Below are 55,499 nucleotides of genomic sequence, written 5' to 3'. Positions count from 1 at the left end.
CACGGCTACGAGGGCAACGGGCCCGAGCACTCGAGCGCACGCCTCGAGCGGTTCCTCCAGCTCGGTGCCCAGGACAACATCCGGGTCGCCAACTGCACGACCGCGGCGCAGTTCTTCCACCTCCTGCGGCGCCAGGCCCTCGACGCCGTCGCGCGTCCCCTCGTCGTGATGACCCCGAAGGGCCTTCTGCGGCTGAAGCAGGCGTCGTCGACCCTGGAGGAGCTCTCGGGAGGGCGTTTCGAGGCCGTTCTGGACGACCCGACGGCCGGTCACGACGCCGTGGAGCGGCTCGTGCTCTGCTCCGGGAAGCTCTACTACGACATCGTCGGGCACGACCTGCACGGCACGGCCGGGGGTGTCGCGGTCGCACGACTGGAGCAGCTCTATCCGTTCCCCGTCGAGGCGGTGGAGACGCTCCTCGCCCGGTATCCGCGCCTCCGTGAGGTCGTCTGGGCGCAGGAGGAGCCGCAGAACATGGGACCGTGGCGGTCGATCCGCCATCGCCTCGAGCAGACGGTCCGCACGAGCACCGCCGAGACCGTCCACTACGTCGGTCGCACGTGGAAAGCGAGCCCCAGCGAGGGCTACCCGACCGCGCACCAGCGCGAGCAGGATCGCATCGTCAGGGTCGCGCTCGGGGCACCGTCGGAGGGGGCCTGAGCGACGCGAGGAGACCGGGTGCGGCCGATCGGCATGGCTACACTGCGCCGTGGCCCAGCACAGTCCCGTCCCCGACAGCGGAGAGCCAATGGCGTTAGAGACAAGCATTCGCGACAACCCGTTCACCGAGGACGCGCCCGGCGCGGATGACGCATCGTCCCTCGCCCGCGCGATCCAGGAGCATCTCGACCTCAAGCAGCGGAACGCCGCACTCGACGGCAACATGCCGCTCGACAGGTACTCGGTCGAGGACCCGTTCGAGAACCACCCGTTGTTCAAGTCCGAGGAGCAGGCGCGCCTCGAGGAGACTCTCGATGGAGCCGAGGCTCCCGAGCCGGCTCCCGCGCTGCCGTGGCCCGGCGAGGACGAGACGGCCGAGGGCGCCGCGCTCGACGACGGCCTCTGGGGCCGCTCGCGCGACTTCGACTGGGGCGAGTGACACGGCGCTCCCGCTGGAGGGCGTGACCGTCGAGCGCCCGCCGCGATCGGATCGGCCGTCATGACCCCGGATGAGCGCCTGGAGCGGTTTGCCGACCTCGTGGTGCGCGTCGGCGCGAACGTCCAGCCCGGACAGGACGTCGTGCTCGTGTACCTCGTCGAGCACGTACCCATCGCGCGGGCGGTCGCCCGTGCCGCCCTGCGCGCGGGCGCCCGGCGCGTGGACACGCACATCACCGACCTCCACGTGCGGAAGGCGGCGATCGAGCTCGGCCCGGAAGAGGAGCTCGGGCGGACTGCCGACCACGTCCTCGACTGGGCTCGCCGCTGGGAAGAGACCCGCCCCGCGATCATCCAGCTGGCCGGTGAGCCGGAGCCGGACCTATTCGCGGGACTCGATCAGGTCCTCGTCGCGAAGGCGGATCCGGCGGACATCAGGGCCCTGTACCTGCCGCTCGTCACCGGGCAGCTCGTCAACTGGGTGATTGCCCCGGCACCCAACGCAGGGTGGGCCGAGGTGGTGCTCGGAGAGCAGGACGTCGAACGCCTCTGGGACGCTGTCGCGACGACGCTTCGCCTGGATGAGGACGACCCGGTCGCCGCCTGGCAAGCCCATGCTGCGTTGCTCGACGAGCGCGCCGCGGCGCTCAACGCCGCCGGTTTCGACGCCGTGCGCTTTCGCGGCCCGGGCACCGATCTCGTCGTCGGCCTGCTCGAGGCGTCGCGCTGGATGTGCGCGACGTTCGAGACGGAAGCCGGCATCAAGCACATCCCGAACCTGCCGACGGAAGAGGTCTTCACGACCCCGGACCTGCGTCGCACGGAGGGGGTCGTGCGCTCGACGTACCCGCTCGTCGTGCCCGGCGTCGGGGCGCGGGTCGAGGGCCTCGAGGTGCGTTTCGAGGGTGGGAAGGTCGTCGACGTGCGCGCCGAGGGTGACGGCGCCGACGTGATCCGCACTCAGCTCGACAGCGACGCGCAGGCGCCGTTCCTCGGCGAGCTCGCGCTGGTCGACGGCTCGTCGCGGGTTCGCCAGACGGGGCTCGTCTTCAACAACACGCTCTTCGACGAGAACGCGAGCTGCCACATCGCGTACGGTGCGGGGCTCCCGTTCGCCGTCGACGGCGCCGACGGGCTCGGGAGCGACGAGCTGATCGCGATCGGCGTCAACGTCTCGCCCGTCCACACCGACTTCATGATCGGCGGCCCGGGCGTCGAGGTCGACGGTCTCGGGGAGGACGGCTCCGCGACGCCGATCATCCGCGACGAGACGTTCGTCCTCTGAAGCACGCCGGCGCCGTCAGGCCACGCGGCGGACGGCGGCGCCCTGGAGCGTCGTGGCGAGGCGGCGGAACGGCCCCTCCGTCGCGATCAGCTCGTCGTACGTCCCTCGTTGGGTGATGCGCCCGCGCTCCATCACGAGGATCTCGTCGGCGCGGCGGACGGTGGTCAGGCGGTGGGCGATGATGATCGACGTGCGGCCTCGGAGGAGCGTGTCGAACGCGCGCTCGATCAGCACCTCGGTCGGCCGATCGATGTTCGAGGTCGCCTCGTCGAGGATCAGGACGCGCGGATCGGCGACGAGCGCGCGCGCGATCGAGATCAGCTGGCGCTCGCCCGCCGAGAGGCCCGCACCGCCTTCGCGGACGACGTGGTCGATCCCCTCCTCGAACCGCGCAGCGACGCGATCGACGCCGATCGCGCGGGCGGCGTCGGCGATCTCCTCGTCGGTCGCGTCGGGGCGCCCGAAGCGAATGTTGTCGGCGATCGTGCCGCTGAACAGGAACGGATCCTGCAGGACGACCCCGAGCTGCCGCCGGTACGAGCGCAGCCGGACATCGCGCAGGTCTGTGCCGTCGACGCGCACGACGCCTTCGTTCGGGTCGTAGAAGCGCGCCATGAGCTTCGCGGTCGTCGACTTTCCTCCACCGGACTCGCCGACGAGCGCGATGCACCCGCCCGCCGGGATCTCCAGCTCCAGCCCGTGGATGACCGGCTCTTCGCCGTAGGCGAACACGACCCGGTCGAGCTCGAGCCTGCCCTCGATCCTGCCCAGGTCTCGCGCGCCGGGCTTGTCCGTGATGTCGTGCTCGGCGTCGAGCACCGTCGAGATCTTCCCCATCGCCGCGCTGGCGGCCTGCACCTGGCCGTACAGCTCCGAGAGCTCCTGCAGCGGCTGGAAGACGAGCGAGAGCAGGCCGACGGCTGCGATCAGCGTCCCGATCTCGAGCGACCCGCCGTCGATCATCTGCGCCCCCGCGTAGAGCACCGCCACCTGCGCCACGACACCGAGCAGCTCGATCGCGGGGAAGAACACCGACGAGAGCTTCTGCGCGTACGTGTTCGAGACACGGTTGGCCTCGTTCAGCTCTTCGAAGTCGCGCTGGAAGGCCCGCTCGCGGTTGAACGCCTGCACCACGGCCATTCCCGACACGGACTCGGCGAGCTGGGCGGTGACCGCGGCGATCCGCGTGCGGACGTCGGAGAACGCCGCGTGCGACCGCCGTTGGAACCAGCGCGTGACGAGCATCCCGGGCGGCAGGACGAGCAGCGCCACCAGGCCGAGCCGCCAGTCGAGCAGGAAGAGCCCGCCGACGGCGGCGACGAGCGTCAGCGTGTTGACGACGAGCGTCGTCAGCCCCTGGTTGAGCACGTCGGAGAGCGCGTCGACGTCGCTCGTCAGGCGCGCGATGATCCACCCCGCCTTCTGCTCGGAGAAGTAGCGCAGCGACAGCGAGGTGAGATGCTCGAACAGGTCGCGGCGCAGCTCGAGCACCATCCGCTGCCCGATGCCCGCGAGCATCAGCCACGTCGCGGTGCCGAGCAGCCATGCCACCACGCCGATCACGACGTATGCGACGACGTCGCGGACGAGGCGCCCGTCGTTCCCGGCGCGGATGCCGTTGTCGATCGCGTCGCCCACCACGTGCCATCCGACGACGGGCGCCGCGGCCGAGACGCCGGCGAGCGCGAGCACGATCGTGAGACGTCCCCGACGTCCCTCCGTATAGCGCCACAGCCGTGACAGCCCTGTCCGCGGGCGCCCCTGGCCGGCAGCGGCTCCCGCCCGGCGGAGCCGGGCTCTGCCGCCGCCTGACGTCGCTCGCGGCACGGTGCTCTCCAGGCCCGTATCGCCACTGTGCTCTCCGGCCCCGTGCCGCGAGCGACGCCCCAGGAACGCGCGGAAGTTCATCGACGAACGCCTCACGCGGCCAGCACCTCCTCGCCGAAGAGCTCCGCGAACGGGCCGCCGGCGCGGATCAGGTCCTCGGGAAGCCCCTGCTCGACGATCCGGCCGTCACGCAGCACGACGGCCCGGTCCGCGACGAGCACCGTCGAGAGCCTCTGCCCCGAGATCAGCACCGTCCGGCCCGCGACGGCGGGCCGCAGGTGCTCGACCAGGTGGCGCTCGGTCTCCGTGTCGACGGCGGACATCGGGTCGTCTAGCACGATCACGCGCGATCCGGCGATGAGCGCCCGGGCGAGGGCGACCCGTTGACGCTGTCCGCCGGAGAGGTTCACCCCTCGCTCGCCTATCAGCGTGTCGTAGCCGTCCGGCAGGTCATCGACGAACTCGGCCACGCCCGCCGCCTCGCAGGCGTCGAGGACGTCGCTCCAGTCCGCGTCCGGCCGCGCGGCGAGCAGGTTCTCACGGAGCGGGACGGAGAACAGGACGGGCTTCTGCGTGACGATCGCGACCGCACCGCGAAGGTCCGCGAGCCCGACGTCGCGCGCGTCGACTCCGCCCAGCAGCACCCGCCCCGCCGTGGGGTCGTAGAAGCGCGGGAGCAGGTTGAGGAGCGACGTCTTGCCCGCGCCGGTCGGACCGCACAGTGCGACGATCTCGCCCGGCGTCACCTCGAGGTCGATCCCCCGAAGCACCTCGCCACCCGTCGGGTAGCGGAAGTGGACATCCTCGAACCGGACCGGGAGAGGCCCCTCGGGCAGTGCTTCCGGGTCGTCGCGCTCTGGCAGTGGCCCGATCCCGTCGAGCCAGGCGAAGCTCCGCGAGGCCGCGGCGGTCGCGCGCTGACCGAGGTTGATGATCCAGCCGAGCGCCTCGAGCGGCCACACGAGCTGGAGCAACAGGGTGATGAAGAGCGTGAACTCCCCGATCGTGAGGTTGCCGGCGATCGCCTCGCGACCCCCGACCAGCAGGACGGCGGCGATGCCCAGCGTGGGGAGGAAGATGAGCCCCGGGAGGAATCGGGCCTCGACCGACGCCTGTCGCATCGTCTCGTCGCGCACCGCCTCCGCCCGGTCGTGGAAGCGATCGCGCACGTCGTCCTCGCGCCCGAACGCCTGCACCATCTCGATTCCCACGACCGCCTCGTCGGAGGCCTCGGTGAGGTGACCCTTCTTGCGCTGGACCTGCCGCGAGATCGGGAAGACGCGATGGGCGAAGAAGTACGTGAGGATCGCGATCGGCGGCATGGCGACCGCTGCCGTCAGCGCCAGCTTCGGATTGACGACCGTCAGCACGATCGCGGCGCCGACGAGCATCAGCACGCTCTGGATCGCCTGCACCACTCCCCAGCCGATGAAGTACCGGACGGGATAGATGTCGTTCGTCGCCCGGGAGATCACCTCGCCCGTCGCGTGCCGGTCGTAGAAGGCGCGCGGGTAGCGGAGGTAGGCGTCGTAGAGCTTCGAGCGGAGTCGCGCCTCGACGGTGACGCCGATCCTCGCCGTCGCGTATCGCCGCGTGAAGTTGATGCCGAAGCGAACCGCCGCGACGGCGACGATCGCCGCCAGGTACGGCACGAGGAGCGAGTGATCACCGCCGTCGATCGCGTCGTCGATCGTCCGCTGCACGAGGATCGGGATGAGCAGCGAGAGCGTCGTGAAGACGACCGCGCAGCCGAGCCCTACGACGACCAGCCGCCACTGCGCCCGCCAGAGCGGGTAGAGGTGCCGGATGGTCGGCCACAGCGTGAGATCGGGCGGGTCGACGTCGTGGGTCACGGGTGGTTCCTCTCCCTGGGCGCGTGCCCTCGGGGCCGAGCAGATGGCCGCCCCGGACGGGGCGGAGGGTGTCCGACGGGCGCTCGCCTCGAGTCGGACGACACACACTAGATGACGGCGGGAACGCCGCTCGTTCGGTTATCCGCCCTGCTTCGAGCCGGCCGGCGTCGCGTTCGACATCAGGGACGGGCAAATCCGCACTTGACAGACATCAAAATGATGTCATACTGGCGTCCATGGAGCTGCACATCGATGCGATCAAGCGCGACCTGGCCGGGGTCGTGGCCGCTCTCGGCGACGAGGACGTCGTCGAGCAGTGGCGGCGGCTCGCGGACGCGGTCGAGCCCTCTCTGCGCCTCCGGCTGATCGATCTTCTCTCCGAGGCCGCGCTGTCGCTCAACTCGCAGCTCGACGTCGGGCACGTCGAGGTCCGGCTCGCAGGGCGCGATCCGGAGCTCGTGTTCGTCGACGAGCCCGCAACGCCGGAGCAACCGCCGGCGCCGGGCGACGACCTGAGCGCCCGCATCACCCTCCGGCTTCCGGAGGGGCTCAAGGCGAGCCTCGAGGTCGCGGCAGCCCGCGAGGCCGTCTCCACCAATGCCTGGATCGTCCGTGCGCTGGCCCGCGCTCTGGAGCCGCGCGCAGCGAGGCGATCGACCAACCGGCTCCAGGGCTTCGCCCGGAGCTGACAGGAAGGAGCAAGCCATGTTCTCGTACGCGCTCTTCGGCCCCTTCGACCCCGATCCGGTCGAGCGCCGGCGCCCGCCTCGCCGCGGCGACGGTCGAGTCGACTCCCGGCCGTCCGTCCCGCCTCGCCTCGGGCGGAGGTAGCCGTGCCGGTCTTCGAGACACCAGGTCGGGTGGCGCTCGACCTCACCGTCGCGGCCGGCGAGGTGACGGTCGCCACGTGGGCGGAGCCTCGGGTCGACGTCGAGGTGACTCCGGGCCGTCAGGACGATGCCTCGGCGCAGGCTGCGGCCGAGACGACCATCGAGGCCGTCGAGCGCGGCGGCCGCCACGAGGTCTCCGTCCGTGCTCCCAAGCGCGAGGGCCGCTTCGGCTTCCTCGGCCGCAGCCCCGAGCTGCGGGTCGCGATCCGCTGCCCCGAGGGATCGGATCTCGAGCTCACGACGCACAGCGCAGACCTCAACACCCGCGGACGCCTCGCCGACGTCGCCATGCGCTCGGCCTCGGGCGACGCGATCCTCGGCGACACGGCCGATCTCGCCTTCAACACGGCGAGCGGGGATCTCTCGGCCGGCTCCGTCGGCGGCACGCTCACCGCGAAGTCGGCGTCCGGCGATGTCCAGGTGAGCGCGGTGTCGGGCACCACGACCGTCAGCACCGTCTCCGGGGACGTCAGGATCGGCGAGAGCGCGGCGCCCGCAGGCGTGAGCACCGTCTCCGGCGACGTCGAGCTGGAGGCGCTCGCGGCGGGCGCGCGGGTCAACTCGGTCTCGGGTGACGTCCACGTCGCGACCCGCCCCGGCCTCGCCCTCTGGATCGACGCCCAGTCCGTGAGCGGCGCGGTCAGCTCCGATCTGGACGTCGGCGAGGCCCCGCCCGTGTCGGAGGGGCCGCAGGTCGAGCTCCGCATACGCACCGTCAGCGGCGACGTCCGCATCTCGCGCACCGGCGCGCCCATCGCGTAGCGACGGCCTCCCGACCTCCGGCTCGGGTCCTAGACTCGGCTCCGTGGCAATCCCCGAGCCGCCCGCGAAGCGCGTCGAGATCACGGTCTCGGTTCGCACGGTCGTCACGGTGCTCGCCGTGATCGTGGCCGCATGGGCGTTCCTCGCCGCGCGGCAGGCCGTCTTCTGGGTCTTCATCGCGTTCTTCCTCGCCATCGTCCTGCAGACGCCCGTCACCTGGCTGGAAGAGCGCGCGGCCATGAAGCGCGGGAACGCGGCGATGCTCGTGGTGCTGTCCTTGGTCGCGCTCCTCGGCGGGCTCGCGTACCTGCTGATCAGCCCGTTCGTCGGCGCCGTGCGCGACCTCATCGAGGACCTGCCGAACATCGTCGAGCGAATCCGTGCCTCCGACATCTTCCAGCAGCTCGATCGCCGCACCGACATCGGCGAGAAGCTCCAGCAACGCGCCGAATCCCTGGCCTCCGACCTCCCCTCGAAGCTCGGTGACGCCTTCGAGGTGGGGGGCAGGATCTTCGGGTTCGGGCTCGGGGCGATCACGATCGTCTTCATGACGCTGTTCCTCGTGATCGACCTGCCGAACCTCTCGCGCTCTCTCCACAGCCTCCTCTACCCCCGTGAGTCCGCCCGCATCGGGATGCTCGAGGAGCGGATCACCCGGACGATCGGTCGCTATGCCCTCGGCGCGCTCGCGATCGCGACGATCGCAGGCACGGTGCAGGGGACGGCCGCGTGGATCCTCGGCATCCCGTTCGCCCTCGCCCTCGGGATCGTCGCCGGCATGCTGGGACTGATCCCCCAGATCGGCGCGACCCTCGCCGCCGTCATCCTCTCGCTCGTCGCGTTGACGCAGGGGATCCCGCAGGCGCTCATCATGCTGGCGGTCTGCATCGGCTACCAGCAGGTCGAGAACTACATCCTGCAGCCGACGATCCAGGGGAGGGCGGCGGAGATCTCGGGGTTCTTCGTGATCGCCAGCGTGATCGTGGGAGCCGCCCTGCTCGGGGTCGTGGGCGCGCTGATCGCGGTGCCGCTGACCGCCTCGGCGCAGATCGTGATCCGGGAGCTGACGGCCGAGCGCCGTGCAGCCGTCGCCGTCGCGCACGCCGCCGTGCCCGGGCGGCCGGACGACGACGAGCCGTAGTCGCGCACCGGAGCGCCTTGCTCTGGCCGATTTGCGGGGTTATCAGCCTCTTGCGGCCGGAGGCCGGCTTTGCCGGCCGGGAGGCCCACCTGGCCGTGACGGGGAAGCCGAGCGAAAGAGGGGGCCCGTGGGGGAACCATGGGTTCCCCCACGCTCAAACCAGGGGTTCCCCCACGTCTCGACATTGGTCGCAGGCGCCGCGGAGCACGACCTCGTGCTGCTCCATCGCGTAGCCGAGCCTCCCGGCCGCACCCTCGAGCGCGCGCTCCAGGGCCTCGTCCGCGAACGGCTCGACCTTGCCGCAGTCGTCGCAGACGAGATGGTGATGGTGGTCGTGGCCCACCCGGGAGGGCTCGAAGCGCGCGACGCCGTCACCGACGTCTACCCGCTGGACGAGCCGGAGCTCCGCGAGCGTGTCGAGCGCCCGGTAGACGCTCGCCACCCCCACGGCGCCGCCCGAGGCCGTGATGCCGTCGTGGATCTCCTGGGCGGAGCGGCAGCAGTCCTGCTTTGCGAGGAAGTCGACCACGGCCCGGCGCGCTCCTCCGCGGCGCAGCCCGGCCGTGCGTAGCTCCTCGAACGCGGTCTCGACCCAGGTGGGCACTCCCAGACGATAGCGATTCTCATCTCTGGTACGCTCCGCCGGTGCTTTCGAGAATCGTTCTCTTGTGCGGCGGGATCGCGCTCGCGACCGCCGCATGCGGGGGCGACACCTCCGGCGAGCGGAGGGTCCTCGGCGCCCTCTATCCGCTCGCCTTCGCCGCAGAGCAGGTCGCGCCTGCGGACGTGGAGGTGGCGAGCCTCACGCCTCCCGGCGCGGAGCCGCACGATCTCGAGCTGGCGGCGCGCGACGTCGGGCGCGTCCGCGACGCCACCCTCGTGGTGTACGTGGGGCGCGGCTTCCAGCCCGCCCTGGAGCAGGCCCTGGATGACCGGGACGGGCCCTCGCTCGACGTCCTCGAGCAGGTGGAGCTGCTCGAAGGCCCCGGGGAAGCGGCGACGGTCGACCCCCATGTCTGGCTCGACCCGCTGCGATTCCAGGCGATCGCCCGCGCGATCGCCGAAGCACTGGGCCGACCGTCCGCTGCAGACGCTCTGGTAACCCGGCTGCAGGAGCTCGACGGCGAGTACCGCCGGGGCCTCGCCCGCTGCGAGCGCCGCGAGTTCGTCACGAGCCACGCCGCATTCGGCTACCTCGCCCGCCGCTACGGCCTCGAGCAGGTCCCGTTGCTCGGGCTCTCCCCGGACGCCGAGCCCGCTCCGCAGAGGGTCGAGCGGCTCGTGCGCGACGTTCGCCGCACCGGCGCGACGACCGTTTTCTCCGAGAAGCTCCTCTCACCGCGTCTCGCCGAGACGATCGCGCGCGAGGCAGGTGTGACGACTGCGGTGCTCGACCCGCTCGAGGGACTGCCGTCCGGGGAGCTCGAGGCTGGTGACGACTACTTCACGGTCATGCGGGAGAATCTCGCCGCCCTGCGGGAGGCCCTGGCGTGCACGTAGCGGCCACGGTGCCGGCGGTCGAGGTCGACGACGTGTCGTTCGCCTACCGCGGCGGCCCCTCCGCGCTCGAGGGGGTCACGCTGGGGGTCGAGCAGGGCGCCTTCGTCGGGATCGCCGGCCCCAACGGCGGCGGAAAGACCACGCTCCTCCGGCTCGTGCTCGGACTGGAGCGTCCGACCTCGGGTCGCGTCCGGCTGTTCGGCGCCGCACCCGGCACCCGTGGCGTGCGACGCGTGGGCTACGTGCCCCAGCGCGCGCAGCTCGCGTCGGCGACTCCGGTGACGGTCAGGGAGGTCGTCGAGGCAGGGCGTCTCGGCATCCGCGGCGTGCTCGGGCCGCTCCGCGCCGCAGACCGCGTCGCGGTCGGGCTGGCGCTCGAGCGGGTCGGTCTTCGGGACAGGGAGGCCGCGCTGCTCCGAACGCTGTCGGGCGGCATGCAGCAGCGGGCCTTCATCGCCCGTGCTCTCGCGGCCGAGCCAGCCTTGCTGGCCCTCGACGAGCCGACGACCGGGGTCGATGCCGCCTCGCAGGAGTCGCTGGCGGCGCTGCTCGCCGAGCTCCGCGCCGAGCTCGGCGTGACGATCCTCTACGTGTCGCACGAATTCGGCGCGGTCGAGCATGTGGTCTCCCGGCTGGTGCTGGTGCGTGGGCGGATCGTCTTCGACGGAGACCCGGCAGACCTCCCCGCCCTCTGGCACGACCCCTCCCACGTGCACTGATGCTCGAGCTCGAGTTCATGCGCCTCGCGTTCGCCGTCGGTGCGGTGGTCGGCCTGCTCGCGCCTGCGGTCGGCTTCTTCCTCGTCGAGCGCCGGCAGTCGCTCGTCGGCGACGGGCTGGGGCACGTCGCCTTCGCGGGCGTCGCGGCCGGCTACCTGCTCGGCATCTCACCCGTGCTGACCGCGCTCTGCTTCGCGGTCGTGGGCGCGCTGGCGATCGAGTGGCTCCGCTCGCGCGGCGGGACGGCCGGCGACCAGGCCCTCGCGCTCGTCTTCTACACCGGGATCGCGCTCGGGATCGTCCTCGTCTCGAGCGCCGGTCGGCTCGACGTCGGCCTCTTCCAGTTCCTCTTCGGCTCGATCCTGACCGTGACCCGCGACGATCTCTGGGTCGTCCTCGCCCTCGGCAGCGCCTCCCTCGCGGCGATCGGGGTGATGTACCGGGGTTTCGTGAGCGTCGTACTCGACGAGGAGGCGACCCGTGTCGCAGGCGCCCCGGTCGGGCTCCTGAACACGCTGATCGCGGTCCTCGCCGCGCTCACGGTCGGGATCTCGATGCGGATCGTGGGGATTCTCCTGATCGCGGCGTTGATGGTCCTCCCGGTGATCGCGGCGCAGCGGGTGGCATGGAGCCTGCGCTCGACGCTCGGCCTCTCGATGCTGCTCGGGCTCGGCTCGGTGCTCGCGGGGCTCACGCTCGCGTACTACGGCGACCTGCCACCGGGCGGGACGATCGTGCTCCTCGCCTCGGCCTCCTTCGTCGCGACGTCGCTCCTCGCCGCCGTGCCGCGTCCGCGCTGACCCGCGGCCGGCCGCGGGTGACAGCCGGTGCCGCGTAGGCTGTCGGCGGTGAGCGACGTCGCCGCTCGAATCGTCTTCGACCACGTGACGAAGCGCTATCCCGGTCGCGCAGCGCCGGCCGTCGACGACCTCGAGCTGACGGTCGAAGCAGGGGAGATCTGCGTGCTCGTCGGCCCGTCGGGAGGCGGCAAGACCACTGCGATGAGGATGGTCAACCGCCTCATCGACATCACCGAGGGAGACATCCGGATCGGCGACCAGAGCGTGCGGGACAGCGACGTCACCGAGCTCCGGCGCGGGATCGGCTACGTCATCCAGCAGACCGGCCTGTTCCCCCACATGACGGTGGCCGAGAACGTCGCGACGGTGCCGCGGCTGCTCGGCTGGGACAAGGCGCGGATCGACGCCCGCGTCGACGAGCTGCTCGACCTCGTCGACCTGCCCGCCGTCGACTACCGCTCGCGGTACGCGTCACAGCTCTCCGGAGGCGAGCGCCAGCGGGTGGGCCTGGCGCGCGCCCTGGCCGCCGACCCGCCGGTGATGCTGATGGACGAGCCGTTCGGCGCGCTCGACCCGATCACGCGGACGCGCCTGCAGTACGAGTTCCTCCGGATCCACGGCGAGGTGCGGAAGACCGTGATCTTCGTCACGCACGACATCGACGAGGCGATCCTGATGGGAGACCGCATCGCGATCCTGCGGCCCGGGGGGCGGCTCGCGCAGTACGACACGCCCGAGGAGATCCTCGCCCATCCGGCGGACGAGTTCGTCGCCGACTTCGTGGGGGCCGACCGGGGCCTCAAGCGCCTCTCGCTCACGCGCCTGGACGAGCTCGAGCTGGCGCCGGTCGACGGTGCGGAAGGGCCTGCTCTCGAGGGCTCGACGACGCTGAGAGATGCGCTGTCGGCGATGCTCAGCGAGGGCAGCCGCGTCGTGCTCGTGCTCGACGGCGACGGTCGGCCACGGGGCTCTCTGAGCCTCGACGCACTCTCGGAACGGCTCGTGTCGTGACCGGCCTCGTCGCCCAGTCGGAGCCCGTCATCCCGGACTTCGGCGAGGCGAGCGACTGCGTCCAGGAGAACCGTCTCTTCTGCCCCGAATGGGTGCGCGACAACTGGGGCGAGGTCCTCCAGCCCGCACTCCTCCAGCACGTCAAGCTGACCGTGATCGCCGTCGTGGTCGGCTTCGCGATCGCGTTCGTGGCCGCCCTGCTGACCAGACGGCTGCGGTTCTTCGAACGGCCCTTCGACCTCGTGTCGGCGCTGCTCTACACGATCCCGAGCCTGGCGCTCTTCCAGCTGCTCGTCCCGATCACCGGGCTGACGGTGACCACGGTCGAGGTGGCGCTCGTCTCGTACACGCTCCTGATCCTGTTCCGGAACATCGTCACGGGTCTCCGCTCCGTGCCGCCCGACGTGCTCGAGGCCGCGCGTGGGATGGGGATGAGCTCCTTCCAGATCCTCCGGCGGGTCGAGCTTCCCCTGGCGCTGCCGGCGATCATGGCCGGCGTGCGCGTGGCGACGGTCTCCACCATCGCGCTCGCCACCGTGGCCGCCTTCGTCATCCCGCAGGGCCTCGGTCGGCCGATCTTCCTCGCGCTCCGGCAGTTCTTCAACACGGAGCTGATCGTCACCGCCGCGCTCGCGGTCGGGCTCGCGCTCGTGGCGGACGGGCTCCTCGTGCTCGCGCAGCGAGCGCTGACACCGTGGACACGTGCGGGCGGCGCGTGATGCTGGCCGACCTCTCCATCTTCGCCGACGCACTCCGCTTCATCGAGGAGAACCCGGGCCTGATGTGGGACAAGACGGTCGAGCACCTCGTGCTCTCGGCGGCCTCGATCGGCATCGCCCTCGCGATCGCCCTGCCCATCGGCGTCGGGCTCGGCCACCTCCGCCGCTACTCGTTCGTCGCCATCAGCATCTCGAACATCGGCCGGGCGCTGCCCACGCTGGCGGTGATCGCCGTCTGCATCGTCTTCCTGCCCGTCGGCTTCACCGTCGTGCTGATCTCGCTCGTCGTGCTCGCTGTGCCGCCGATCCTCACCAATGCCTACGTCGGGGTCAGCGAGGTCGACCTCGACACGGTCGACGCCGCCCGCGGAATGGGCATGACCGAGCGCCAGATCCTCCAGCGGGTCGAGCTGCCGCTGGCGGCCCCGCTGCTCTTCTCCGGGATCCGGACAGCGGTCGTCTTCGTCGTCGCCTCCGCGACGATCGCGGCGATCGCGGGCGGCGGCGGCCTCGGCGACGTGATCGTGAACCAGGCGAGCTACGGGATCGAGGGCGTGATCGGCGCCTCGATTCTCGTCTCGGCGCTCGCATTCGCGTGCGACGGCGCGGTGGCGCTCGTCCAGCGGCTCGTCACGCCGAGGCCCCTTCGCGGCCGCCACGTCGACGACGCGATGCTGGTGACCGAGCCTGGCGGGAAAGGGCTCACTCTGTAAGGTCAAAGGCCCGGGTCAACGACCGATCGGAGGACCATGATCCGCAAACACACCCGGCGCGCCGCCAAGGCGGCGTTCGCGATCGCCTTCGGGGTCGCGATCATCCTCGGTGGAGCGACCGCCGCCACGGCCGGCGGAAGCCAGGCCGATCCGGCGCCGATCATCATCGGCACCAAGAACTTCGGCGAGGCCTTCGTCCTCGGCCAGCTGTACAAGCAGGCGCTCGAGGCCGAAGGGTTCGACGTCTCGTACAAGGAGAACATCGGCTCGACGGAGCTGATCCAGAAGGCGCTCACGAGCGGCAGGATCACGATGTACCCCGAGTACATCGGGATCGCCTACACGGTCACCTTCAAGAAGCAGGCGTTCCCCAAGACCGCGCTCGCGACCTACAACCAGGTGAAGCGCCTCTACGGGGCGAAGGGGTACACGCTCGCGCGCATGACGCCGTTCCAGGACGTCGACGCGGTCGCGGTGCTCCGTTCGACCGCCCGGAGGTACGGCTTGAGGGCGGTCGCAGACCTCAAGAAGGTGCCCGACCTCACGCTCGCCGCGTTCCCCGAGTTCCGCACCCGCCAGACGGGGTTGCAGGGGATGAAGCGGGTCTACGGGGTGACGGACGTGAAGTTCACGCCGCTCGCCGGGATCAGCGCGTACAAGCTGCTCGACGACGGCAAGGTGCTCGCAGCGGGGGTCTTCTCGACCGATCCGCCGCTCGCGACGACGAAGTACGTCGTCCTCAAGGACCCCAAGAACATCTTCGGCTTCCAGAACGTGGCGCCGATCGTCTCGAAGAAGCTGGTGGCAGAGCACGGCCCCAAGCTCGTCAACACGCTGAACAAGGTCAGCTCCAAGCTGACCCTCAAGGCGATGCTGGCGATGAACACCGCCGTCTACGTCGACCAGAAGCCGGCGGCGCAGATCGCCAGCTCCTTCCTCGCAGCGAACGGGCTCAAGTAGCCCGGCGTCGGGGGACGGGCGTGGGCCCGTCCCCCGACCTCCTCGGTCGTCCCGACGAAAGCCGGGACGTACCATCCACCCGGAAGGACCGATCTCGCGCACCGAGCGCGCCGAAACCGACTGACGGAGGCTCCCCGATGACCACGATCTCCGAGGGCCCGCGGAGCGTCGCCGACGCGATCGCCGGCCTGGACATCCGCTCCCGGGCGTTCATCGACGGCGCGTTCGTCGACGCCGTCTCGGGCGAGACGTTCGACTGCGTGAGCCCGATCAGCGGCGAGGTGGTGACCTCCGTGGCCGCGTGCGACTCGGCCGATGTCGACCGCGCGGTCGCGGGCGCTCGGTCGGCGTTCGAGTCCGGCGTGTGGTCGCGTCTGGCGCCGAAGAAGCGCAAGCGCGTGCTCCAGAGGCTCGCCGGCCTGATGTCCGAGCACGCGGAGGAGCTGGCGCTGCTCGAGACCGTCGACATGGGCAAGCCGATCAGGGACGCGACCAACGTCGACGTCCCGCTCGCCACGGAGTGCATCGCCTGGTACGGCGAGGCGATCGACAAGGTCTACGACGAGATCGCCCCGACCGGGCCGGAGGCGCACGTCTCGATCGTGCGAGAGCCCCTCGGAGTCGTCGGCGCCGTGGTGCCGTGGAACTTCCCGCTGATGATGGCCTCCTGGAAGGTCGGCCCGGCGCTCGCGACCGGGAACAGCGTCGTGCTCAAGCCCGCCGAGCAGTCCCCGCTGAGCGCGCTCCGGCTCGCGGAGCTCGCCTCGGAGGCGGGCGTCCCCGACGGCGTCCTCCAGGTCGTGCCGGGCTTCGGCGAGACCGCGGGCCAGGCGGTCGGCCGCCATCCGGACGTCGACATGATCGCGTTCACCGGCTCGACCGAGGTGGGGAAGTACTTCCTCCGCTACTCGGGCGAGTCGAACATGAAGCGGGTCGCGCTGGAGTGCGGTGGGAAATCGCCGCACATCGTGACGAAGGAGTGCGGCGACCTGGGCGCAGCGGCAACGGCCGTCGCCTGGGGCGTCTTCTACAACCAGGGCGAGGTCTGCAACGCGGGCTCGCGCCTGCTCGTCCACGAGGCCGTCAAGGACGAGCTGCTCGAAAAGGTGGTCGAGGTCTCCGGGCGGATCCGCCCGGGTGACCCGCTCGACCCGAAGACGCGGATGGGCGCGATCGTGGACGAGACGCAGCTCGGGCGCGTGCTCGGCTACATCGAGTCGGGCAAGTCCGAGGGCGCGGGGCTCCACCTGGGCGGCAGCCGCGTGCGTGCGGAGACGGGCGGCTACTACGTGGAGCCGACCATCTTCGACGCCGTCTCGAACGACATGACGATCGCGCGCGAGGAGATCTTCGGGCCCGTGCTCTCGGCGATCACCTTCTCGGAGATCGAGGAGGCGATCGCGGTCGCGAACGACACGATCTACGGGCTCTCGGCGGGGATCTGGACCGACGACGTGAACGTCGCCCACAGGGCCGCGCGGGCGATCCGCGCGGGCATCGTGTGGGTGAACACGTTCGACGCGGGCGACATCTCGAGCCCCTTCGGCGGCTTCAAGCAGTCCGGCTTCGGGCGCGACAAGTCGATCCACGCGCTGGAGAAGTTCACGGACCTGAAGGCGATCTGGATCGCGCTTCGCGACTGACGTCGCGCTACGCGACGAGCTGAACCGCGTCGGCCCCGGGCTCGTGGCAGCGCGGCCGCCGCTGCTCCGCGCTCTCGGCCACGAGCATGCCACCCATCGTCGACGGCCGTCGCGCTGCCGCTCGCCCCCGCCCTGCCGTTGCCGGGCGGAGGCGAGCCGCGACGTCCTCGCCGGCATTCGGCCTCCATGCCGTGGCCTTCCTCAGGCAACCGCCGCGGTGAGGGGGAGCTCGTACTCGTCGTGGCGGCGGAGCCAAAGCTGCCACGCCTCGCCCTCGTCGCGGCCCTTCGGTGCGTGGTCGAGGATTGGGTAGTAGCCCATCAGGAACTCCAGGCCACGCCAGGTGGTCGAGTACGTGTGGTAGACGTCGTCCTCGTCGCGGACGAACGTGCTGAACCCCGGGCTCTCGGTCATGTACGCCGCCACGTCGGTGCCCGCCGTACGGGCGTTGTGCTCGACGATCGGCGGCAGCCCGCCGCTGCCCATCATTTCCGCCACCACCTCGCGGCCCTGCTCCTCGGTGTGCGAGAAGCCGAGATCGACGTTGAATTCGCCGGGCGCGGACGAGACCCAGGGGAAGCTCCACCCCATGCGGCGCTTGTAGGCCTGCAGCTTCTGAAGCGGGGCCTGCGACACGAAGGCGAATGTCACGTCGCGGGCATGCAGGTGCGGCAGCACGCCCTCGACGGTGTCGGCGATCGATGAGTTCACCGGGTCTCCCGCTTCGTAGCTCGGGCCGAACATGAAGTGGTAGACGAGGAGCTGGGAGCGCCCGTCGAATAGCTCGGCGAGCGTCCTCTCGCCGTCGTCCGTCTCGAGGCGGTATTCCTTCTCCAGTCGTACCCACGGCAGCTCCCGGCGTAGCTGCGCGAGCTCGTCGCCGAGCCGGGTGTGCTCCTTCTCCCGGACGAGGAGCTGCTCGCGGGCGGCGAGCCACTCTTCACGTGTTCCGATCGTGTGGTCGATCATCGTTTCTCCTCTCGTCATGTCAGTCGCCCGCGGGTGCCGGCGAGGGATCGAGGTCGAGGGTTGCCTGAGCGGCACCGCGCGGGCGCCCGAGCAGCAGCAGCGCGAGCGCGACGCCGATACCGGCCAGGACGGCGGTGGCGAGGAACGCGGACCGGAAGCCCTCGTTCAGGGCGACGAGCGAGCTCGCCCCCGCGTTGGCGGCGAGATAGTCGTCGGTCCGGGAAACCGCGATGGAGGCCACGACGGCGGTGCCGATCGCCGCGCCCATCTGGAACGCGGTGTTGCTGAGGCCCGAGGCGAGGCCGGACTCGTGCTCCGGCACTCCCGCGAGCGCCGCGACCGTTGCCGTCACGAAGGCGAGGCCGATGCCCGGGCCGAAGAGGAGCAGCCCGAGGAAGATGTCGCCGAAGTAGCTTCCGCCGACCGAAACCTGCGTCAACAGCAGCGCGCCCGCGCCCATCAGTGCCATACCGACGGCGGCCACCGGGCGGAAGCCGACCCGCAGCACGATCGCCTGGCCGAGGATCGAGCCGGCGGCCGCCATGGCGGGAAAGACGACGGAGCTCAGCCCGAACTCGACTGCGGAGTAGCCGAGCACCTGCTGCGCGTACAGCGTGAGGATGAACGGCATTCCGAAGGCGACCGTCGCGAACAGGAGCATCACGGCGTTGGCGCCGACGATCGTGCGCGTGCGGAGGATGCGGAGCGGCACGAGCGGTGCCGGGTGCCGGGACTCGACGAGCGCGAACGCGCCGAACAGCGCGGCCGAGGCAGTGAGCAGGAGCAGCGTCCGCGCGGACGTCCAGCCGCTCTCGGGTGCCTCGACGACTGCGTAGACGAGCAGGACGAGGGCGCCGGTGATCGTGATAGCCCCGGCGGGGTCGTAGCTCCGCGTCGCCGTGGCCGCCCGGCTCTCCGGGAGCAGGACCGGGCACAGAGCGATCGCCGCGAGTCCCACGGGGATGTTGATGAAGAAGATCCACTCCCACCCGATGCCGTCGACGAGTGGGCCGCCGATCAGCCACGCCGTCGTCGCGCCGAAGCCGCCGAGCGCGCCCCAGATCCCGAGCGCCTTGTTGCGCTCGGCGCCCTCCGCGAAGAGCGTCGTGATGATGGAGAGCGCGGTCGGGGTCATGACGGCGGCGCCGACCCCCTGAAAGGCCCGGGCGCCGATCAGCGCCTCGTCCGACCAGGCGAGCCCGCACAGGAGCGACGCGGTCGTGAAGAGCGCGAGGCCGACCATGAAGACCCGTCGCCGCCCGAGCATGTCGGCGGCCCGGCCTCCGAGCAGGAGCAGGCCGGCGAACGTCAAGGCGTATGCACTCACCACCCACTGCAGCCCCTGAGCCGTGAACGAGAGGTCCTCCTGGATCGAGGGGAGCGCGACGGTCACGATCGCCGCGTCGAGGATGACCATGAAGAAAGCGCCACAGAGGAGGGCGAGCGCCCACCAGCGACGGGGATCCAGGGCGGCGGGCGCGAGGCCCACGGACGGCGCAGACGCTTCCATTGTCGACCTCCGACGTTCGTTCTCAGCAGTCGACGTACGATCCGCAGTCGCGCGGAAACTCATCGGTCGGCGTCGGGTCTGCGCGCGAGACGGCGATCAGGACGAGCGGGGACGTGCCGACGCTGCGCACGCGGACGACCGGGACGCGCGCGAGCGGGAGCATCGAGCCGCGAGTGAAGCGCCGGCAGATGCCCGACCTGCACGCGAGCTCGGCGACTCCGTCCTCGACGACGACGATCGCGTCGCGTGCACCGCACGCTTCGACGTCGAGCTCGAGCCTGGGCGCGACGCGGAGGACGCGCCGGTAGAACCCCGCCGGGAGCGGATCGCCGAAGAGCGCGCAGGCAGCGCCCTCGTCCGCGGTCATCGGAGCGAGTCGGGGAGGCCGAAGGCCGGGAACAGCTCGGGATAGAGGAAGAAGTGCATGCCCTTCACGAGGCCGGACTCGATCTCGACCACGTTGATGGCGAACGGCGTGGCGTCGGCGCCGTCGCCGCGATAGACGCCGAATGCCGGCAGCCGGTTCGCGCGCGTCGGCACGAACCGGTGGGAGCCGGAACCCGGCCCGAAGGCGATGCGTGCGAGGAATGCCGCGACCGCGTCGACCCCGTCATACCAGGTTGGGTGGGGCGGCATCGCCATACGCACGTCGTCGCGTAGGAGCGCGACGAGCCGACGGTCGTCGTGGTGCTCGAACGCCTCGACGTACGCGTCGAGAAGCGACCTCTCGGCCTCCTCCGCGTCGGCAGCCGCCCACTCGAGCCTCCGCTCCGGAAGGCGGTCAGTCATCGTCGCCCGCGCCCGCTGGAGGGCGCTGTTCACCGCGGCGACGCTCATCTCGAGCACCGCGGCGGTGTCGTCGGCCGGCCAGTCGAGCGCGTCGCGGAGGATCAAGACCGCGCGCTGGCGCGGCGGGAGGTGTTGGATCGCCGCCAGGAACGCGAGCTCGATCGTCTCCCGCGTGACGACGGCGTCGTCGGGTTGCGGGCTCGTGTCGACGAGGGCGTCGGGATACGGCTGGAGCCACGGGAGGTCGGCAGGAGCAGCGGGTCGCGCGCCGGGCTCGGCCGGAGGGCCTTCCTCGTACGGCACGAGCCGCCTGGGCCGTCGCTCCAGCATCCGGAGGCAGGCGTTGGTGGTGATGCGGTACAGCCAGGCCCGGAACGTCGAGCGCCCGTCGTATGTCCCGCGGCTGCGCCACGCGCGGAGGAGGGCCTCCTGGACGGCATCCTGCGCGTCCTCGAGCGAGCCGAGCATCCGGTAGGCGTGCACCTGGAGCTCGCTGCGATGCCGTTCCGCGAGCGCGGAGAAGGCCGCGGCATCGCCGCCCGTCGCCGCTGCGATCAACTGGTGGTCGAGCCCGATCGACGTCACTGCTCCTTGAGATCCCTGCGGGGACGAAAACTCATCGGTGGCCCGATGAGTTTCTCCACGACCACGGATCGTACGACGACCGGTCCGCACCCCTACGAGCGAGCTCGACCGGGGATGCCGCAACCGAAAGGAGCCCGAGATGAGAAGGATCGTCGTAGAGCAGTTCGTCTCCCTGGACGGCGTTGCCGAGGGGCCCGGCCGGTTCGGAGAGTTCGAGCACCGCGGTTGGACGGTGCCGTACTGGGACGACGACGTCGAGGAGTGGCACACCGATCAGCTCCTCGCCAGCGATGCGCTGCTGCTCGGCCGGGTGACCTACGAGGAGTTCACCGTCATCTGGCCCAGACGGAAACCCGACGAACCGCGCCGGGGATTGCGGGCGGGGGACGTGTTCACCGCCCGGATGAACAGCCTTCCGAAGTTCGTCGCCTCCACGACCCTCGCGGGGCCGCTCGAGTGGAACAGCACGTTGCTCGCGGGAGAACTGGCCGAGGCGGTCGCCGAGCTGAAGGAGCGGCCCGGAGCGGACATCCTCGTGTACGGCAGCAGCGAGCTCGTGAACGCGCTGATGCCATTCGACCTGGTCGACGAGTACCGCCTCATGATCTATCCGGTCGTGCTCGGGCGGCGGAAGCGCTTCTTCCGCGACGACAACGCCAGGACGACGCTCGCGCTCAAGGGTTCGCAGACCTCGAGCACGGGCGTCACCATGCTCGTCCTCGAGCCGCGGCGTTGACCCGGTGGAACAGCGGCGACGGGAGTGCTTCCTCGGCAGCCTCCGGTACGGTCAGGCGGCCAGCCAGCTTGCCGAATCCTGACCAGCGCTGTGGCAGTCGCGGCAGCGCGCCTCGTAGGAGTCGAGCGCGCCGACGACGATCGTCTCGCCCGAGTACGGCGCAGGCCTGCCGTCCACCAGCCGCTGGGTGGTGGTCGCCGGGCCGCCGCAGCGGTGGCAGACGGCCTGCAGCTTGTCGATGAACTCCGCGCGGGCGAGCAGCTCCGGCATGGGCCCGAACGGAAGCCGGCGGAAGTCCTGGTCGAGCCCTGCCGCGATCACCCGGGACCCGCTCGCGGCGAGGGAGAGCGCGGCGTCGACGATCGTGTGCTCGAAGAACTGCACCTCGTCGATGCCCACCACGTCCGATCCGTGCGCACGCGCGACGAGCTCGGCGCACCCGTCGACCGGGACGGCGGTCATCCGCACGCCCGCGTGGCTGACGACGTGCTCGGCGGCGTAGCGATCGTCGATCCGCGGCTTGAAGAGGAGCACGCGCTGGCCTGCGATCTCCGCCCGCCGGAGCCGTCGGATCATCTCCTCGCTCTTGCCGCTGAACATCGGGCCGCAGACGACCTCGAGCCAGCCTCCGTGCTGCGGCGGGACCCTGATCACGGCGCGATCCTAGTGCGGGCGGCGGACGTCCGCTGCACGCCGCAAGAGCTTGGTGCGCACCAGACGTCGCGCCGGGTCGGAGGAGACCGTGACCCTGCCGGCGACCCGCCGAGCCGCCGCTTCCCGCGGCGCCGCGACGCGGCCGAGGCCCGGAAATGCCTTGCTACACTCCGCTTCGGCTCGGCGGCGTAGCTCAGTTGGTTAGAGCAGCGGAATCATAATCCGCGTGTCGTAGGTTCGAGTCCTACCGCCGCTACCTTTCCCTTTCCTTTTTCCGCCCCGACGAGAACGAGAAGAGATGGCCACCGGAGTCCGAGTCGCGATCACGCTCGCATGCACCGAGTGCAAGCGGCGGAACTACCAGTCCCAGAAGTCGAAGCGGAACACCCCCGACCGGGTGGAGCTTCGCAAGTACTGCCGCTGGTGCGGGTCGCACACGCTCCACCGCGAGACGCGGTAGGGCCGGAGGCTTTCGAGGATGGCAGGAGAGACGAGACGCCAGCGGCGCGACGCACGACGGGCCGCCGGTCAGGAGGCCGCGCGCACCGCCGCGCCGCGCCCCGTCCCGGCCGGGCCCGAGCACGCGGCGCCCACGGTCGAGCACGGCAGGCGTGGAGGGTTCGTCCGCGAATCGATCGCCGAGCTCCGGAAGGTCGAGTGGCCGGATCGCGCGCAGGTGATCCAGGGCACGATCGTCGTCATCATCGCCTGCGCGATCGTCGGAGCCTTCCTCTGGGGCTGCGACCAGGTCCTCCGTCCTCTGGTCCGCGACGTGCTACTCGGGCAGTAGGGAGAGGAAGAGCTCAGATGTTCCACTGGTACGTGATCAACACCTACTCCGGGCACGAGAACAAGGTGAAGGCCAATCTCGAGCACCGGATCGTCTCGATGAACCAGCAACAGCGGTTCCGGCGCGTCGTGGTCCCGACCGAGCAGGTGATCGAGACGAAGGACGGGCAGAAGGTCCAGATCGAGAAGCGTGTGCTTCCCGGATACGTGCTCGTCAACATGGATCTCAACGACGAGGCCTGGACGGTCGTCAAGGGGACGCCTGGAGTGACGGCGTTCGTCGGTGCCGGCGCAAAGCCCTCACCGCTCTCGCAGCCCGAGGTCGACCGCATCCTCCACGCGGGCGGCACGCCGGGCTCACCTGCACCGAGGGCGCAGGTCGAGTTCTCGCTCGGGGAGTCCGTGAAGGTGACGTCGGGCCCGCTGTCCGACTTCGACGGCGAGATCGTCGACGTCAACCCTGACGCCCAGAAGCTGAAGGTGCTCGTGGACATCTTCGAGCGCCAGGTGCCGGTCGAGCTCGCGTTCGACCAGGTGAAGAAGATCGACTAGCGCACGGCTCGCCTTGCGCTTGAATGGACATCGACAAGACGGGAGGAGGGGCTAGGCGCCCCGCATGGACTCACGCACATGGCCAAGAAAGTCCTCACACTGATCAAGCTGCAGATCCCCGGCGGGCAGGCGAACCCCGCGCCGCCGGTCGGCCCCGCGCTGGGCCAGCACGGCGTGAACATCGTCGAGTTCACGAAGGCGTTCAACGCGCAGACGGCGCACGAGAACGGCCGGATAATCCCCGTGGAGATCACCGTCTTCGAGGATCGGTCGTTCACGTTCATCACGAAGACGCCGCCGGCCGCCGTCCTCATCAAGGAGGCGCTCGGGCTCGAGTCCGGCTCCGCCGAGCCGAACCGAAACAAGGTCGGCAAGCTGACGCAGGAGCAGCTCCGCTCGATCGCCGAGACGAAGATGCCCGACCTGAACGCCAACGACGTCGAGGCCGCGATGCTCGTGATCGCAGGCACCGCCCGAAGCATGGGCGTCGAGGTGGAGTCGTGACTCTCGCGACGTACGCGACGGCCGGCCGCGCCAGCGGCCGCTTCAGGGGTTTTCGCGAGCCCGGATCTGCGTCTGCAGATCCGAGGTCTGCGGTGAAGATTCGGCGTGGAGGTGGAGCGGCGTCGCTGCGCTGGAGGAGCGGGCCCGTGGGGGAACCAGGGGCTCCCTCACGTCTGGCGGAGGTGGAGTCGTGAGCGGGCACGGGAAGCGATACCGCGAGGGGCGGGCGGCGATCGACCGCGAGAAGCTCTATGCCCCGGCCGAGGCCTTCTCGGTGCTCAAGGCGATCCCCGACGCGAAGTTCGACGAGACCGTCGAGGTCCACTTCCGCCTCGGGCTCAACGTCCGCCACGCGGACGAGCAGCTTCGCGGCACGATCATGCTCCCGCACGGCACCGGGCGCTCCACGCGCGTCGCCGTCTTCGCCGAGGGCGACAAGGCGCGGGAGGCGCAGGAAGCAGGTGCCGACGTGGTCGGCTCCGCCGACCTGGCGGCGAAGATCGAGGGCGGTTTCCTCGATTTCGACGTCGCGATCGCGACGCCCGACCAGATGGGCAACGTGGGCAAGCTCGGTCGCGTACTCGGCCCCCGCGGTCTGATGCCGAACCCCAAGACGGGAACGGTGACGTTCGACGTCGCGAAAGCGGTGTCCGACGCGAAGGCCGGCAAGCTCGAGTACCGCACCGACCGCGGGGCGAACGTCCACCTGCCGATCGGCAAGAAGAGCTTCGGCGAGAGGCAGCTGCTGGAGAACTACGCGGCCGTCATCGAGGAGATCGTCCGCGCGAAGCCCGCCGCCGCCAAGGGGCGCTACATCAAGGGCATCACGCTCACCACGACCATGGGGCCGGGGCTCCATCTCGACTCGACCCGGACCCGGGACATCGTCACGGAGTCGCCCACGGAGGCTGCTACCGTCTAGCGTCACATCCGACTAGAGCCCACCGCAGACAACCGGCGGCCCCCCGGGGCGGAAGTCCGGTCGAGGTTGGTCAGGAAGCTTCGCGAGCCCTGGTGGCCCGCGCGCCCATGACCCGCCTCCCAGGCGGGTCTAGTCGTTTCCGGAGGAACGACATGCACAGAACCGACAAGGAGAGAGTCGTCGCAGAGCTCGTCGAGCAGCTTCGCGCGACGGAGTCGCTGATCGTCGCCGACTACCGCGGCCTCACGAACGCGGAGCTCGAGGAGCTCCGCGCGAAGCTCCGCTCGAGCGGTGCGCGGCTCCAGGTGGTGAAGAACACGCTGACGAGACGTGCGGCGGAGGAGGCCGGCTCGGAGGCATTGCTCGCCCTGCTCGAGGGCCCGACCGCGATCGCCTTCGTCGAGTCCGACGGGGATCCCGTCGCGGTGGCGAAGGCACTCTCGGACACGGCGAAGGAGACGAAGATCCTCGCCCTCCGCGGAGGGATGCTGTCGGGTCGCTCGCTCACCGGCGCCGATGTGGAGGAGCTCGCGAAGCTTCCCGCACCCGAGATCGTGAAGAGCCAGCTCGTCGGCGTGATCGTCGCGCCGCTCACACAGCTCGCCGGCCTCGTGGCGGCGCCGCTCCGCGACCTCGTGGGGCTGATCGACGCCCGCATGGCGCAGCTCGAGGAGGGTGGCGACACGTCGGCTGCTGTCGCCTCCGAGGCCTCCGCGGCGACGGCGCCCGAGACGGCCGAGCCTGCCGAGACCGAGGCGACGGCCGAGCCTGCCGAGACCGAGGCGACCGTCGAGCCTGAATCCGAGCCCGAGGCGACCGAGGCTGCGGCCGAGCCGGAGGCGACCGACACCGCCGACGAGGTCGTCGCAGAGGCGACCGGCGACACGAACGAGGCGGCCGCGGCGGACGAGCCGACGGCGGCCGAGAACGACGACACCGGAACCGAGGAGGAGTAGAGATGGCAACGGACACCGCGAAGGTGCTCGAGACGCTCGGCAAGATGACCGTGCTCGAGCTCGTCGAGCTCAAGAAGGCGATCGAGGAGGAGTGGGGTGTCACGGCGGCCGCTCCGGTCGCCGTCGCGGCCGCCCCGGGCGCGCCGGCCGCCGGTGACGGCGCCGCCGCGGCGGAGGAGAAGGACTCCTTCGACGTCGTGCTCACGGGCGCGGGCGACAAGAAGATCCAGGTGATCAAGGTCGTCCGAGCGGCGACCGGGCTCGGCCTCAAGGAGGCGAAGGACCTCGTCGACGGCGCCCCCGGCGCGATCAAGGAGGGCATCGCCAAGGAAGAGGCGGAGAAGCTGAAGGCGGAGCTGGAAGAGGCGGGCGCCGCCGTCGAGCTGAAGTAGCGGCCTGCGCTCGCCTGCGGCCCACGCTGGTGAGCCTGGGCCGGCGTCGGCCGGCCCAGGCCGCGGACTTGCGCGGTCCGCTATAGTTCTTCGCGGACACTTCCGCCGCCCCGCAGGGGTTGCGGCGGAGCGTGCTCGTCCGCTATTCTTTGCTGTTCCGCCGAGCCTGGCTTCGACTCTGCCCGTCCTCATCACCGACCGCCGTACGTAAGGGAGGCTGTTCTTGAGCAGCACCGCTGTCGCGCCACGCGCGCGCAAGACGTTTTCGCGCCTGAAGCACGTCCTCGACCTCCCCAACCTCATCGACATCCAGAAGGCCTCGTTCCAGTGGTTCCTGGACGAGGGCCTGCGCGAGACGATCGACGACATCTCGCCGATCTCCGACTACACGGGCACGCTCGCCGTCGAGTTCGGGGAGTACGAGTTCGGCCCGTCCCAGCACACGATCTCGGAGTGCCGCGAGAAGGACCTGACCTACCAGGCCCCGCTCTCGATGACCGTGCGCTTCGTCAACACCGAGACCGGCGAGATCCGCGAGCAGCGGGTCTTCATGGGCGACTTCCCGATGATGACCGAGCACGGCACGTTCATCATCAACGGCACCGAGCGCGTGATCGTCACGCAGCTCGTCCGCTCGCCCGGCGCCTACCTGATGGAGCCGAAGGACGCGACGAAGCAGGTCTTCACCGCGAACCTGATGCCGTCGCGCGGCTCGTGGCTCGAGCTCGAGATCGACAAGAAGGGGATCGTCTACGCGCGGATCGACCGCAAGCGCAAGCTCCCCATCACCACCCTGCTCCGCGCGCTGCCGGCGGAGGATCCGACGACGGGATTCCAGCTCGACACCTCGACGAACGAGGCGATCCTCGGCCTGTTCGACGAGTCGACGCGGGTCTACATCCAGAACACGCTCGAGAAGGACCCGTCGACCCGCGAGGAAGAGGCACTGATCGAGGTCTTCAAGAAGCAGCGGCCGGGTGAGCCGCCGACGCTCGACAACGCCCGGAACCTCCTCCGCTCGCTGTTCTTCGACCCCAAGCGCTACGACCTGACCAAGGTCGGCCGCTACAAGCTGAACCAGCGGCTCGGGGTCGGGGTTCCCGACGACGTCCGCGTCCTCACGACCGAGGACATCCTCGCGCTCGTGCGGAAGCTCGTCGACCTCCCGGCGCGCCTCGGCGTGCTCGAGGACTCCAAGGACTACGCGGCGGAGGCCGCCGTCATCTCGCGGGAGCCGATCCGCGGCGAGCTCGACGAGTACGAGCACTTCGGCAACCGGCGGCTCCGCACGACGGGCGAGCTGATCCAGGAGGCGTTCCGCGTCGGGCTGTACCGCATGGAGCGCGTCGTGCGCGAGCGGATGACGACGGAGGACGTCGACACGATCACGCCGCAGACGATCATCAACATCCGCCCGGTCGTGGCCGCGCTGAAGGAGTTCTTCGGCTCCTCCCAGCTCTCGCAGTTCATGGACCAGACGAACTCGCTCGCCGGGCTCACGCACCGGCGCCGCCTGTCCGCGCTCGGCGCGGGCGGCCTGACGCGCGAGCGTGCCCCGATCGAGGTGCGCGACGTGCACCCGACCCACTACGGCCGGATGTGCCCGATCGAGACCCCGGAGGGGCCGAACATCGGCCTCATCGGCGCCCTCGCGTCGTACGCCACGGTGTCGGAGTTCGGCTTCATCCAGACGCCCTACCGCGTCGTCCAGAAGGGGAAGGTCTCCGACGAGATCGTCTACCTCGACGCCTCGCGGGAGGCGCTCTTCACGATCGCCCAGGCGTCGGAGCCTGTCGACTCGAAGACGGGCAAGTTCGTCAACGACCAGGTTCTCTGCCGCTCCTCGGCAGGCGAGGCCGTGATCGCACGGGCCGACGCCGTGGACTACATGGACGTCTCTCCCGCGCAGATCGTCTCGGTCGCGACCGCGCTGATCCCCTTCCTCGAGCACAACGACGCCAACCGGGCGCTGATGGGCGCGAACATGCAGAAGCAGGCCGTGCCGCTGATGATCCCGCAGGCGCCGCTCGTCGGCACCGGGCTCGAGTACCGCGCGGCGGTCGACACCGGCGACGTCGTCCTCGCCCGCAACGGCGGCACCGTGATCGACGTCGACGCCGAGCGGATCGTGGTCGAGGGCAAGGGGACGCGGGACGAGTACCCGCTCACGAAGTTCATGCGCTCGAACCAGGGCACGCTGATCCACCAGAAGCCGGTCGTCACCCTGGGCGACTCGATCGCGAAGGGCGAGGTGCTGGCCGACGGCGCCGCGACCGACCGGGGCGAGCTCGCCCTCGGCGCGAACCTGCTCGTCGCCTTCATGCCCTTCGAGGGCTACAACTTCGAGGACGCGATCGTGCTCTCCGAGCGCCTCGTCAAGGACGACGTGCTCAGCTCGATCCACATCCACGAGTACGAGATCGACGCGCGCTCGACCAAGCTCGGCGACGAGGAGATCACCCGCGACATCCCGAACCGCTCGGAGGAGTCGCTCGCGAACCTCGACGAGCGTGGGGTCGTCCGCATCGGGGCCGAGGTGGGCTCGGGCGACCTGCTCGTCGGCAAGGTGACGCCGAAGGGCGAGACCGAGCTGACGGCGGAGGAGAAGCTGATCCGCGCGATCTTCAAGGAGAAGGCGCGCGAGGTCCGAGACACCTCGCTGAAGGTGCCGCACGGCGAGGGCGGCAAAGTGATCGGCGTCAAGACCTTCTCGCGCGACGCCGGCGACGACCTGCCGCCTGGGGTCAACGAGCTCGTCCGCGTGTTCGTCGCGAAGAAGCGCAAGATCGCCGAGGGCGACAAGCTGGCCGGGCGTCACGGGAACAAGGGCGTGATCGCGAAGATCGTGCCCGAGGAGGACATGCCGTTCCTCGAGGACGGCCGCGCCGTGGACGTCGTCCTGAACCCGCTCGGCGTGCCGAGCCGGATGAACATCGGCCAGATCCTCGAGACGCACCTCGGGTGGGCGGCCGCGCACGGCGTCTTCGCCGACGGCGAGCCCGTCAACGAGCGGGCGCCGATCAACGCGCCCGACCCCCGGGCGGTGGCGACGCCCGTGTTCGACGGCGCCACCGAGGCGGACGTCGACGAGGCGCTGATCGAGTGGGCCAAGCAGAGCGACACGATCGCGATGAACGTGGACGAGAGCCGTGCCGAGGGGCGCCGGTGCTCGGGGAAGGTGCAGCTCTTCGACGGGAAGTCGGGCGCGCCCTTCGAGCAGAAGGTCACCGTCGGCTACATGTACATCCTCAAGCTCCTCCACCTCGTCGACGACAAGATCCACGCGCGCTCCACGGGCCCGTACTCGCTCGTCACCCAGCAGCCGCTGGGGGGCAAGGCGCAGTTCGGCGGGCAGCGCTTCGGCGAGATGGAGGTGTGGGCGCTCGAGGCGTACGGCGCCGCGTACACCCTCCAGGAGATGCTGACGATCAAGTCCGACGACACAATCGGCCGGGTCAAGGCCTACGAGGCGATCGTCAAGGGCGAGAACATCGCCGAGCCGTCGATCCCCGAGTCGTTCAAGGTGCTGCTGAAGGAGATGCAGTCGCTCTCCCTCGACGTGCACGTGCTCTCGGACGAGGGCCGCGAGGTCGAGGTGCGGGAGGAGGACGACGAGCTACTCCGCGCGGCGGAGGAGCTCGGGATCGATCTCTCGCCCGCGAGCGTCCGCAGCGACGCCGGCGCCCCCACCGTCCAGGAGGTCGAGGAGGGCGCGCCGGAGGAGGGCGCCGACCTTTCCGTGGCATCGGACGAGGACCTCGAGGAAGCGCCGCCGGAGGGCGAGGAGCTCGCTCTGCCCGCCGACCTCGAGGTCGAGGACTAGGCCGGGCTGCTCCGCATCCCGGCTAATTAACCCCGGAAATACTGAGAGCAATTCGTTGGAGAAATCCTCTGAGGATTTCTCCGGAGGAGAAATCCCTTGGCGCAGATCGACATCAACGACTTCGACGCGATCCGGATCGGGCTCGCTTCCCCGAAGCAGATCCGTGACTGGTCGATGGGCGAGGTCACCAAGCCGGAGACCATCAACTACCGCACCCTGAAGCCCGAGCGCGACGGGCTGTTCTGCGAGCGCATCTTCGGCCCCACGAAGGACTGGGAGTGCTACTGCGGCAAGTACAAGCGTGTTCGCTACAAGGGGATCATCTGCGAGCGCTGCGGCGTCGAGGTGACCCGCCAGAAGGTGCGCCGCGAGCGGATGGGCCACATCGACCTCGCCGCGCCGGTCTCGCACATCTGGTTCTTCAAGGGCGTCCCGAGCCGGATCGGCTACCTGCTCGACATCGCGCCGCGGGAGCTCGAGAAGGTCCTCTATTTCGCCGCCTCGATCGTCACGGGCGTCGACCACGAGAAGCGTGCCGCCGACCTTGCCGACCTCGAGGACAAGGTCAAGGGCGAGTCGGAGCAGATCTACGTCGACCGCGACGAGCAGCTGGCGACGCTCGACGAGCGCCTTGCTCGCCGTCGCGCCTTCCTGTCCGCGGGCAAGGACAAGGGCTTCGACGAGGACGACGAGTTCTGGGCCCGTGGGCTTGCGAACTGGGCCGAGGATCAGGTCATGCCGTCCCTCGAGGAGGCGCGGACGCTGGCAGGCGGGATCTTCCCGGCGCTCGCGAAGAGCGTCGCCGGTGAGGACCCCAAGCGGCTCCGCGAGCTCGTGCGGCAGACCGCGACCCGCGACGACCGCAGGCTCGCCCCGCGGGAGATCGAGTCTGTCGCGACCGCCGCCCAGGAGATCCGGGAGGCTCTCGAGCCGCTCCGGGGCGACCTCGAGAAGGCGTCGGGCGCGAAGAAGGGCGCGATCACGAAGCACCTGCACAAGCTGCTCGACCAGCTGCTCTCGGGCGAGGAGCTCTCGGGTGAGGACGCCGAGCTCGTCGCGTCCGTCGACGCCAAGAACCTCGAGCGTGCGCGGGAGACCGGCAACGGCCTCCTGCGGGACGTGCTCGAGCGGGCCGAGGCCGACGCAGGCCCGGAGCAGGTGCGCGAGCTGGCGTACGACCTCTGCCTCGTCGAGGGTGCCCGCAAGGAGGACCTCGAGGCCGTCCAGCAGTGGGCGACGAAGGTCAAGGAGATGGTGGCCGACATCGAGAGCCGCCGCGAGGACACGCGCGAGGCCGCGGTCGAGGGCGTGCGCAGGCTGGAGGACACCTGGAAGCTCTTCCGCGAGCTCGACGTCAAGCAGGTCGTCAACGACGAGCAGCTCTTCCGCGAGCTCAAGGACCGCTTCGGCTCTCCGTACGGCTTCGGCGTCTACTTCCGGGGTGGGATGGGCGCGGAGGCGATCCGCGAGCTGCTGCGGGACCTCGATCTCGAGCAGGAGTCGCTCACACTCCGCGACACGATCAAGACGTCGAAGGGCCAGAAGCAGCAGCGCGCGATCAAGCGCCTCAAGGTCGTGCAGGCGTTCATCACCTCGGAGAACAAGCCCGAGTGGATGGTCCTCGAGGCCGTGCCCGTGATCCCGCCGGAGCTGCGCCCGATGGTGCAGCTGGACGGCGGCCGCTTTGCGACCAGCGACCTGAACGACCTCTACCGGCGCGTGATCAACCGGAACAACCGCCTCAAGCGGCTGCTCGACCTCGGCGCCCCCGAGATCATCGTCAACAACGAGAAGCGGATGCTGCAGGAGGCCGTGGACGCGCTGTTCGACAACGGCCGCCGCGGGCGCGCGGTGACCGGCCCGGGCAACCGGCCGCTCAAGTCACTGTCCGACATGCTCAAGGGCAAGCAGGGCCGCTTCCGCCAGAACCTGCTCGGCAAGCGCGTCGACTACTCCGGCCGCTCGGTGATCGTCGCCGGCCCGAACCTGAAGCTGCACCAGTGCGGGCTGCCGAAGCTGATGGCGCTCGAGTTGTTCAAGCCGTTCATCATGAGCCGGCTCGTCGAGCGGAAGTCCGTCCAGAACATCAAGGCGGCCAAGAAGCACGTCGAGTCGATGGTCCCCGAGGTCTGGGACGTGCTGGAGGAGGTCATCGCCGAGCATCCGGTGCTCCTGAACCGCGCCCCGACGCTCCACCGCCTCGGCATCCAGGCGTTCGAGCCGGTGCTCGTCGAGGGCAAGGCGATCCAGGTGCACCCGCTCGTCTGCCATGCCTTCAACGCGGACTTCGACGGCGACCAGATGGCGGTTCACCTCCCGCTCAGCGCCGAGGCGCAGGCGGAGGCACGCATCCTCATGCTCTCGTCGAACAACATCCTCTCCCCGGCCCACGGCCGGCCGCTCGCGACGCCGACGCAGGACATGGTGCTCGGCGCCTACTTCCTCACCTACTGCGCGTACGACCTCTCGGCGACGACGTCGGAGGCACTCGCGAAGGAGCTGAAGGTCAAGGGGCTCAAGCGCTTCGCGTCGGAGGAGCAGGTCCAGTTCGCGCTCGAGGCGCGCCAGACGAGCGTCTCGCTCCAGGAGCCGATCGAGTTCCGGCGTGGCGACGAGGTCAGGCTCACGACGCCGGGCCGCGTCATCTTCGAGAGCGAGCTCGAGCGGTCGCTCGCAGACGCAGTCTCCGACGGGCTGCTCGAGCCGCTCGTGGTCGATCGCGCGCTCACCAAGCGCGAGCTCGACGCGCTCATCGACCGGCTCGTCGGCGAGTACGGCGCGTACGCCGTCGCGACCGTGCTCGACACCATCAAGTCCCTCGCGTTCCGCTACGCGACGCGGGCCGGCATCACCGTGTCGAAGAACGACATCGTGATTCCCCCCGAGAAGGAGGACATCCTCGCGCAGTACGAGGATCAGGTCGGCAAGGTCGAGCGCGAGTACGAGCGCGGCCTGATGACCGAGGAGGAGCGCAAGGAGCGTGTCGTCGCCGTCTGGACGGAGGCCACGGACGAGGTCGCGGAGGCGATGAAGCGGAACCTCCACCAGACGAACTCGATCTTCATGATGGCCAACTCCGGCGCCCGCGGGTCGTTCAACCAGATCCGCCAGCTCGCCGGGATGCGCGGCCTGATGGCCAATCCGAAGGGCGAGATCATCGAGCGTCCGATCAAGGCCAACTTCATGGAGGGCCTGTCGGTGCTCGAGTACTTCATCTCGACGCACGGTGCTCGCAAGGGCCTCGCCGACACGGCGCTCCGCACGGCCGACTCGGGCTACCTGACGCGCCGTCTCGTCGACGTCTCGCAGGACGTGATCATCCGCGAGGAGGACTGCGGCACGGACGACCACGTCGAGCTGCCGCTGATCCTCGACGGCCAGGTCAACCTGAGCGCGGCGGGCCGCGTCGTGGCGATCGAGGTCCACAAGCCGCTCAAGGACGGCAAGCCGGGCAAGACGGTCCTCGCCGAGAAGGGCGAGCTCCTCACGAAGCCCCGCCTGCACGAGGTCATCGAGCAGCTCGAGGAGCACGCCGAGGAGGTCAGGCTGCCCCTGCGCACCGTGCTCAAGTGCCGGAGCGAGGTCGGCGTGTGCCGCGCCTGCTACGGCACGTTCCTCGCCACAGGTGACATGTGCGAGATCGGCGACGCCGTCGGCATCGTCGCGGCGCAGTCGATCGGCGAGCCGGGCACGCAGCTCACGATGCGCACGTTCCACACAGGCGGCGTGGCCGGCGCCGACATCACGCACGGCCTCCCGCGCGTCGTCGAGATCTTCGAGGCGCGCAACCCGAAGGGCGCGGCGACGCTCGCGGACCTCGGCGGGAAGGTGTCGGTCGAGGAACAGGAGCGCACGACGGTCGTCACCGTGACGCCGACGGCGCTGGACGAGAACGGCGAGCCGCTGCCGGTCAAGGAGTACTCCTTCCCCCGCCGGACGCGGCTCCTCGTCCGCACGGGAGACACGGTCGGCCAGGGCGAGCCGCTCAACGAGGGCTCACGCAACCCGGCCGACATGCTCGACCTGCAGACGCGGGCCGGGCACGGCTCGACGCCGACGGAGCTCTACCTCGTGGGTGAGGTGCAGAAGGTCTACAAGTCCCAGGGCGTCGACATCCACGACAAGCACATCGAGCTCATCGTCCGCCAGATGATGAAGAAGGTGCGCGTCGAGACGCCGGGTGACACCGAGCTCCTCCCGGGCCAGCTCGTCGACAAGGTCGTGCTCGAGCGGGCGAACGACGCGGCGAAGAAGGACAAGAAGGAGCTCGCGACGTTCGAGCCGCTGATCCTCGGTATCACCAAGGCGTCCCTCGCGACCGAGTCGTTCCTGTCGGCCGCCTCCTTCCAGGAGACGACGAAGGTGCTCACCGACGCGTCGATCGAGGGCAAGGTCGACCGGCTGCTCGGGCTCAAGGAGAACGTGATCATCGGGAAGCTGATCCCGGCTGCAACGGGCCTCAAGAAGTACCGCGGCATCACGATCGAGCCGTCCGAGCCGCTCCCGGCAGCGATGTTCGGCTCCGGGGCCGACGCCGAGCTGCTGGCCGCGCTCGAGGAGATCGGCGACGGTGACGGGCTCGACCTCGCCTCGCTCGGCCTCGGCTACGAGGACCAGCTCCCGGACCTGCCGGAGCTGCCCGAGACGCCGGATGCCGGCGCAGCCGACGACGAGGCGTCGTAGGCACACGCTAGGGACTGCCGTGGGACGGGCTCCTGCCGGGGCCCGTCCCTTCGGCGCTCGCCCTCGCGGGGCCGGTCAGGCTCCGGTGGAGGAACCCAGGAGCCGGCAGACGAGCTCGGTGGCTTCCTCCCCCGGCTCGAGCTCCACTGCCAGGCCCGTCGAGGCGCAGCGCGCCTCCACGCGGGCTAGCAGACCCAGCGCGCCGGCGCGCCCGACACCGGGGAGGACGAGCGCGACGGAGTCCGGCCCGACCGCGTAGGCGGTCACGCCCGCGACCTCCCGCACGTCGCTGGCGAGCTTCTCCACGTGCTCGGCCCCCGACACCCGGACCAGCGCCGCCGCGAGGCGTGCCCCGTCGGCACGTGCCACGGCGACCCCCGAGGCGACGGCGTCGACCAGCGCGGCCCGGCCGGGGAGCGCCTCGCCCACCACGGGGGCCGGGCCGCGCGGCGGCGCCGAGACGTGCTCGACGCGAGCGCTGGGGGGTCGCAGCGAGGCCACGGCGTCGTCGATCCGCTTCGCGACCGTCGCCAGCCCGGCGTCCCTCCGGGCGGACAGCAGCGCCCGACGGCGTAGCGCGAGCGCGATCACGGCAAGCCCGGCGACGACGCAACCGAGCAGGAGCAGGAGAATGCCGGCCGAGGTGCTCACGACCTCGAGTATCGGCCGAGCGGCGCCGTCCCGTCAGCCGTCGAGCACGATCCCCTCGGGCGCGCTCGCGATCTGGAGGGTGCCGTTCACGCGAGAGGGGCGGTCCCCGCCGCCGGTGACCCCGACGCTTCCCCGCCGGGCGGCCTTCGCCTCGGCCAGCGCCGCGTCCGCCCGGGACGCGAACGACTCGACGTCGTCCTGGGGAAGCAGCTCCGTGATCCCGCCGGTCACGGAGACGATCCCGGCGTCGCCGATCGGGTTCTCGGCGAGCTGGGCTCGCAGCGCCTCGAACAGCTGACGGGCGTCGCCGCCTTCCGAGCCGGGGCGCACGACGGCAAACCTCCCTCCGCCGAGCCGGAACGCGTAGTCCAGCCGGTGCACGACACCCCTGAGCCGCTTGGCCAGCTCGAGGAGCACGCCGTCGGCGGCGAGGATCCCGATCCGCGCGTTCAGCCACGTCAGCCGGTCGACGTCGACGACCAGGAGCGAGAGCGGGTGATGGGCGAGCCGGGCGCGCAGGATCTCGCGCTCGAGGACCGCGGAGAACGACTGCCGATCGAGGAGGTTCGTGAGCAGGTCGAGCTCGGGCACGACGTCGGCCTCGCGGAGGTTCAGCGCGCGCGAGATCGGCGGGCGCGCCGCCTGCACGAGCCCCTGGAGCTCGTCCACGTCCTCCTCGCTGAAGCGCCGGCCGCGGTCCCTCGTGAGCACCCCGACCAGGCTCTGCGGCTCGTCCTCGCCGAGCAGAGGCATGACGAGGCCGGCCCGTACCGGCTCCTCCCCCTCGGGCGCCACGAGGTCTCCGGCGAACGCGACCTCGATCGCGCGTGCGCCGCGGTAGTCGGGAAACCCCATGCGCGCGATGTGGTTCGTCTCCGACTCGGAGAGACCGACGGTCGCGACGATCGGAGTCCCGTGGCCGGCCGTGACGAGAGCGATCGCGCCGTCGGCAGACGTCCTTTCCCTGGCAAGCTCGAGCGCACGCACCATCGGCTCGGGATCGTCCTCGAGCTGGGGGGCTGCCGGGGGGCGCGCGCTCTGGAACGACGTGAGCGCGTCGTTGAGCGTCTGCGCGAAGGAGGCCAGGCGGTCGTCGTAGCGGCGCAGCATCGTGGCGGTCACCTCGGCCTGGCGCGTGAGCAGCCGCCGAACCGCGAGCGTGAAGAGAACGACCGAAAGCCCCGCCAGCGCGATGGCGGCGACGGCGAGCCAGGTCGTCATCTCGCGCCCTCCCGTCCCGAGGCGGAGCCGCATCCCTCCATCGAGCTAACCCTACAGAGGGGGGTGGCTGTCGCACGAGGCGCCGAGAGCGCCGTCGGCAGCGAGGGTTATCCTCGCCTCGTGTCGAAGTCGGCGCACGCCCACCCCGTGCCACCGGGGGTGTCCGACGAGGTCGTCGAGGCGTCGCTCGGCGTCCCCGTCCCGCTCCCCGCGCTCGAGCTCGCGGCCCCGCGGCGACCCGCATGGCCGACCCTCGCGGCCCTTGCGATCACCTGCGGCGTGCTCGCCGTGGCGCTGGGCGCGTTCGCGCTCGTCGCAGAGCTCCGCTCCGGCCCCGCGCCCGCCACGACGCTCGCCGCCGGGCCGGCGCTCGCGATCCTCGCCGACTCCGAGGCCGAGCGGGTCCCGCTGCGCGGGTCGGTGGGCCGGATCGTGCTCGTGGTCGGCGACGGGGATCGAGGCGTCCTCACGCTCGACGGTCTCGGCCCGGCGGCCGAGGGACGGATGTACGCGGCGTGGGTCGTCCCGCCCGGATCGGCCGTGCCCGTCCCGGCGGGGAGCTTCGACGGCAGCGAGCAGGTGATCCCCCTGACGCGGCAGGTTCGCACCGGTGCCCGTGTCGCCGTGACGCTCGAGCCCTCAGGGCGGCCGAACCGCCCGTCGCGTCCGCTGCGTCTCGTCGCGGTCCGCGGCTGAGGGACGCCCTCGCGGAGCGGTGGCTCAGTCGTTCGCGACGCTGGCGCGGTCCTTGCCGAGCTCCTTCGCGCGGTAGAGCGCCGAGTCCGCGCGCTCGAAGAGGCCCGCGGCCGTCTCGCCGTGGCGCAGCTCGGCGATCCCGGCGGAGACGCGGACGCGGCTCCCGCCCGGCACGGGCATCGACGCCACGGCGTCGTGCATCCGCTGGAAAAGCTGTGCGGCGTCCTCGGCGGTGGACTCCGGCATGATCACGCCGAACTCGTCGCCGCCGACCCTGCAACCCATGTCGACGGAGCGGATCTCGTTGCGCAGGCGCTCGGCGACCTGGGCGAGCACCGCGTCGCCGGCGAGGTGGCCGATACGGTCGTTGACGGCCTTGAAGTCGTCGAGGTCGATGATCAGCAGCGCGAGGCGCCTGTCGTAGCGCTGGGCACGAAGCGCCTCCCGGCGCAACGTCTCGTGGAAGTAGCGCTGGTTGAAGAAGCCCGTGAGCGCATCCGTCTCAGCCAGCTGCCGTGCCTCGCGGTAGCGCCGCGCGTTCTCGATGGCGGGGATGCAGGAGGCGGCGATCTGCTCGATCGCGGAGAGCCGCTGCGCGGACGGCTCGTAGCCGGGCGTGCGCCAGAACAACGCGAGGCTTCCGAGCGCGTTGCCGTCGCGGCTGACGAGCGGCATGAACAGACCGCCGCGGATCAGCTGGGTGTCGGCTGCATCGGCGGCGCCGTAGCGATAGCTCACCGTGATCGGTCCGGCGGGCAGCGTCCCGGCGGTCCCGGAGGAAGGCGGGTGGGCAGCCTCCTCCTGCGTCATGCCGCGAGTCGCGACCGTCGTCGCGCCGCCTCCCTCGTCGAGCACGACCATCGCAGCGTCGAAGCCCGGAACCTCGAGCGCGGCGTCGAGGACGCGGTCGAGCAGCTCGTCGAACTCGATCGAGCTGCCGAGGTCGCTCAGGAACCGGTTTCGCTTGCTCTCGCGCTCCGCACGCTCGAGCGCGTCGGAGAGGTCGCGGCCCAGGACGTCCATGCGCGTCCGCATCTCGTGGACCGCCTCGACGAGGCGGTCGTCACGCGTCGTCGCCGGCCGCCGCGCGAGCAGGTACGCAACCACGCCCGCGAGGCCCAGAAGAGCCGCCGCAGTGATGACCAAGCTGATCGTCGTTCCGCTCGAGATTCTCGGTCCCCCAACCTTCCCCGGTCGCAATGTAATCGGCGACGGCGCGTTCGGCCATCCCGGGCCCTCACGGTCGCCCCGGAGGTGGACGGGCTTCGCGGCTTCGGCTACCATTGCCGATCCGGGCGGCGTGGACATCGTTCCCGCCGGCCCTTTCTGTGTGACAGAAGCTTCGACCGAGATCCGAGGAGCAGCGTGCCCACCGTCAATCAGCTCGTCCGCAAGGGTCGCAAGGCCCCCAAGGCGAAAGTCAAGACACCGGCCCTTCGCGGCGCTCCCCAGAAGCGGGGCGTCTGCACGCGCGTCTACACGACGACGCCGAAGAAGCCGAACTCCGCGCTGCGCAAGGTCGCGCGCGTGAAGCTGACGAACCAGATGGAGGTCGGCGCGTACATCCCGGGGGAGGGGCACAACCTCCAGGAGCACTCGGTCGTCCTGATCCGCGGCGGTCGCGTCAAGGACCTGCCGGGCTTCCGCTACAAGGTGATCCGGGGCGGGCTCGACACCTCCGGTGTCTCCGAGCGCCGCCAGGGCCGCTCGAAGTACGGCGCGAAGAAGGGCGGGTCGTAGACCGATGCCGCGCCGCGCAGAGATCCAGCCGCGCACCCCCGAGCCCGATCCCGTCCACGGCTCGGTGCTCGTGACGCAGCTCGTCAACCGGCTGATGGTCGACGGCAAGAAGTCGATCGCCGAGCGGGTCGTCTACGACGCGCTCGCGCAGGTCGCCGACAAGACCGGCAAGTCGGCGCTCGAGGCACTCGAGTCCGCCGTCAAGTCCGTCACGCCCGTGCTCGAGGTCAAGTCGCGCCGCGTCGGCGGGGCGAACTACCAGGTGCCCGTCGAGGTGCCGCCTCGGCGAGGTCGCACCCTCGCGATCCGCTATCTCGTCACGTACGCGCGGGAGCGGCGTGAGAAGGGCATGGAGGCGAAGCTCGCCGGCGAGCTCCAGGATGCGATCGACCAGCAGGGCGGCGCGTTCAAGCGCAAGGACGACATGTACCGGATGGCGCAGGCCAACAAGGCCTTCGCGCACTACCGCTGGTGATCAGAGCATGAGCACGACGACTGCCACACAGGTCGCGCTCGACCGCGTCCGGAACATCGGGATCATGGCCCACATCGACGCGGGCAAGACGACGACGACCGAGCGGATCCTCTACTACACCGGACGCACCCACAAGCTGGGCGAGGTTCACGAGGGCGCCGCCACGATGGACTGGATGGCCCAGGAGCAGGAGCGCGGCATCACCATCACGTCGGCGGCGACGACGGCGTCGTGGCGCGACCATCGCATCAACATCATCGATACTCCCGGGCACGTGGACTTTACCGTCGAGGTGGAGCGCTCGCTGCGCGTGCTGGACGGAGCGGTCGCGGTGTTCGACTCCGTCGCCGGCGTACAGCCGCAGTCGGAGACCGTCTGGCGCCAGGCCGACCGCTACGGTGTGCCGCGCATCGCGTTCATCAACAAGATGGACCGCACCGGCGCCGACTTCGACGCCGCCGTGCAGTCGATGCGCGAGCGCCTCGGCGCGAACCCCGTCCCGATCCAGCTCCCGATCGGCCAGGAGGACCAGCACCGCGGCGTGGTCGACCTCGTCGAGATGAAGTCGATCGTCTACGAGGACGACCTCGGCCAGACGTTCGTCGTCGGCGAGATCCCGGCAGAGCTCGCGGCCGCCGCCGAGGAGGCGCACCACGCGCTGATCGATGCGGTTGCCGAGCACGACGACGAGCTGATGGAGGCGTACCTCGAGGACGAGGCGTCGGTCACCCCCGAGACGATCAAGCGCGCGCTCCGCGCCGGCACGCTCGCCGACGCGCTGACGCCGGTGCTGCTCGGCTCCGCGTTCAAGAACAAGGGCGTGCAGCCTCTGCTCGACGCGGTCGTCGACTACCTCCCGAGCCCGCTCGACGTCCCGGCCGTCCAGGGCACCGACCCGAAGACGGACGACGAGATCACCCGGCCGGCATCCGAGGACGCGCCGTTCTCCGCCCTCGTCTTCAAGGTCATGTCCGATCCGTACGTCGGCAAGCTGACGTACTTCCGGGTGTACTCCGGCCAGATCAAGGCGGGCGACCGCGTGCTCAACACGACGAGCGGCAGGACCGAGCGGATCGGGCGCATCCTCCAGATGCACGCCAACCACCGCGAGGAGCGCGAGGAGATCGGCGCGGGCGAGATCGCCGCGGCCGTCGGGCTCAAGCAGTCGACGACCGGCGACACCCTCGCCGTCGAGAGCGCCCCGATCATCCTCGAGTCGATGACGTTCCCCGACCCGGTGATCTCGGTCGCGATCGAGCCGAAGACGAAGGGCGACCAGGACAAGCTCGGACAGGGCCTTCAGAGGCTCGCCGAGGAGGACCCGACCTTCCGCGTCTCGACCGACGAGGAGACGGGGCAGACGCTCATCGCAGGGATGGGCGAGCTGCACCTCGAGATCATCGTCGACCGCCTGATGCGCGAGTTCAAGGTCGACGCCAACGTCGGGCGCCCGCAGGTCGCCTACCGGGAGACGGCGTCGCAGGCCGTGCAGAAGGTCCAGGGCAGGTTCGTGCGCCAGACGGGCGGCTCGGGCCAGTACGGCGACGTCGTGATCAACCTCCTCCCGCAGGCGCCCGGCGAGGGCTACGAGTTCGAGGACAAGATCGTCGGCGGGAAGATCCCGAAGGAGTACATCAAGCCGGTCGACGAGGGAATCCAGGAGGCGCTCGGCGCAGGTGTTCTCGCGGGCTACCCGGTCGTCGACGTCAAGGTCGAGCTCGTCGAGGGCTCGTACCACGAGGTCGACTCGAGCGAGCGTGCCTTCAAGATCGCCGGCTCGATCGCCTTCAAGGAGGCGATGAAGCGCGCCAAGCCGAAGCTGCTCGAGCCGATGATGGCCGTCGAGGTCGTTACGCCCGAGGACTACCTCGGGGACGTGATGGGGAACCTCAACGCGCGGCGCGGCCGCGTCGAGCACCTCGAGCCACTCGGCAACTCGCAGTCGATCAAGGCGAGCGTGCCGCTGTCCGAGATGTTCGGGTACGCCACCGACCTGCGGTCGATGACGCAGGGGCGGGCGACCTTCACCATGCAGTTCGACCGCTACGAGGACGTTCCCCAGTCCATCGCGGCGGAAATCGTCGACGCCCAGAGGGGCGCGTAGGCACCCAGGCCCGGAAGGAGATCCGAAGCGCAATGGCCAAGCAGAAGTTCGAGCGCACGAAGCCGCACGTCAACGTCGGCACGATCGGTCACATCGACCACGGGAAGACGACACTGACCGCGGCGATCACGAAGGTGCTCGCAGAGACCGGCACCGGCACCGCGGTGCGCGACTTCGCCTCGATCGACGCGGCTCCCGAGGAGCGGCAGCGCGGCATCACGATCAACACCGCGCACGTCGAGTACGAGACCGCGAACCGCCACTACGCGCACGTCGACTGCCCGGGGCACGCCGACTACATCAAGAACATGATCACCGGCGCCGCCCAGATGGACGGCGCGATCCTGGTCGTCTCCGCGGCGGACGGCCCCATGCCGCAGACCCGCGAGCACATCCTGCTCGCGCGGCAGGTCGAGGTGCCGGCCATGGTGGTGGCCCTCAACAAGGCCGACATGGTCGACGACCCCGAGCTGCTCGAGCTCGTGGAGATGGAGGTGCGCGAGCTCCTCTCGAAGTACGAGTTCCCGGGCGACGACATCCCGATCGTCCAGGTCTCCGCGCTCAAGGCGCTCGAGGGCGACCCCGAGTGGACGGCCAAGATCGTCGAGCTGATGGAGGCGGTCGACTCGTACATCCCCGAGCCGGTGCGCGACGTCGACAAGCCGTTCCTGATGCCGATCGAGGACGTGTTCACGATCACCGGCCGCGGCACGGTCGTCACCGGCCGCATCGAGCAGGGCAAGATCGAGGTCGGCAACGAGGTCGAGATCGTGGGCATCCACGAGAAGGTCGAGAAGACCACTGTCACGGGCCTCGAGATGTTCCAGAAGATCCTCGACTTCGCGCAGGCCGGCGACAATGCGGGCGCGCTCCTCCGCGGCATCAAGCGCGAGGAGGTCGAGCGCGGCCAGGTGCTGGCGAAGCCCGGCTCCATCACGCCGCACACGCACTACAAGGCCGAGGTGTACGTCCTCTCCAAGGACGAGGGCGGGCGCCACACGCCGTTCTTCAACGGCTACCGGCCGCAGTTCTACTTCCGCACGACGGACGTGACCGGCTCGATCAAGCTCCCGGAGGGCCAGGAGATGGTCATGCCGGGCGACAACACGAACATGGAGATCGAGCTGATCCAGCCGATCGCCATGGACCAGGGCCTCCGCTTCGCGATCCGCGAGGGCGGTCGCACGGTGGGTGCCGGAGTCGTCACGGAGATCGTCAAGTAAGGGAGGGCTCGCCCTCCCTTACTTCACGGAATCGGCTCGAGCATGGCGCAGCAGAAGATCAGGATCCGGCTCAAGGGTTACGACCACCAGCAGGTGGACCGCTCCGCCTCCCAGATCGTGGAGACGGCGCAGCGCACCGGCGCGACCATCACCGGCCCCGTGCCCCTGCCCACGGAGAAGAACGTCTACTGCGTCATCCGCGGGCCGTTCATCGACAAGGACTCGCGCGAGCACTTCGAGGTGCGCACGCACAAGCGCCTGATCGACATCCACAGCCCCACGCCGAGGACGGTCGACTCGCTGATGCGGCTCGATCTGCCTGCCGGCGTCGACATCGAGATCAAGCTCTGATGGCGATGAAAGGCATTCTCGGCAGAAAGCTCGGCATGACCCAGGTCTTCGACGCGGAGACCGGGAACGTCGACGCCGTCACCGTGATCGAAGCGGGGCCCTGCCCCGTCGTCACGGTGCGCACGGAGGCGGCCGACGGCTACGAGGCCGTCCAGCTCGCGTTCGAGCCGGTCGCCGACCGCAAGCTGACGAAGGGCGAGCTCGGCCACCTGCGCAAGGCGGGCGCCGCGGGTCACCGGCACCTCGTCGAGTTCCGCGGGCCGAGCGAGCTCCAGGTCGGCGAGAGCGTGACCGTGGAGTCGTTCGCGCCCGGCGACAGGATCAAGGTGTCGGGCACGTCGATCGGCAAGGGCTTCCAGGGCACCATCAAGCGCCACAACTTCGCGCGCGGCCCGATGAGCCACGGCTCTCACAACGTCCGCAAGCCGGGCTCCGTCGGCGCGTCGGCGACGCCGTCGCGCGTGTTCAAGGGCAAGAAGATGGCCGGCCGCATGGGCGGTGGGCGCGTGACCCAGACGGGCCTCGTCGTCCACGAGGTCGATGCGGAACGCAACCTCCTGCTCGTCCGCGGCGCCGTCCCGGGGCCGAAGAGCGGGCTCGTCGAGATTCGCGGGGTGGAGGGCTGATGGCCGTCAAGGCACCGGTGCTCGGCGGCAAGGCGAACGACGTCGCGCTCGACGCGACGGTCTTCGAGGCCGAGGTCAAGCCGCATCTCCTCCACGAGACCGTCCGGGCCGAGCTGAATGCCGCCCGGCAGGGCACGCGCGGCGCGAAGAGCCGCGGGCTCGTCGCCGGCGGCCGCTCCAAGCCGTGGCGCCAGAAGGGCACCGGCCGCGCCCGCCAGGGCACGATCCGCGCGCCGCAGTTCACGGGAGGCGGCATGGCGTTCCCGCCCGGGATGCGCAGCTACGAGGTGAAGGTGAACCGGAAGGCGCGCAAAGCCGCGCTGCGGGGCGCGCTCTCGCACCATGCCGGGAACGACACGCTCGCCGTGCTCGACGGGAGCTCGTTCGAGACCCCGTCGACGAAGGGGGCGAAGCAGGTCCTCGAGACGTGGGCCAAGGACGCCCCGGTGCTCGTCGTCGCGCACGAGGACGAGGAGGCGGTCGTGAAGTCCTTCCGCAACCTCGAGCGGGTGCTCGTCACCGTCCCGTCCGAGCTCGAGGTCGCCGCAGTCGTCTGGGCGCGCGCGATCCTCGTCACCGAGGCCGCGCTGCCGCTCGTGGAGCAGCGCGCGGGGAAGGAGGCGCCGGCATGAGCAGCCTGACGAACGAGCAGGTCGTGCTGGCCCCTGTCGTCTCCGAGAAGAGCTACTCCGGGATCGCCGACCGGCGCTACACGTTCAAGGTCCATCCGGACGCGCACAAGACACAGGTGCGCCAGGCGGTCGAGCAGCTGTTCGACGTGCACGTCGAGCGCGTGAACATCGTCAAGGTGCAGTCCAAGCCGAAGCGCCGCGGCCTCTTCAAGGGGACCCGGCCGGGCTGGAAGAAGGCGATCGTGCAGGTCCGCGAAGGCGACACGATCGAGATCTTCGAAGGGGCACAGGTCTGATGGCAGTCAAGAAGTACAAGCCCACGAGCGCCGGCCGTCGCCAGATGGCGACCTCCGCCTTCGAGGAGATCACCACCTCGACGCCGGAGAAGTCGCTGCTCGAGCCGCTCAAGAAGTCCGGCGGCCGGAACGTGCACGGACGCATCACGAGACGCCATCAGGGCGGCGGGCACAAGCGCCGCTACCGGCGCATCGACTTCAAGCGCGTCAAGGACGGCGTGCCGGCGAAGGTGGCCTCGATCGAGTACGACCCGAACCGCTCCGCACGGATCGCCCTGCTCCACTACGCGGACGGCGCGAAGGCCTACATCCTCGCGCCCGTCGGGCTCCGGGTCGGCTCGACCGTCCAGGCGGGGGCGGGCGCGGACATCAAGGCCGGCAACGCGCTCCCGCTCGGGGAGATCCCGACCGGCACCGTGGTGCACGCGGTCGAGCTCAGGCCCGGCCAGGGAGCGAAGCTCGCCCGCTCGGCGGGATCCGGCATCCAGCTCGTCGCGAAGGACGCGCCCTACGCCGTCCTGCGCCTTCCCTCCGGCGAGATGCGCCGCGTGCTCCTCACGTGCCGCGCAACCGTCGGGCAGGTGGGGAACGCCGACCACGCCAACGAGTCGAGCGGAAAGGCGGGACGCAGCCGCTGGCTCGGCAAGCGCCCGTCCGTGCGCGGCACGGCGATGAACCCGGTCGACCACCCCCACGGCGGCGGCGAGGGCAAGTCGAAGGGCCACCATCCCGTCACACCCTGGGGGGTCCCGACGATCGGGAAGCGCACCCGCCCGAAGCACAAGGAATCCGACAAGCTGATCGTCCGCGGCCGTCGCCGCGGCAAGGAGCGTCGCTAAATGTCAAGGTCTTCCAAGAAGGGGCCTTTCGTCGAGGAGCGGCTCCTCGCCCGGGTCGAGGCGATGAACGCCGCCGGGGAGAAGCGGATGATCCGCACCTGGTCGCGCGCCTCGACGATCTTCCCCGAGATGGTCGGGCACACGATCGCCGTCCACGACGGACGGAAGCACGTGCCGGTGTTCGTCTCGGAGCAGATGGTCGGGCACAAGCTCGGCGAGTTCGCCCCCACGCGGACGTTCCGCAGCCATGCGGGCGACCGCCAGGCACAGGTGAAGAAGCGCTAGATGGCCACAGCTGCGAACACCCCGACCACCGTCCGCGCACAGGCGAAGTGGGTGCGCATGTCCGCGCGCAAGGCGCGGCTCGTGCTCGACAACGTCCGCGGCCGCACGGTGCCCGAGGCCCGCACGGTGCTCGCCTTCACGCCGCGCGCGGCCGCACGCGAGATCGACCGCGTGCTCGCCTCGGCCGTGGCGAATGCCGAGTCGGCACACGGGCTGGACGGCGACGAGCTGGTCGTCCTCGAGGCGTACGCCGACGAAGGACCGACCCTGAAGCGCTGGCGGGCGCGCGCCCGCGGGCGGGTCAACCGGATCCGCAAGCGCACGTGCCACATCACGATCGTCGTCGCTGCCTCGGAGGAGCGACGACCAAGAAGACCACAGAACGCGAAGACCGAAGCTGCCGAGGTGTCCCCGGCGTCCGAAGCGCCGGTTGGCGCGGAGCCGAAGGCGCCGCGCAAGCGCGCCCGCAAGCAGGAAGGAGCGGCCGTCTAATGGGCCAGAAGGTGCATCCCGGCGGCCTTCGCGTCGGCATCATCCACGACTGGAAGTCGAACTGGTGGACCGGCAAGAAGGAGATCGCCGACTACATCCTCGAGGACATCCGGATCCGTGACCACATCAACGGCAAGCTGGCGCACGCCGGCCTGTCGGACATCCTGATCCGGAAGGACAAGCAGCGGATCACGGTCGACATCTACACGGCGCGGCCCGGCATCGTGATCGGCAAGTCCGGGGTCGAGGTGGACGCGCTCCGCAAGGAGCTGCACTCGATCACCGGCAAGTCCGTCCACATCAACATCAACGAGATCAAGCGGCCCGAGCTCGACGCGCAGCTCGTCGCGCAGTCGATCGCGGAGCAGCTCCAGAACCGCGTGTCGTTCCGGCGGGCGATGAAGCGCTCGCTGGCCTCCGCGATGCGGTCCGGCGCCCAGGGGATCAAGATCCAGTGCGGCGGGCGGCTCGGCGGCGGTGAGATGAGCCGCAGCGAGCGCTACACCGAGGGCCGCGTGCCGCTGCACACGATCCGCGCGGACATCGACTACGGCTTCGCCGAGGCGAAGACGACCTACGGCCGCATCGGCGTCAAGGTCTGGGTCAACAAGGGCGAGATCATGCCCGAGGGCTACGAGGGGTCGCTCGGCCGCGAGCGCATCTCCGAGGCGGACGGCTCACGCCGTCGCCGCGGGTCGAACACGGAGGGCCTCGGGGCGTCCCGCGAGAGCGGCCGCGGTCGCGGCCAGGACCGCGAGGGCCTCGGCCTCGTGCAGAAGCGCAGGCGCCCTGGTGGGCGCGGTCGCGGCGCGCAGGGGCGCGGCCCGGCCAGGGACCGCACCCAGGCGCCCGAGACGCAGGCGCCGCCTGCAGACCAGTCGGTCGAGACGCCGCCCGTCGAGCGCGCCCCCGAGACCCCTGAGACGACGTCCGAGGCGGCCCCGCAGTCGCCGCCGGAGACCACGGGGAGTGACGCCTGATGCTGATGCCGCGCAAGACGAAGCACCGCAAGCAGTTCCGCGGTCGCCGCGCCGGCTACGCCAAGGGCCAGCTCGAGGTGCAGTACGGCGACTACGGGATCAAGTCGCTCGAGAACGGCTGGGTCACCAACCGCCAGATCGAGGCTGCCCGCATCGCGATGACGCGCAAGATCCGCCGCGGCGGGAAGGTCTGGATCAACCTCTTCCCGGACAAGCCCTTCACGAAGAAGCCGGCCGAGACGCGGATGGGCTCGGGAAAGGGCTCGCCCGAGGGCTGGGTCGCGGTCGTGAAGCCCGGGCGCGTGATGTTCGAGCTGTCCGGCGTGACCGAGCCGCTCGCCCGCGAGGCGCTCCGGCTCGCCGCCCAGAAGCTGCCCGTGAAGACCAGGTTCGTGAAGCGGGAGGCCGATCTCTTTGAAAGTTGACAACCGTGGGGGAGCCCATGGTTCCTCGACGAGCCCCCTCCTTCAGCGTCGTGCACGGTTCGGCGATTGCCTGGCCTCCCGGGCGGCGAAGCAGGCCTCCGGACGCGACGGTGACGTGCACGGGTCGAGGAGAAGGACATGAAGGCTGAAGACCTGAGGGCGCTGACGGACGAGGAGCTCGAGGAGAAGCTCGGCGAGAGCCGGCGCGAGCTCTTCAAGATCCGCTTCCAGGCCGCGACGGGAGCGCTCGACTCGAGCGCGCGGTTGCGCCACGCGAGGCGCGAGATCGCCCGCATCCTGACGATCAAGAACGAGCGCGCGGCAGAGAAGGTGTGAGGACACGATGGCTGACGAGAACGTGAACGACAACGACGAGAACGAGACCCCGGCCGACGCGGCCACGCCCGAGCCGGGGACCGAGGCCGCCGAGGCGGTCACGGAGGCCCCCGCCGCCGAGGCCGACGAGGCCGCGACGGCCGAGGCCGAGACGCCGGTCGAGGAGGTTGCCGCCGAGGCCGCCGAGGAGGCGGTCGCGGAAGCGCCTGTGGAGGCCGAGGAGCCCGCGGTGGCAGGCGAGGAGCCCGCCGCGGCAGAGGCTCCCGCCGCGACCGAGACTCCGGCCGCGCAGCAGTCCGGCCCCAAGCCCAAGCGCAAGCGGCTGCCGCGCTCGGAGCGGAGGCAGCGGCCCAAGCCCACGCGCGTCGCCCCGGCGGAGCGGAAGCCGATCGTGCGACTCGAGAAGCCGGAGCAGGATCGGGGCCGGCGCCAGGAGCGCCAGGGCACCGTCGTCTCCGACGCGATGGAGAAGACGATCGTCGTCCGGGTGGACGTCGTGAAGGCGCATCCGAGGTACAAGAAAGTCGTCCGGCGGAGCGTCAAGTTCCACGTGCACGACGAGACGAGCCAGGCGAAGGTGGGCGACGTCGTCCGCATCGTCGAGACGCGCCCTCTCTCGAAGACGAAGCGCTGGCGGCTCGCAGAGGTCGTCGAGGCTGCGAAGTAGCGGGGTCGGAGACGGATGATCCAGCAAGAGTCACGCCTCAAGGTCGCCGACAACACGGGTGCCCGCGAGCTCCTCTGCATCCGCGTGGTCGGCGGCTCCCACCGGCGATACGCACGCGTCGGCGACCAGATCGTCGCTACAGTGAAGACCGCAACGCCGCAGGGCACGGTCAAGAAGGGCGAGGTCGTGAGAGCGGTCGTCGTCCGGACGAAGAAGCCCTACGGCAGGAATGACGGGACGTTGATCGGCTTCGACGAGAACGCCGCCGTCATCATCGACAACCAGCTGAACCCGCGCGGAACGCGCATCTTCGGGCCGGTCGCCCGCGAGCTGCGCGAGAAGAACTTCATGAAGATCGTCAGCCTCGCCCCCGAGGTGCTCTAGAGATGGCCACCAGCATGCGAATCAAGAAGGGCGACCTCGTCCAGGTGCTCGCCGGCAAGGATCGCGGCAAGCAGGGACGGGTCCTCGAGGCGCGCCCGCGTGACCGACGCGTGATCCTCGAGAACCTCAACACCGCGAAGCGTCACACGAAGCCCCGCCCGATCCGCGACTCCACCCGCATGGGCGGCGCGAACATCATCCCGGGCGGGATCATCGACACGCCGATGCCGCTCGACATCTCGAACGTGATGATCGTCTGCCCCACGTGCAGGCAGCCGACGCGTGTCGGGGTGAAGGTCAAGCAGCTCAAGGGCGAGACGATCCGCGTGCGCGTGTGCAAGCGCGACGGCTGCCGGCAGGAGATCGACTGATGGCCACGGCGACGGAGACCGTGACACCGCGCCTCAAGCAGCGCTACGAGGAGGAGATCCGCAGCGCGCTCAAGGACGAGCTCGGGCTCAGCTCGGTCATGCAGGTGCCCCGCATCTCGAAGATCACCCTCAACATGGGCGTCGGTGAGGCGAAGACCGACGCGAAGGCGCTCGACGCCGCGATCGAGGAGCTCACGACCATCACGGGCCAGCGCGCGCAGGTGCGCCGTGCCCGGAAGTCGATCGCGAGCTTCAAGCTCCGCGAGGGCATGTCTGTCGGCGCCCGCGTGACCTTGCGCGGCGCCCGCATGTACGAGTTCCTCGACCGGCTCGTCTCGATCGCGCTGCCGCGGATCAGGGACTTCCGGGGCCTGAGCCCCGACTCCTTCGACGGGCGCGGCAACTACTCGCTCGGCATCAAGGAGCAGATCATCTTCCCCGAGATCGACTACGACTCCGTGCCGTCGATCCGGGGCCTCGACATCGCGATCACCACGACGGCGGAGACCGACGAGCACGGCAGAGCGCTCCTGCGCGCCCTCGGGCTGCCCTTCGCCGCCGAGAGAGGGGAAACGTAGTGGCCAAGACCTCACTCCGCGTGAAGCAGAAGCGCCAGCAGAAGCACGGCGTCCGTGCGTACACGCGCTGCAACCGCTGCGGCCGGTCTCGTGCCGTGTTCCGCAGATACAAGCTGTGCCGGATCTGCCTGCGCGAGCTCGCGCACGAGGGCGCGATCCCGGGCATGACGAAGTCCAGCTGGTAGGGGAAGAGATGCTCACCGATCCGATCGCCGACATGCTGAGCCGCATCCGCAACGCGAACCGCGCGATGCACGACACCGTGTCGATGCCTACCTCCCGGATGAAGGAGGAGATCGCCCGCCTGCTCCTCCAGGAGGGTTACATCAAGGACTTCAAGGTCGTCGAGGCGGCCCCGGTGTCGAACCTCGTGATCGAGCTGAAGTTCGGCAAGAACCGCGAGCGGGTGATCACCGACCTGAAGCGCGTCTCGAAGCCCGGCCGCCGCGTGTACGCCAAGAAGGACCGCCTCCCGCGCGTCCTGGGCGGCCTCGGCACCGCGATCCTGTCCACATCGACCGGTGTGATCACCACCCGCCAGGCCGCCGAGCGCGGCGTCGGCGGCGAGGTGCTCGCGTTCGTCTGGTAGCGCATGAGCCGTATCGGAAAGAGGCCGATCGAGGTCCCGAGCGGCGTCACCGTCGAGGTGTCGCCGGGGGGGAACGTGAAGGTGACCGGGCCGCTCGGCACGCTCGAGCAGCGCGTCCCTCAGCGCATGCAGCTCGCCCAGGAGGAGGGCGTCGTGACGGTCACGCGCCCGACCGAGCGCGGGGAGGATCGCGCCCTTCACGGGCTCACGCGGACGCTCGTCGCGAACATGGTCGAGGGTGTCACGAAGGGATTCGAGAAGCACCTCGAGATCCAGGGCGTCGGGTACCGCGCCCAGCTCAAAGGCTCCGACCTCGAGCTCTCCGTCGGCTTCTCGCACCCGATCACGGTCACCCCGCGCGAGGGCATCTCGTTCGACGTGCCCCAGCCGACGCAGGTGACCGTGAAGGGGACGGACAAGCAGGTCGTCGGACAGACGGCCGCCGAGATCCGCAAGGTGCGCCCACCGGAGCCGTACAAGGGCAAGGGGATCCGCTACCAGGGCGAGCACGTGAGACGCAAGGTGGGGAAGCGAGCATGACGATCTCCGTCCGGGAAGCGCGACTGCGTCGCCATCGGCGGGTGCGCGGCAAGGTGTCGGGCACGGCCGAGCGGCCGAGGCTCGCGGTCTTCCGCTCGAACAAGGGGATCTTCGCCCAGCTCGTCGACGACGAGACGGGTCGCACGCTCGCCTCGGCGAGCTGGCTGCAGCAGCGCTCGCTCGAGGGCACGAAGACCGAGCAGGCCGCCGCCGTCGGCAAGGCGCTCGCCCTCGAGGCCAAGAAGGCCGGTCTCAAGAGGTGCGTGTTCGACCGGGGCGGATACCTCTACCACGGACGCGTGAAGGCGCTTGCCGAGGGCGCACGCGAGGGAGGGCTTCAGTTCTGATGGCCGCGAAGGGAGAGCATTGAGTGTTGTCGAGGTAGCCGAGTCGCGCGAGCTCAAGGAGCGCGTGATCGAGATCAACCGGGTCGCCAAGGTCGTCAAGGGGGGCCGGCGCTTCTCGTTCACCGCGCTCGTCGTGATCGGCGACGAGGTCGACCGGGTCGGCGTCGGCTACGGGAAGGCGCGGGAGGTCCCGCTCGCCATCTCGAAGGCCGTCGACGACGCGAAGAAGAACATCTTCACCGTCCCGAAGCACGGGGCGACGATCACGCACGAGATCACGGGCCGGTCCGACGCGGCACGCGTCGTCCTGCGCCCCGCGAGCGAGGGGACCGGCGTGATCGCCGGAGGCGGCGTCCGCGCCGTGCTCGAGCTCGCCGGGATCCGCGACGTGCTCGCGAAGAGCCTCGGCACGACGAACCCGATCAACATGGCGAAAGCGACGGTCGACGGCCTCAAGCGCCTGCGCCGCCCCGAGGACGTCGCGCGCTCGCGCGGCAAGTCCATCAAGGACGTCCTGCCCGTCCCACGCGCTCCGCGGGCCGCCGAGGCCGCCGCTGCGCAGGCAGTTGCCGCGGAGGAGCCGCCGCCCGTGCCCGGCGTCGAGGCGGCCCCGCCCGAGGAGGGTGAGGCAGCATGACGACCGTCAGGGTGACCCAGACGCGCAGCACCATCGGGCAGACGCGCGCCCACGAGGGCACCCTCCGCGCGCTCGGGCTGGGCCGCATCGGGAGGAGCGCCGAGCACGAGCAGTCGCCCTCGCTCGAGGGCCAGCTCCGCCATGTCGCACACCTCGTGACCGTGACGCCGCTCGACGGCGCGAAGGGGAAGGACGACTGACGATGGCCGACGAGCTGAACCTCCATTCGCTCAAGCCCGCCCAGCCGCGCAAGGATCGCAAGCGCATCGGTCGCGGCCTGGGCTCGGGCAAGGGCCGCTACAGCGGCCGTGGGATCAAGGGCCAGAAGGCCCGTTCGGGGTCGCACAAGATGGCACCCGGGTTCGAGGGCGGCCAGATGCCCATCGACATGCGGCTCCCCAAGCTCCGCGGCGCGACGTCCGCGGACGCGATGCCGATCGGCCCGTTTCGTACGTACAGCCAGCCGGTGAACCTTCGCGACCTCGAGGCGCGCTTCGAGGCAGGCGAGGAGGTCACCCCGGAGGCGCTGAAGGCGAAGCGCCTGATCCGCAAGGTGTCGGTCGACGTGAAGGTCCTCGGCATCGGGGAGCTCTCGAAGGCCCTCTCCGTCTCCGCGCACGGCTTCTCGAAGAGCGCCAGGAAGAAGATCGAGGCTGCCGGCGGCAGCGTCACCTGGCTGCGCGGCGAGCCCGTCGAGAAGAAGCCGAAGGTGCGGAAGGCCCGGCCTGCCGCGTCGGAGCCCGAAGAGGAGCCCGAGCCCGAGGAGGCGCCCGAGGCGTCGGTCGACGAGGCCGACGGAGAGGACTAGGCCCCGCGCGGTCGGGGCAGCGCCATGTTCAGCTGGCTGGCGAACGCCTGGCGGGTGCCGGAGCTCCGCAAGCGGCTGCTCTTCACGGCGCTCGTGCTGGCGCTGTACCGCCTGGGCTCGTGGATCCCGGCGCCGGGGGTCGACGCGGAGGCGATCGACCAGTACCTCTCGCGCACCGGCGGCATCTTCGACCTGCTGAACCTGTTCTCGGGCGGCGCGCTGTCGCAGTTCTCGCTGTTCGCGCTCGGGATCATGCCGTACGTCACGGCCTCGATCATCGTGCAGCTGATGACGGTCGTCGTCCCGCGGCTGTCCGAGCTGCAGAAGGAGGGCGAGGCCGGCCACGCGAAGATCAACCAGTACACGCGGTACCTCACCGTCGTGCTGTCCGCGTCCCAGGCGCTCGGCTACGCCTTCCTGTTCCGGAGCCAGGACGTCCTGCAGACGAACGCGGGCCGGATGGTGCTGATCATCGTCACGCTCACGGTCGGCAGCATCCTGCTGATGTGGATGGGCGAGCAGATCACGAAGCGCGGGATCGGCAACGGCATCTCGATCCTCATCTTCGCGTCGATCCTGACCGGCCTCCCGCTCGGCATCACCGCCTGGTGGAACGGGGGGCCGATGGAGCGCATCTTCTTCCCGCTGATCGCGCTGGCGATCGTCGCCGCGGTCGTCTTCGTCCAGGAGGGCCAGCGCCGGATCCCGATCCAGTACGCGAAGCGCATGGTGGGCCGCCGGATGACCTCCGGCGGGTCGACGTATCTGCCCCTGCGGGTCAACATGGCCGGCGTGATCCCCGTGATCTTCGCCGCGGCGGTGCTCGCCTTCCCGCCGACGATGGCGCAGTACTTCCCTGCGACCCAGGACTTCGTCAATACGTACTTCCAGCCGGGCGACTGGCTCTACCTGCTGATCGAGGGCGGGATGATCATCGTCTTCACGTTCTTCTACACCGCCGTCCAGTTCAACCCGGTCGACCAGGCCGACAACCTGCGCAAGCACGGCGGCTACATCCCCGGCATCCGGCCCGGGCCGCCGACCGCGCAGTATCTCGACCGCGTGCTCACGCGGCTGACGCTGCCCGGCTCGCTCTTCCTCGCGGTCGTCGCGATCGCGCCGAGCCTCTTCATCCGCTACGGCGGCTTCTCGCAGGCGTCCGCCGGCGCCCTGGGCGGCACGTCGGTGCTGATCGCCGTCGGCGTCGCGCTCGACACGATGCGGCAGATGGAGTCGCAGATGATGATGCGCAGCTACGAGGGCTTCCTTCGCTGATGCGGCAGTCCGCCTCAGCGTCGACCGGGGCGGGGTTCATCCCGCCCCGGCAGTCTGGGTGGGAGCCGTGAACCTGCTGGTGCTGGGGCCGCAGGGCTCCGGCAAGGGCACGCAGGCGAAGCGAATCGCCGACGACCACGGCATCCCGCATGTCGCGACCGGGGACATCTTCCGTGCGGCGGTCGAGGAGGGGACCGAGCTCGGCAAGCGCGTCGAGCCGATTCTCGCGAGCGGTGAGCTCGTCCCCGACGATCTGACCATCGCCCTGATCCGCGAGCGCCTCTCCGCGCCGGACGCCGCGAACGGCTTCGTGCTCGACGGGTTCCCGAGGACGCTGGCTCAGGCGGAGGCGCTCGACGAGATGCTGGCGGGGATCGAGCGCGGCCTCGACGCGATCCTCTTCTTCGACCTCTCCGACGCGATCGCGACCGAACGGATCCACCGGCGCGCCGTCGAGGAGGGGCGGGCGGACGACACGCCCGAGGCGATCGCGAGACGCCTGGCGATCTACCACGAGCAGACCGAGCCGATCGTCGAGCGCTACCGGGCGACCGGCAAGCTCGTCCCGCTGCACGCCGACCGGTCGATCGGCGAGGTTGCGGCAGAGATCAGCGAGGCGCTCGAGCTGCTCGGCGAGGGAGCGACGGCATGATCATCCGGAAGAGCGCAGCGGAGATCGACCGCATCGCACGCGCCGGAACGCTCGTGGCCGAGACGATCTCGCACGTCGGCGAGCGCATCGAGCCCGGCATCACGACGCTCGAGCTGGACCGGATCGCCGACGGGTTCATCCGCGCGAGCGGTGGTGTCCCTACCTCGCAGGGCTACAAGGGCTATCCGCGGGCGATCTGCATCTCGACCAACGACGTCGTCGTCCACGGCATCCCCGACGGGACGGTCGTCGAGGACGGCGACCTGGTGACGATCGACGTCGGGGTCACGCTCGGCTCCGCGATCGCCGACAGCGCGTACACGTTCGCCGTGGGCTCGGTCGACCCGGAGTCGCAGCGGCTGCTCGACGTCTGCCAGGACGCGCTCGCTGCGGGCATCGCGGAGGCGAGGCTCGGCAACCGCATCGGGGACATCTCGCACGCCGTGCAGACGGTCGTCGAGGGCGCAGGGTTCTCGGTCGTCAAGAGCCTCGTC

63 protein-coding genes, 1 tRNA gene and 1 pseudogene (2 of these 65 only partly in view) are annotated in these 55,499 nt (G+C 70.2%); 54 read left to right on the top strand and 11 right to left on the bottom strand.

Annotated features, from left to right (window positions below; genetic code table 11):
• From VFO26_RS03800 to VFO26_RS03790, 3 genes are all read left to right on the top strand, one after another.
• Positions 1-660, top strand: the end of a protein-coding gene (locus VFO26_RS03800) for a 2-oxoglutarate dehydrogenase E1 component (protein ID WP_325113550.1). It extends 2,283 nt beyond the left edge of the window; only the last 660 of its 2,943 coding nucleotides appear in the window; the start codon falls outside the window, past its left edge; it ends in the stop codon at positions 658-660.
• Positions 661-748: 88 nt separating this feature from the next.
• Positions 749-1,099 (top strand): hypothetical protein, encoded by a 351-nt coding sequence (locus tag VFO26_RS03795; RefSeq protein ID WP_325113549.1) that lies wholly within the window; start codon positions 749-751, stop codon positions 1,097-1,099.
• A 60-nt stretch (positions 1,100-1,159) separates the two neighbouring features.
• Complete coding sequence (locus tag VFO26_RS03790; RefSeq protein WP_325113548.1) at positions 1,160-2,383, top strand: aminopeptidase; 1,224 nt, start codon at positions 1,160-1,162, stop codon at positions 2,381-2,383.
• Positions 2,384-2,398: 15 nt separating this feature from the next.
• Here VFO26_RS03790 and VFO26_RS03785 read toward each other — a convergent pair whose 3' ends face one another.
• Both VFO26_RS03785 and VFO26_RS03780 read right to left on the bottom strand, forming a co-directional pair.
• Positions 2,399-4,075, bottom strand: coding sequence for an ABC transporter ATP-binding protein (locus VFO26_RS03785; RefSeq protein WP_325113547.1), 1,677 nt, complete (start codon positions 4,073-4,075; stop codon positions 2,399-2,401).
• A gap of 227 nt (positions 4,076-4,302) precedes the next feature.
• Positions 4,303-6,063 carry an ABC transporter ATP-binding protein gene (locus VFO26_RS03780; RefSeq protein WP_325113546.1) on the bottom strand — a complete coding sequence of 587 codons (1,761 nt, stop codon included), beginning with the start codon at positions 6,061-6,063 and terminating at the stop codon, positions 4,303-4,305.
• Positions 6,064-6,299: 236 nt separating this feature from the next.
• Here VFO26_RS03780 and VFO26_RS03775 point away from each other — a divergent pair, with 236 nt between their 5' ends.
• The 3 genes from VFO26_RS03775 (at position 6,300) to VFO26_RS03765 (ending at position 8,856) form a co-directional block, all read left to right on the top strand.
• The gene (locus VFO26_RS03775) at positions 6,300-6,752 is read left to right on the top strand and encodes a toxin-antitoxin system HicB family antitoxin (RefSeq protein ID WP_325113545.1); all 453 of its coding nucleotides are present in this window, start codon (positions 6,300-6,302) and stop codon (positions 6,750-6,752) included.
• Positions 6,753-6,896: 144 nt separating this feature from the next.
• Positions 6,897-7,715 carry a DUF4097 family beta strand repeat-containing protein gene (locus VFO26_RS03770; protein ID WP_325113544.1) on the top strand — a complete coding sequence of 273 codons (819 nt, stop codon included), beginning with the start codon at positions 6,897-6,899 and terminating at the stop codon, positions 7,713-7,715.
• A 43-nt stretch (positions 7,716-7,758) separates the two neighbouring features.
• Positions 7,759-8,856 (top strand): AI-2E family transporter, encoded by a 1,098-nt coding sequence (locus VFO26_RS03765; protein ID WP_325113543.1) that lies wholly within the window; start codon positions 7,759-7,761, stop codon positions 8,854-8,856.
• 154 nt (positions 8,857-9,010) lie between these two features.
• Here VFO26_RS03765 and VFO26_RS03760 read toward each other — a convergent pair whose 3' ends face one another.
• Positions 9,011-9,460 carry a Fur family transcriptional regulator gene (locus VFO26_RS03760; RefSeq protein WP_325113542.1) on the bottom strand — a complete coding sequence of 150 codons (450 nt, stop codon included), beginning with the start codon at positions 9,458-9,460 and terminating at the stop codon, positions 9,011-9,013.
• Between the two features lie 41 nt (positions 9,461-9,501).
• On the opposite strand from VFO26_RS03760, the gene VFO26_RS03755 reads away from it, so the two are divergent.
• The 8 genes from VFO26_RS03755 to VFO26_RS03720 all read left to right on the top strand — a co-directional run bounded on the left by VFO26_RS03755 (position 9,502) and on the right by VFO26_RS03720 (position 16,921).
• Entirely contained in the window at positions 9,502-10,356 is an 855-nt protein-coding gene (locus tag VFO26_RS03755) for a metal ABC transporter substrate-binding protein (protein WP_325113541.1), read from the top strand.
• Positions 10,347-11,075 (top strand): metal ABC transporter ATP-binding protein, encoded by a 729-nt coding sequence (locus VFO26_RS03750; protein ID WP_325113540.1) that lies wholly within the window; start codon positions 10,347-10,349, stop codon positions 11,073-11,075. The genes VFO26_RS03755 and VFO26_RS03750 overlap by 10 nt, the downstream gene beginning before the upstream one ends.
• Positions 11,075-11,875: a metal ABC transporter permease gene (locus VFO26_RS03745; protein ID WP_325113539.1), complete on the top strand. Its 801-nt coding sequence runs from the start codon at positions 11,075-11,077 to the stop codon at positions 11,873-11,875. The genes VFO26_RS03750 and VFO26_RS03745 overlap by 1 nt, the downstream gene beginning before the upstream one ends.
• A 48-nt stretch (positions 11,876-11,923) precedes the next feature.
• A complete protein-coding gene (locus tag VFO26_RS03740; protein WP_325113538.1) occupies positions 11,924-12,886 on the top strand; it encodes an ABC transporter ATP-binding protein in 963 nt (320 codons plus the stop codon).
• Positions 12,883-13,605, top strand: coding sequence for an ABC transporter permease (locus VFO26_RS03735; RefSeq protein ID WP_325113537.1), 723 nt, complete (start codon positions 12,883-12,885; stop codon positions 13,603-13,605). Before VFO26_RS03740 ends, VFO26_RS03735 begins: the two co-directional genes overlap by 4 nt.
• Positions 13,581-14,318, top strand: coding sequence for an ABC transporter permease (locus tag VFO26_RS03730; protein ID WP_325113536.1), 738 nt, complete (start codon positions 13,581-13,583; stop codon positions 14,316-14,318). The genes VFO26_RS03735 and VFO26_RS03730 overlap by 25 nt, the downstream gene beginning before the upstream one ends.
• Positions 14,319-14,354: 36 nt before the next feature.
• Positions 14,355-15,278, top strand: a complete 924-nt coding sequence (locus tag VFO26_RS03725; RefSeq protein WP_325113535.1) for a glycine betaine ABC transporter substrate-binding protein — start codon at positions 14,355-14,357, stop codon at positions 15,276-15,278.
• Between the two features lie 137 nt (positions 15,279-15,415).
• On the top strand, positions 15,416-16,921 hold the full coding sequence (locus VFO26_RS03720) for an aldehyde dehydrogenase (protein WP_325113534.1): 1,506 nt from the start codon (positions 15,416-15,418) through the stop codon (positions 16,919-16,921).
• Positions 16,922-17,122: 201 nt separating this feature from the next.
• Here the strand turns inward: VFO26_RS03720 and VFO26_RS03715 are convergent, their stop codons facing one another.
• The 4 genes from VFO26_RS03715 to VFO26_RS03700 are packed head-to-tail and all read right to left on the bottom strand — an operon-like array spanning position 17,123 to position 20,774.
• Positions 17,123-17,890, bottom strand: coding sequence for a DUF899 domain-containing protein (locus VFO26_RS03715; protein WP_325113533.1), 768 nt, complete (start codon positions 17,888-17,890; stop codon positions 17,123-17,125).
• A gap of 19 nt (positions 17,891-17,909) precedes the next feature.
• Positions 17,910-19,400 (bottom strand): MFS transporter, encoded by a 1,491-nt coding sequence (locus VFO26_RS03710; protein ID WP_325113532.1) that lies wholly within the window; start codon positions 19,398-19,400, stop codon positions 17,910-17,912.
• 22 nt (positions 19,401-19,422) lie between these two features.
• Positions 19,423-19,767, bottom strand: a complete 345-nt coding sequence (locus VFO26_RS03705; RefSeq protein WP_325113531.1) for a hypothetical protein — start codon at positions 19,765-19,767, stop codon at positions 19,423-19,425.
• A complete protein-coding gene (locus VFO26_RS03700; protein WP_325113530.1) occupies positions 19,764-20,774 on the bottom strand; it encodes an RNA polymerase subunit sigma-70 in 1,011 nt (336 codons plus the stop codon). Before VFO26_RS03700 ends, VFO26_RS03705 begins: the two co-directional genes overlap by 4 nt.
• A gap of 139 nt (positions 20,775-20,913) precedes the next feature.
• Here VFO26_RS03700 and VFO26_RS03695 point away from each other — a divergent pair, with 139 nt between their 5' ends.
• Positions 20,914-21,510 (top strand): dihydrofolate reductase family protein, encoded by a 597-nt coding sequence (locus VFO26_RS03695; protein WP_325113529.1) that lies wholly within the window; start codon positions 20,914-20,916, stop codon positions 21,508-21,510.
• Between the two features lie 51 nt (positions 21,511-21,561).
• Here VFO26_RS03695 and VFO26_RS03690 read toward each other — a convergent pair whose 3' ends face one another.
• Complete coding sequence (locus VFO26_RS03690; RefSeq protein ID WP_414653045.1) at positions 21,562-22,110, bottom strand: thymidine kinase; 549 nt, start codon at positions 22,108-22,110, stop codon at positions 21,562-21,564.
• A 236-nt stretch (positions 22,111-22,346) separates the two neighbouring features.
• Between VFO26_RS03690 and VFO26_RS03685 the strand changes: the two genes are divergently transcribed.
• The 10 genes from VFO26_RS03685 to rpoC all read left to right on the top strand — a co-directional run bounded on the left by VFO26_RS03685 (position 22,347) and on the right by rpoC (position 34,785).
• Positions 22,347-22,420 (top strand) — tRNA-Met (locus VFO26_RS03685).
• Between the two features lie 42 nt (positions 22,421-22,462).
• Complete coding sequence (rpmG, locus tag VFO26_RS03680) at positions 22,463-22,624, top strand: 50S ribosomal protein L33 (protein WP_325113527.1); 162 nt, start codon at positions 22,463-22,465, stop codon at positions 22,622-22,624.
• A gap of 18 nt (positions 22,625-22,642) precedes the next feature.
• Entirely contained in the window at positions 22,643-22,954 is a 312-nt protein-coding gene (secE, locus tag VFO26_RS03675) for a preprotein translocase subunit SecE (protein WP_325113526.1), read from the top strand.
• Positions 22,955-22,971: 17 nt separating this feature from the next.
• Positions 22,972-23,505 (top strand): transcription termination/antitermination protein NusG, encoded by a 534-nt coding sequence (gene nusG / locus VFO26_RS03670; RefSeq protein WP_325113525.1) that lies wholly within the window; start codon positions 22,972-22,974, stop codon positions 23,503-23,505.
• A gap of 78 nt (positions 23,506-23,583) precedes the next feature.
• Positions 23,584-24,009 carry a 50S ribosomal protein L11 gene (rplK, locus tag VFO26_RS03665; RefSeq protein ID WP_325113524.1) on the top strand — a complete coding sequence of 142 codons (426 nt, stop codon included), beginning with the start codon at positions 23,584-23,586 and terminating at the stop codon, positions 24,007-24,009.
• Between the two features lie 190 nt (positions 24,010-24,199).
• On the top strand, positions 24,200-24,931 hold the full coding sequence (rplA, locus tag VFO26_RS03660) for a 50S ribosomal protein L1 (RefSeq protein WP_325113523.1): 732 nt from the start codon (positions 24,200-24,202) through the stop codon (positions 24,929-24,931).
• A gap of 152 nt (positions 24,932-25,083) precedes the next feature.
• Complete coding sequence (gene rplJ / locus VFO26_RS03655) at positions 25,084-25,887, top strand: 50S ribosomal protein L10 (RefSeq protein ID WP_325113522.1); 804 nt, start codon at positions 25,084-25,086, stop codon at positions 25,885-25,887.
• A gap of 2 nt (positions 25,888-25,889) precedes the next feature.
• Entirely contained in the window at positions 25,890-26,279 is a 390-nt protein-coding gene (gene rplL, locus VFO26_RS03650; RefSeq protein ID WP_325113521.1) for a 50S ribosomal protein L7/L12, read from the top strand.
• 223 nt (positions 26,280-26,502) lie between these two features.
• Positions 26,503-30,102, top strand: coding sequence for a DNA-directed RNA polymerase subunit beta (locus VFO26_RS03645; protein WP_325113520.1), 3,600 nt, complete (start codon positions 26,503-26,505; stop codon positions 30,100-30,102).
• Between the two features lie 105 nt (positions 30,103-30,207).
• On the top strand, positions 30,208-34,785 hold the full coding sequence (gene rpoC / locus VFO26_RS03640; protein WP_325113556.1) for a DNA-directed RNA polymerase subunit beta': 4,578 nt from the start codon (positions 30,208-30,210) through the stop codon (positions 34,783-34,785).
• 75 nt (positions 34,786-34,860) lie between these two features.
• Here the strand turns inward: rpoC and VFO26_RS03635 are convergent, their stop codons facing one another.
• Both VFO26_RS03635 and VFO26_RS03630 read right to left on the bottom strand, forming a co-directional pair.
• Positions 34,861-35,436 carry a hypothetical protein gene (locus VFO26_RS03635; protein WP_325113519.1) on the bottom strand — a complete coding sequence of 192 codons (576 nt, stop codon included), beginning with the start codon at positions 35,434-35,436 and terminating at the stop codon, positions 34,861-34,863.
• Between the two features lie 33 nt (positions 35,437-35,469).
• Positions 35,470-36,657 carry a GGDEF domain-containing protein gene (locus VFO26_RS03630; RefSeq protein ID WP_325113518.1) on the bottom strand — a complete coding sequence of 396 codons (1,188 nt, stop codon included), beginning with the start codon at positions 36,655-36,657 and terminating at the stop codon, positions 35,470-35,472.
• 120 nt (positions 36,658-36,777) lie between these two features.
• On the opposite strand from VFO26_RS03630, the gene VFO26_RS03625 reads away from it, so the two are divergent.
• The gene (locus VFO26_RS03625; protein WP_325113517.1) at positions 36,778-37,353 is read left to right on the top strand and encodes an anti-sigma factor; all 576 of its coding nucleotides are present in this window, start codon (positions 36,778-36,780) and stop codon (positions 37,351-37,353) included.
• A gap of 24 nt (positions 37,354-37,377) precedes the next feature.
• Here the strand turns inward: VFO26_RS03625 and VFO26_RS03620 are convergent, their stop codons facing one another.
• Entirely contained in the window at positions 37,378-38,499 is a 1,122-nt protein-coding gene (locus VFO26_RS03620) for a sensor domain-containing diguanylate cyclase (protein WP_325113516.1), read from the bottom strand.
• Positions 38,500-38,718: 219 nt separating this feature from the next.
• On the opposite strand from VFO26_RS03620, the gene rpsL reads away from it, so the two are divergent.
• From rpsL to map, 28 genes and pseudogenes are all read left to right on the top strand, one after another.
• Positions 38,719-39,093, top strand: a complete 375-nt coding sequence (gene rpsL / locus VFO26_RS03615; protein WP_325113515.1) for a 30S ribosomal protein S12 — start codon at positions 38,719-38,721, stop codon at positions 39,091-39,093.
• A 4-nt stretch (positions 39,094-39,097) separates the two neighbouring features.
• Positions 39,098-39,568, top strand: a complete 471-nt coding sequence (gene rpsG / locus VFO26_RS03610; RefSeq protein WP_325113514.1) for a 30S ribosomal protein S7 — start codon at positions 39,098-39,100, stop codon at positions 39,566-39,568.
• 7 nt (positions 39,569-39,575) lie between these two features.
• On the top strand, positions 39,576-41,672 hold the full coding sequence (gene fusA, locus VFO26_RS03605) for an elongation factor G (protein WP_325113513.1): 2,097 nt from the start codon (positions 39,576-39,578) through the stop codon (positions 41,670-41,672).
• A gap of 32 nt (positions 41,673-41,704) precedes the next feature.
• Positions 41,705-42,895, top strand: coding sequence for an elongation factor Tu (gene tuf / locus VFO26_RS03600; protein WP_325113512.1), 1,191 nt, complete (start codon positions 41,705-41,707; stop codon positions 42,893-42,895).
• Positions 42,896-42,937: 42 nt separating this feature from the next.
• A complete protein-coding gene (gene rpsJ, locus VFO26_RS03595; protein ID WP_325113511.1) occupies positions 42,938-43,246 on the top strand; it encodes a 30S ribosomal protein S10 in 309 nt (102 codons plus the stop codon).
• A gap of 5 nt (positions 43,247-43,251) precedes the next feature.
• Complete coding sequence (rplC, locus tag VFO26_RS03590) at positions 43,252-43,872, top strand: 50S ribosomal protein L3 (protein WP_325113510.1); 621 nt, start codon at positions 43,252-43,254, stop codon at positions 43,870-43,872.
• The gene (gene rplD / locus VFO26_RS03585; RefSeq protein WP_325113509.1) at positions 43,872-44,504 is read left to right on the top strand and encodes a 50S ribosomal protein L4; all 633 of its coding nucleotides are present in this window, start codon (positions 43,872-43,874) and stop codon (positions 44,502-44,504) included. Before rplC ends, rplD begins: the two co-directional genes overlap by 1 nt.
• Positions 44,501-44,800: a 50S ribosomal protein L23 gene (gene rplW / locus VFO26_RS03580; RefSeq protein WP_325113508.1), complete on the top strand. Its 300-nt coding sequence runs from the start codon at positions 44,501-44,503 to the stop codon at positions 44,798-44,800. The genes rplD and rplW overlap by 4 nt, the downstream gene beginning before the upstream one ends.
• Complete coding sequence (gene rplB / locus VFO26_RS03575; protein WP_325113507.1) at positions 44,800-45,639, top strand: 50S ribosomal protein L2; 840 nt, start codon at positions 44,800-44,802, stop codon at positions 45,637-45,639. The genes rplW and rplB overlap by 1 nt, the downstream gene beginning before the upstream one ends.
• Entirely contained in the window at positions 45,640-45,924 is a 285-nt protein-coding gene (rpsS, locus tag VFO26_RS03570) for a 30S ribosomal protein S19 (protein ID WP_325113506.1), read from the top strand.
• Entirely contained in the window at positions 45,925-46,416 is a 492-nt protein-coding gene (gene rplV, locus VFO26_RS03565) for a 50S ribosomal protein L22 (RefSeq protein ID WP_349259038.1), read from the top strand.
• Positions 46,416-47,396 carry a 30S ribosomal protein S3 gene (rpsC, locus tag VFO26_RS17890; RefSeq protein WP_349259037.1) on the top strand — a complete coding sequence of 327 codons (981 nt, stop codon included), beginning with the start codon at positions 46,416-46,418 and terminating at the stop codon, positions 47,394-47,396. Before rplV ends, rpsC begins: the two co-directional genes overlap by 1 nt.
• Positions 47,396-47,821, top strand: a complete 426-nt coding sequence (gene rplP / locus VFO26_RS03555; protein ID WP_325113505.1) for a 50S ribosomal protein L16 — start codon at positions 47,396-47,398, stop codon at positions 47,819-47,821. Before rpsC ends, rplP begins: the two co-directional genes overlap by 1 nt.
• 138 nt (positions 47,822-47,959) lie before the next feature.
• Complete coding sequence (rpmC, locus tag VFO26_RS03550; RefSeq protein ID WP_325113504.1) at positions 47,960-48,157, top strand: 50S ribosomal protein L29; 198 nt, start codon at positions 47,960-47,962, stop codon at positions 48,155-48,157.
• 391 nt (positions 48,158-48,548) lie between these two features.
• Positions 48,549-48,824: a 30S ribosomal protein S17 gene (gene rpsQ / locus VFO26_RS03545; protein ID WP_325113555.1), complete on the top strand. Its 276-nt coding sequence runs from the start codon at positions 48,549-48,551 to the stop codon at positions 48,822-48,824.
• A 15-nt stretch (positions 48,825-48,839) separates the two neighbouring features.
• Positions 48,840-49,208 (top strand): 50S ribosomal protein L14, encoded by a 369-nt coding sequence (gene rplN / locus VFO26_RS03540; protein ID WP_325113503.1) that lies wholly within the window; start codon positions 48,840-48,842, stop codon positions 49,206-49,208.
• A gap of 14 nt (positions 49,209-49,222) precedes the next feature.
• The gene (gene rplX / locus VFO26_RS03535) at positions 49,223-49,579 is read left to right on the top strand and encodes a 50S ribosomal protein L24 (protein WP_414653044.1); all 357 of its coding nucleotides are present in this window, start codon (positions 49,223-49,225) and stop codon (positions 49,577-49,579) included.
• Positions 49,579-50,157 (top strand): 50S ribosomal protein L5, encoded by a 579-nt coding sequence (gene rplE / locus VFO26_RS03530; RefSeq protein WP_325113501.1) that lies wholly within the window; start codon positions 49,579-49,581, stop codon positions 50,155-50,157. The genes rplX and rplE overlap by 1 nt, the downstream gene beginning before the upstream one ends.
• The gene (locus tag VFO26_RS03525; RefSeq protein ID WP_325113500.1) at positions 50,157-50,342 is read left to right on the top strand and encodes a type Z 30S ribosomal protein S14; all 186 of its coding nucleotides are present in this window, start codon (positions 50,157-50,159) and stop codon (positions 50,340-50,342) included. The genes rplE and VFO26_RS03525 overlap by 1 nt, the downstream gene beginning before the upstream one ends.
• 8 nt (positions 50,343-50,350) lie before the next feature.
• Positions 50,351-50,746: a 30S ribosomal protein S8 gene (rpsH, locus tag VFO26_RS03520; RefSeq protein WP_325113499.1), complete on the top strand. Its 396-nt coding sequence runs from the start codon at positions 50,351-50,353 to the stop codon at positions 50,744-50,746.
• Positions 50,747-50,749: 3 nt separating this feature from the next.
• The gene (gene rplF, locus VFO26_RS03515; protein WP_325113498.1) at positions 50,750-51,286 is read left to right on the top strand and encodes a 50S ribosomal protein L6; all 537 of its coding nucleotides are present in this window, start codon (positions 50,750-50,752) and stop codon (positions 51,284-51,286) included.
• Positions 51,283-51,633: a 50S ribosomal protein L18 gene (gene rplR, locus VFO26_RS03510; protein WP_325113497.1), complete on the top strand. Its 351-nt coding sequence runs from the start codon at positions 51,283-51,285 to the stop codon at positions 51,631-51,633. Before rplF ends, rplR begins: the two co-directional genes overlap by 4 nt.
• Before the next feature lie 19 nt (positions 51,634-51,652).
• Positions 51,653-52,270, top strand: a complete 618-nt coding sequence (gene rpsE, locus VFO26_RS03505; protein ID WP_349259036.1) for a 30S ribosomal protein S5 — start codon at positions 51,653-51,655, stop codon at positions 52,268-52,270.
• A complete protein-coding gene (rpmD, locus tag VFO26_RS03500) occupies positions 52,267-52,470 on the top strand; it encodes a 50S ribosomal protein L30 (RefSeq protein ID WP_325113496.1) in 204 nt (67 codons plus the stop codon). Before rpsE ends, rpmD begins: the two co-directional genes overlap by 4 nt.
• Before the next feature lie 14 nt (positions 52,471-52,484).
• A pseudogene (gene rplO, locus VFO26_RS03495) lies at positions 52,485-52,940 on the top strand (50S ribosomal protein L15); the annotation flags it as partial.
• Positions 52,941-53,102: 162 nt separating this feature from the next.
• A complete protein-coding gene (secY, locus tag VFO26_RS03490) occupies positions 53,103-54,353 on the top strand; it encodes a preprotein translocase subunit SecY (protein ID WP_325113494.1) in 1,251 nt (416 codons plus the stop codon).
• A gap of 67 nt (positions 54,354-54,420) precedes the next feature.
• On the top strand, positions 54,421-55,005 hold the full coding sequence (locus VFO26_RS03485; RefSeq protein WP_325113493.1) for an adenylate kinase: 585 nt from the start codon (positions 54,421-54,423) through the stop codon (positions 55,003-55,005).
• On the top strand, positions 55,002-55,499 hold the 5' portion of the coding sequence (gene map / locus VFO26_RS03480) for a type I methionyl aminopeptidase (protein ID WP_325113492.1). The gene runs 285 nt beyond the window's last position; only the first 498 of its 783 coding nucleotides appear in the window; it begins with the start codon at positions 55,002-55,004; its stop codon lies beyond the right edge, outside the window. The genes VFO26_RS03485 and map overlap by 4 nt, the downstream gene beginning before the upstream one ends.

The sequence above is a fragment of the Gaiella sp. genome, from assembly GCF_035710885.1.
GTDB lineage: Bacteria > Actinomycetota > Thermoleophilia > Gaiellales > Gaiellaceae > Gaiella.
This window is presented reverse-complemented; position numbering and strand designations above follow the sequence as displayed.

Coding starts and splice junctions, on each gene's coding strand:
- rpsJ (WP_325113511.1), top strand. CDS start 42,938: ATGGCGCAGCAGAAGATCAGGATCCGGCTCAAGGGTTACGACCACCAG.
- rplC (WP_325113510.1), top strand. CDS start 43,252: ATGAAAGGCATTCTCGGCAGAAAGCTCGGCATGACCCAGGTCTTCGAC.
- VFO26_RS03720 (WP_325113534.1), top strand. CDS start 15,416: ATGACCACGATCTCCGAGGGCCCGCGGAGCGTCGCCGACGCGATCGCC.
- rplK (WP_325113524.1), top strand. CDS start 23,584: ATGGCCAAGAAAGTCCTCACACTGATCAAGCTGCAGATCCCCGGCGGG.
- rpsH (WP_325113499.1), top strand. CDS start 50,351: ATGCTCACCGATCCGATCGCCGACATGCTGAGCCGCATCCGCAACGCG.
- VFO26_RS03695 (WP_325113529.1), top strand. CDS start 20,914: ATGAGAAGGATCGTCGTAGAGCAGTTCGTCTCCCTGGACGGCGTTGCC.
- rplE (WP_325113501.1), top strand. CDS start 49,579: ATGGCCACGGCGACGGAGACCGTGACACCGCGCCTCAAGCAGCGCTAC.
- tuf (WP_325113512.1), top strand. CDS start 41,705: ATGGCCAAGCAGAAGTTCGAGCGCACGAAGCCGCACGTCAACGTCGGC.
- rpsS (WP_325113506.1), top strand. CDS start 45,640: ATGTCAAGGTCTTCCAAGAAGGGGCCTTTCGTCGAGGAGCGGCTCCTC.
- rplB (WP_325113507.1), top strand. CDS start 44,800: ATGGCAGTCAAGAAGTACAAGCCCACGAGCGCCGGCCGTCGCCAGATG.
- rplV (WP_349259038.1), top strand. CDS start 45,925: ATGGCCACAGCTGCGAACACCCCGACCACCGTCCGCGCACAGGCGAAG.
- VFO26_RS03715 (WP_325113533.1), bottom strand. CDS start 17,890: ATGATCGACCACACGATCGGAACACGTGAAGAGTGGCTCGCCGCCCGC.
- rpmD (WP_325113496.1), top strand. CDS start 52,267: ATGACGACCGTCAGGGTGACCCAGACGCGCAGCACCATCGGGCAGACG.
- rplW (WP_325113508.1), top strand. CDS start 44,501: ATGAGCAGCCTGACGAACGAGCAGGTCGTGCTGGCCCCTGTCGTCTCC.
- rplR (WP_325113497.1), top strand. CDS start 51,283: ATGACGATCTCCGTCCGGGAAGCGCGACTGCGTCGCCATCGGCGGGTG.
- rpmC (WP_325113504.1), top strand. CDS start 47,960: ATGAAGGCTGAAGACCTGAGGGCGCTGACGGACGAGGAGCTCGAGGAG.
- rplJ (WP_325113522.1), top strand. CDS start 25,084: ATGCACAGAACCGACAAGGAGAGAGTCGTCGCAGAGCTCGTCGAGCAG.
- rplN (WP_325113503.1), top strand. CDS start 48,840: ATGATCCAGCAAGAGTCACGCCTCAAGGTCGCCGACAACACGGGTGCC.
- fusA (WP_325113513.1), top strand. CDS start 39,576: ATGAGCACGACGACTGCCACACAGGTCGCGCTCGACCGCGTCCGGAAC.
- VFO26_RS03690 (WP_414653045.1), bottom strand. CDS start 22,110: ATGTTCAGCGGCAAGAGCGAGGAGATGATCCGACGGCTCCGGCGGGCG.
- VFO26_RS03775 (WP_325113545.1), top strand. CDS start 6,300: ATGGAGCTGCACATCGATGCGATCAAGCGCGACCTGGCCGGGGTCGTG.
- rplF (WP_325113498.1), top strand. CDS start 50,750: ATGAGCCGTATCGGAAAGAGGCCGATCGAGGTCCCGAGCGGCGTCACC.
- VFO26_RS03745 (WP_325113539.1), top strand. CDS start 11,075: ATGCTCGAGCTCGAGTTCATGCGCCTCGCGTTCGCCGTCGGTGCGGTG.
- rpsC (WP_349259037.1), top strand. CDS start 46,416: ATGGGCCAGAAGGTGCATCCCGGCGGCCTTCGCGTCGGCATCATCCAC.
- VFO26_RS03710 (WP_325113532.1), bottom strand. CDS start 19,400: ATGGAAGCGTCTGCGCCGTCCGTGGGCCTCGCGCCCGCCGCCCTGGAT.
- rplP (WP_325113505.1), top strand. CDS start 47,396: ATGCTGATGCCGCGCAAGACGAAGCACCGCAAGCAGTTCCGCGGTCGC.
- nusG (WP_325113525.1), top strand. CDS start 22,972: ATGTTCCACTGGTACGTGATCAACACCTACTCCGGGCACGAGAACAAG.
- VFO26_RS03725 (WP_325113535.1), top strand. CDS start 14,355: ATGATCCGCAAACACACCCGGCGCGCCGCCAAGGCGGCGTTCGCGATC.
- rpmG (WP_325113527.1), top strand. CDS start 22,463: ATGGCCACCGGAGTCCGAGTCGCGATCACGCTCGCATGCACCGAGTGC.
- VFO26_RS03790 (WP_325113548.1), top strand. CDS start 1,160: ATGACCCCGGATGAGCGCCTGGAGCGGTTTGCCGACCTCGTGGTGCGC.
- rplL (WP_325113521.1), top strand. CDS start 25,890: ATGGCAACGGACACCGCGAAGGTGCTCGAGACGCTCGGCAAGATGACC.
- VFO26_RS03705 (WP_325113531.1), bottom strand. CDS start 19,767: ATGACCGCGGACGAGGGCGCTGCCTGCGCGCTCTTCGGCGATCCGCTC.
- rplD (WP_325113509.1), top strand. CDS start 43,872: ATGGCCGTCAAGGCACCGGTGCTCGGCGGCAAGGCGAACGACGTCGCG.
- rpsG (WP_325113514.1), top strand. CDS start 39,098: ATGCCGCGCCGCGCAGAGATCCAGCCGCGCACCCCCGAGCCCGATCCC.
- VFO26_RS03795 (WP_325113549.1), top strand. CDS start 749: ATGGCGTTAGAGACAAGCATTCGCGACAACCCGTTCACCGAGGACGCG.
- secY (WP_325113494.1), top strand. CDS start 53,103: ATGTTCAGCTGGCTGGCGAACGCCTGGCGGGTGCCGGAGCTCCGCAAG.
- VFO26_RS03630 (WP_325113518.1), bottom strand. CDS start 36,657: ATGACGACCTGGCTCGCCGTCGCCGCCATCGCGCTGGCGGGGCTTTCG.
- rplX (WP_414653044.1), top strand. CDS start 49,223: ATGCGAATCAAGAAGGGCGACCTCGTCCAGGTGCTCGCCGGCAAGGAT.
- secE (WP_325113526.1), top strand. CDS start 22,643: ATGGCAGGAGAGACGAGACGCCAGCGGCGCGACGCACGACGGGCCGCC.